This window comes from Rhizobium sp. NZLR10 (genome assembly GCF_019685125.1).
Taxonomy (GTDB): Bacteria; Pseudomonadota; Alphaproteobacteria; order Rhizobiales; family Rhizobiaceae; genus Rhizobium.
Window position 1 is genome coordinate 56451 of record NZ_JABDWE010000022.1, and the last position, 55640, is coordinate 112090.

Annotated in this window: 55 protein-coding genes and 2 pseudogenes (2 of these 57 cut by a window edge); 12 read left to right on the forward strand and 45 right to left on the reverse strand. The window is 62.5% G+C overall.

Features of this window, described 5'->3' with window-relative positions:
- From HJB82_RS27150 to HJB82_RS27175, 6 genes are all read right to left on the reverse strand, one after another.
- Positions 1–626, reverse strand: partial view of a branched-chain amino acid ABC transporter permease gene (locus tag HJB82_RS27150; RefSeq protein WP_221142014.1) — the 5' portion only. It extends 238 nt beyond the left edge of the window; 626 of the gene's 864 nt are visible here — the first part of the coding sequence; its start codon is at positions 624–626; the stop codon falls past the left edge of the window.
- The gene (locus HJB82_RS27155; protein WP_207585376.1) at positions 623–1333 is read right to left on the reverse strand and encodes an ABC transporter ATP-binding protein; all 711 of its coding nucleotides are present in this window, start codon (positions 1331–1333) and stop codon (positions 623–625) included. Before HJB82_RS27155 ends, HJB82_RS27150 begins: the two co-directional genes overlap by 4 nt.
- On the reverse strand, positions 1333–2052 hold the full coding sequence (locus HJB82_RS27160; protein WP_221115566.1) for an ABC transporter ATP-binding protein: 720 nt from the start codon (positions 2050–2052) through the stop codon (positions 1333–1335). Before HJB82_RS27160 ends, HJB82_RS27155 begins: the two co-directional genes overlap by 1 nt.
- A 91-nt stretch (positions 2053–2143) precedes the next feature.
- On the reverse strand, positions 2144–3421 hold the full coding sequence (locus tag HJB82_RS27165) for an ABC transporter substrate-binding protein (protein WP_221115567.1): 1278 nt from the start codon (positions 3419–3421) through the stop codon (positions 2144–2146).
- Positions 3422–3445: 24 nt separating this feature from the next.
- The gene (locus HJB82_RS27170) at positions 3446–4510 is read right to left on the reverse strand and encodes a maleylacetate reductase (RefSeq protein ID WP_221142016.1); all 1065 of its coding nucleotides are present in this window, start codon (positions 4508–4510) and stop codon (positions 3446–3448) included.
- Positions 4507–5367 (reverse strand): dioxygenase, encoded by an 861-nt coding sequence (locus HJB82_RS27175; RefSeq protein WP_164012378.1) that lies wholly within the window; start codon positions 5365–5367, stop codon positions 4507–4509. Before HJB82_RS27175 ends, HJB82_RS27170 begins: the two co-directional genes overlap by 4 nt.
- 80 nt (positions 5368–5447) lie before the next feature.
- On the opposite strand from HJB82_RS27175, the gene HJB82_RS27180 reads away from it, so the two are divergent.
- A complete protein-coding gene (locus HJB82_RS27180; RefSeq protein WP_164012380.1) occupies positions 5448–6398 on the forward strand; it encodes a LysR family transcriptional regulator in 951 nt (316 codons plus the stop codon).
- A 36-nt stretch (positions 6399–6434) separates the two neighbouring features.
- Here the strand turns inward: HJB82_RS27180 and HJB82_RS27185 are convergent, their stop codons facing one another.
- The 16 genes and pseudogenes from HJB82_RS27185 to HJB82_RS27260 form a co-directional block, all read right to left on the reverse strand.
- Entirely contained in the window at positions 6435–7049 is a 615-nt protein-coding gene (locus HJB82_RS27185) for a flavin reductase family protein (RefSeq protein WP_221115569.1), read from the reverse strand.
- On the reverse strand, positions 7046–8272 hold the full coding sequence (locus HJB82_RS27190; protein ID WP_221142017.1) for an acyl-CoA dehydrogenase family protein: 1227 nt from the start codon (positions 8270–8272) through the stop codon (positions 7046–7048). The genes HJB82_RS27185 and HJB82_RS27190 overlap by 4 nt, the downstream gene beginning before the upstream one ends.
- 61 nt (positions 8273–8333) lie before the next feature.
- Entirely contained in the window at positions 8334–9113 is a 780-nt protein-coding gene (locus HJB82_RS27195; RefSeq protein WP_207585383.1) for an alpha/beta fold hydrolase, read from the reverse strand.
- Positions 9114–9137: 24 nt separating this feature from the next.
- On the reverse strand, positions 9138–10151 hold the full coding sequence (locus tag HJB82_RS27200) for a zinc-binding dehydrogenase (RefSeq protein ID WP_207585384.1): 1014 nt from the start codon (positions 10149–10151) through the stop codon (positions 9138–9140).
- A complete protein-coding gene (locus HJB82_RS27205) occupies positions 10148–11197 on the reverse strand; it encodes a branched-chain amino acid ABC transporter permease (protein WP_311043793.1) in 1050 nt (349 codons plus the stop codon). Before HJB82_RS27205 ends, HJB82_RS27200 begins: the two co-directional genes overlap by 4 nt.
- A 4-nt stretch (positions 11198–11201) precedes the next feature.
- The gene (locus tag HJB82_RS27210; protein WP_207585385.1) at positions 11202–12059 is read right to left on the reverse strand and encodes a branched-chain amino acid ABC transporter permease; all 858 of its coding nucleotides are present in this window, start codon (positions 12057–12059) and stop codon (positions 11202–11204) included.
- A complete protein-coding gene (locus tag HJB82_RS27215) occupies positions 12046–12774 on the reverse strand; it encodes an ABC transporter ATP-binding protein (protein WP_221142019.1) in 729 nt (242 codons plus the stop codon). The genes HJB82_RS27210 and HJB82_RS27215 overlap by 14 nt, the downstream gene beginning before the upstream one ends.
- Positions 12771–13502, reverse strand: coding sequence for an ABC transporter ATP-binding protein (locus tag HJB82_RS27220; protein WP_221142021.1), 732 nt, complete (start codon positions 13500–13502; stop codon positions 12771–12773). The genes HJB82_RS27215 and HJB82_RS27220 overlap by 4 nt, the downstream gene beginning before the upstream one ends.
- 126 nt (positions 13503–13628) lie before the next feature.
- Positions 13629–14927 (reverse strand): ABC transporter substrate-binding protein, encoded by a 1299-nt coding sequence (locus HJB82_RS27225; protein ID WP_311044415.1) that lies wholly within the window; start codon positions 14925–14927, stop codon positions 13629–13631.
- An 81-nt stretch (positions 14928–15008) separates the two neighbouring features.
- Positions 15009–15827, reverse strand: coding sequence for an SDR family NAD(P)-dependent oxidoreductase (locus HJB82_RS27230; RefSeq protein ID WP_164012396.1), 819 nt, complete (start codon positions 15825–15827; stop codon positions 15009–15011).
- A 154-nt stretch (positions 15828–15981) separates the two neighbouring features.
- Positions 15982–16089: pseudogene (locus HJB82_RS27235) on the reverse strand (transposase); the annotation flags it as partial.
- 163 nt (positions 16090–16252) lie between these two features.
- On the reverse strand, positions 16253–17470 hold the full coding sequence (locus HJB82_RS27240) for an isoprenylcysteine carboxylmethyltransferase family protein (protein ID WP_221142025.1): 1218 nt from the start codon (positions 17468–17470) through the stop codon (positions 16253–16255).
- A 14-nt stretch (positions 17471–17484) separates the two neighbouring features.
- The gene (locus HJB82_RS27245; RefSeq protein ID WP_221142028.1) at positions 17485–17799 is read right to left on the reverse strand and encodes a hypothetical protein; all 315 of its coding nucleotides are present in this window, start codon (positions 17797–17799) and stop codon (positions 17485–17487) included.
- A gap of 24 nt (positions 17800–17823) precedes the next feature.
- Positions 17824–20403 (reverse strand): caspase family protein, encoded by a 2580-nt coding sequence (locus HJB82_RS27250; protein WP_221142030.1) that lies wholly within the window; start codon positions 20401–20403, stop codon positions 17824–17826.
- 246 nt (positions 20404–20649) lie between these two features.
- On the reverse strand, positions 20650–21927 hold the full coding sequence (locus HJB82_RS27255; protein WP_221142032.1) for an L-fuconate dehydratase: 1278 nt from the start codon (positions 21925–21927) through the stop codon (positions 20650–20652).
- A 66-nt stretch (positions 21928–21993) separates the two neighbouring features.
- Entirely contained in the window at positions 21994–22728 is a 735-nt protein-coding gene (locus HJB82_RS27260) for an SDR family oxidoreductase (RefSeq protein ID WP_164012404.1), read from the reverse strand.
- Between the two features lie 411 nt (positions 22729–23139).
- Between HJB82_RS27260 and HJB82_RS27265 the strand changes: the two genes are divergently transcribed.
- The 3 genes from HJB82_RS27265 (at position 23140) to HJB82_RS27275 (ending at position 25446) form a co-directional block, all read left to right on the forward strand.
- A complete protein-coding gene (locus HJB82_RS27265; RefSeq protein WP_221115577.1) occupies positions 23140–23925 on the forward strand; it encodes an IclR family transcriptional regulator in 786 nt (261 codons plus the stop codon).
- Positions 23926–24001: 76 nt separating this feature from the next.
- Complete coding sequence (locus HJB82_RS27270) at positions 24002–24838, forward strand: amidohydrolase (protein ID WP_221132928.1); 837 nt, start codon at positions 24002–24004, stop codon at positions 24836–24838.
- A gap of 203 nt (positions 24839–25041) precedes the next feature.
- A complete protein-coding gene (locus tag HJB82_RS27275) occupies positions 25042–25446 on the forward strand; it encodes a helix-turn-helix domain-containing protein (RefSeq protein ID WP_207585395.1) in 405 nt (134 codons plus the stop codon).
- Positions 25447–25477: 31 nt separating this feature from the next.
- On the opposite strand, the gene HJB82_RS27280 is transcribed toward HJB82_RS27275, so the two are convergent.
- The 6 genes from HJB82_RS27280 to HJB82_RS27305 all read right to left on the reverse strand — a co-directional run bounded on the left by HJB82_RS27280 (position 25478) and on the right by HJB82_RS27305 (position 31357).
- Positions 25478–25744, reverse strand: coding sequence for a hypothetical protein (locus HJB82_RS27280; RefSeq protein ID WP_207585396.1), 267 nt, complete (start codon positions 25742–25744; stop codon positions 25478–25480).
- 66 nt (positions 25745–25810) lie between these two features.
- Positions 25811–26554, reverse strand: coding sequence for a TfuA-like protein (locus tag HJB82_RS27285; protein WP_207585397.1), 744 nt, complete (start codon positions 26552–26554; stop codon positions 25811–25813).
- The gene (locus HJB82_RS27290; protein WP_246762885.1) at positions 26551–27915 is read right to left on the reverse strand and encodes a YcaO-like family protein; all 1365 of its coding nucleotides are present in this window, start codon (positions 27913–27915) and stop codon (positions 26551–26553) included. The genes HJB82_RS27285 and HJB82_RS27290 overlap by 4 nt, the downstream gene beginning before the upstream one ends.
- Before the next feature lie 13 nt (positions 27916–27928).
- A complete protein-coding gene (locus HJB82_RS27295) occupies positions 27929–28072 on the reverse strand; it encodes a hypothetical protein (protein WP_165504814.1) in 144 nt (47 codons plus the stop codon).
- A gap of 103 nt (positions 28073–28175) precedes the next feature.
- Positions 28176–30128 carry a tetratricopeptide repeat protein gene (locus HJB82_RS27300; protein WP_221168293.1) on the reverse strand — a complete coding sequence of 651 codons (1953 nt, stop codon included), beginning with the start codon at positions 30126–30128 and terminating at the stop codon, positions 28176–28178.
- Between the two features lie 209 nt (positions 30129–30337).
- A complete protein-coding gene (locus HJB82_RS27305; RefSeq protein ID WP_221142034.1) occupies positions 30338–31357 on the reverse strand; it encodes a GlxA family transcriptional regulator in 1020 nt (339 codons plus the stop codon).
- Between the two features lie 96 nt (positions 31358–31453).
- Here HJB82_RS27305 and HJB82_RS27310 point away from each other — a divergent pair, with 96 nt between their 5' ends.
- The gene (locus HJB82_RS27310) at positions 31454–31999 is read left to right on the forward strand and encodes a cysteine hydrolase family protein (protein WP_221132929.1); all 546 of its coding nucleotides are present in this window, start codon (positions 31454–31456) and stop codon (positions 31997–31999) included.
- A gap of 205 nt (positions 32000–32204) precedes the next feature.
- Here the strand turns inward: HJB82_RS27310 and HJB82_RS27315 are convergent.
- The 9 genes and pseudogenes from HJB82_RS27315 to HJB82_RS27355 all read right to left on the reverse strand — a co-directional run bounded on the left by HJB82_RS27315 (position 32205) and on the right by HJB82_RS27355 (position 40623).
- A pseudogene (locus tag HJB82_RS27315) lies at positions 32205–32590 on the reverse strand (VOC family protein).
- Positions 32591–32676: 86 nt separating this feature from the next.
- Positions 32677–33564: a carboxylating nicotinate-nucleotide diphosphorylase gene (gene nadC, locus HJB82_RS27320; protein WP_221142036.1), complete on the reverse strand. Its 888-nt coding sequence runs from the start codon at positions 33562–33564 to the stop codon at positions 32677–32679.
- Entirely contained in the window at positions 33542–35083 is a 1542-nt protein-coding gene (locus HJB82_RS27325; protein ID WP_221142038.1) for an L-aspartate oxidase, read from the reverse strand. Before HJB82_RS27325 ends, nadC begins: the two co-directional genes overlap by 23 nt.
- Positions 35080–36051, reverse strand: coding sequence for a quinolinate synthase NadA (gene nadA, locus HJB82_RS27330; RefSeq protein ID WP_207585404.1), 972 nt, complete (start codon positions 36049–36051; stop codon positions 35080–35082). Before nadA ends, HJB82_RS27325 begins: the two co-directional genes overlap by 4 nt.
- 69 nt (positions 36052–36120) lie before the next feature.
- A complete protein-coding gene (locus HJB82_RS27335) occupies positions 36121–37050 on the reverse strand; it encodes an NrtR DNA-binding winged helix domain-containing protein (protein WP_221142041.1) in 930 nt (309 codons plus the stop codon).
- Between the two features lie 68 nt (positions 37051–37118).
- Positions 37119–37931 carry a 3-methyl-2-oxobutanoate hydroxymethyltransferase gene (locus HJB82_RS27340; RefSeq protein WP_221142042.1) on the reverse strand — a complete coding sequence of 271 codons (813 nt, stop codon included), beginning with the start codon at positions 37929–37931 and terminating at the stop codon, positions 37119–37121.
- A 29-nt stretch (positions 37932–37960) separates the two neighbouring features.
- The gene (locus HJB82_RS27345) at positions 37961–39187 is read right to left on the reverse strand and encodes an FAD-dependent oxidoreductase (protein ID WP_221142043.1); all 1227 of its coding nucleotides are present in this window, start codon (positions 39185–39187) and stop codon (positions 37961–37963) included.
- An 11-nt stretch (positions 39188–39198) separates the two neighbouring features.
- Positions 39199–39513 (reverse strand): MocE family 2Fe-2S type ferredoxin, encoded by a 315-nt coding sequence (locus tag HJB82_RS27350; protein WP_207585408.1) that lies wholly within the window; start codon positions 39511–39513, stop codon positions 39199–39201.
- A 21-nt stretch (positions 39514–39534) separates the two neighbouring features.
- Positions 39535–40623: a fatty acid desaturase family protein gene (locus HJB82_RS27355; protein WP_207585409.1), complete on the reverse strand. Its 1089-nt coding sequence runs from the start codon at positions 40621–40623 to the stop codon at positions 39535–39537.
- Between the two features lie 133 nt (positions 40624–40756).
- On the opposite strand from HJB82_RS27355, the gene HJB82_RS27360 reads away from it, so the two are divergent.
- Complete coding sequence (locus tag HJB82_RS27360; protein ID WP_207585410.1) at positions 40757–41785, forward strand: LacI family DNA-binding transcriptional regulator; 1029 nt, start codon at positions 40757–40759, stop codon at positions 41783–41785.
- A 161-nt stretch (positions 41786–41946) separates the two neighbouring features.
- Positions 41947–42780: a TIM barrel protein gene (locus HJB82_RS27365; protein ID WP_207585411.1), complete on the forward strand. Its 834-nt coding sequence runs from the start codon at positions 41947–41949 to the stop codon at positions 42778–42780.
- A 31-nt stretch (positions 42781–42811) separates the two neighbouring features.
- Here HJB82_RS27365 and cobM read toward each other — a convergent pair whose 3' ends face one another.
- Complete coding sequence (cobM, locus tag HJB82_RS27370) at positions 42812–43570, reverse strand: precorrin-4 C(11)-methyltransferase (RefSeq protein WP_221132936.1); 759 nt, start codon at positions 43568–43570, stop codon at positions 42812–42814.
- A 4-nt stretch (positions 43571–43574) separates the two neighbouring features.
- On the reverse strand, positions 43575–44807 hold the full coding sequence (cbiE, locus tag HJB82_RS27375; protein WP_221142045.1) for a precorrin-6y C5,15-methyltransferase (decarboxylating) subunit CbiE: 1233 nt from the start codon (positions 44805–44807) through the stop codon (positions 43575–43577).
- Between cbiE and HJB82_RS27380 the strand changes: the two genes are divergently transcribed.
- Positions 44806–45576 (forward strand): cobalt-precorrin-6A reductase, encoded by a 771-nt coding sequence (locus HJB82_RS27380; RefSeq protein ID WP_207585414.1) that lies wholly within the window; start codon positions 44806–44808, stop codon positions 45574–45576. The two genes, cbiE and HJB82_RS27380, sit on opposite strands and share 2 nt — an antisense overlap.
- On the opposite strand, the gene HJB82_RS27385 is transcribed toward HJB82_RS27380, so the two are convergent.
- The 5 genes from HJB82_RS27385 to cobF all read right to left on the reverse strand — a co-directional run bounded on the left by HJB82_RS27385 (position 45540) and on the right by cobF (position 49882).
- Entirely contained in the window at positions 45540–46304 is a 765-nt protein-coding gene (locus HJB82_RS27385; protein WP_221142047.1) for a precorrin-3B C(17)-methyltransferase, read from the reverse strand. The genes HJB82_RS27380 and HJB82_RS27385 overlap by 37 nt on opposite strands.
- Positions 46301–47032, reverse strand: coding sequence for a precorrin-2 C(20)-methyltransferase (locus HJB82_RS27390; RefSeq protein WP_207585416.1), 732 nt, complete (start codon positions 47030–47032; stop codon positions 46301–46303). The genes HJB82_RS27385 and HJB82_RS27390 overlap by 4 nt, the downstream gene beginning before the upstream one ends.
- Positions 47029–47661 carry a precorrin-8X methylmutase gene (locus HJB82_RS27395; RefSeq protein WP_221142049.1) on the reverse strand — a complete coding sequence of 211 codons (633 nt, stop codon included), beginning with the start codon at positions 47659–47661 and terminating at the stop codon, positions 47029–47031. The genes HJB82_RS27390 and HJB82_RS27395 overlap by 4 nt, the downstream gene beginning before the upstream one ends.
- A 2-nt stretch (positions 47662–47663) precedes the next feature.
- Positions 47664–49046: a precorrin-3B synthase gene (gene cobG / locus HJB82_RS27400; protein ID WP_221142051.1), complete on the reverse strand. Its 1383-nt coding sequence runs from the start codon at positions 49044–49046 to the stop codon at positions 47664–47666.
- A gap of 71 nt (positions 49047–49117) precedes the next feature.
- Positions 49118–49882 (reverse strand): precorrin-6A synthase (deacetylating), encoded by a 765-nt coding sequence (gene cobF, locus HJB82_RS27405; RefSeq protein ID WP_207585419.1) that lies wholly within the window; start codon positions 49880–49882, stop codon positions 49118–49120.
- Positions 49883–50084: 202 nt separating this feature from the next.
- Here cobF and repA point away from each other — a divergent pair, with 202 nt between their 5' ends.
- From repA to HJB82_RS27425, 4 genes are all read left to right on the forward strand, one after another.
- Entirely contained in the window at positions 50085–51281 is a 1197-nt protein-coding gene (gene repA, locus HJB82_RS27410; protein ID WP_164012453.1) for a plasmid partitioning protein RepA, read from the forward strand.
- Positions 51278–52273: a plasmid partitioning protein RepB gene (gene repB, locus HJB82_RS27415; RefSeq protein ID WP_207585420.1), complete on the forward strand. Its 996-nt coding sequence runs from the start codon at positions 51278–51280 to the stop codon at positions 52271–52273. The genes repA and repB overlap by 4 nt, the downstream gene beginning before the upstream one ends.
- Positions 52274–52426: 153 nt before the next feature.
- On the forward strand, positions 52427–53641 hold the full coding sequence (gene repC, locus HJB82_RS27420; RefSeq protein WP_221142053.1) for a plasmid replication protein RepC: 1215 nt from the start codon (positions 52427–52429) through the stop codon (positions 53639–53641).
- A gap of 179 nt (positions 53642–53820) precedes the next feature.
- On the forward strand, positions 53821–54954 hold the full coding sequence (locus tag HJB82_RS27425) for an RHE_PE00001 family protein (RefSeq protein ID WP_207585422.1): 1134 nt from the start codon (positions 53821–53823) through the stop codon (positions 54952–54954).
- 175 nt (positions 54955–55129) lie between these two features.
- Here the strand turns inward: HJB82_RS27425 and HJB82_RS27430 are convergent, their stop codons facing one another.
- On the reverse strand, positions 55130–55640 hold the 3' portion of the coding sequence (locus HJB82_RS27430; RefSeq protein WP_164012461.1) for a Bax inhibitor-1/YccA family protein. It continues 200 nt past the right edge of the window; the window shows 511 of its 711 coding nt (coding positions 201–711); its start codon lies off the right edge, out of view; it ends in the stop codon at positions 55130–55132.

Consider the following 55640-nt stretch of genomic DNA (forward strand, 5'->3'; position numbering starts at 1 on the left):
GTGCCAAGATAGAGCGCGGCGATTGTCACGACCATCATCGCGATGCCGGTTGCGGTCGCGAAAATCCGTTCGGCCCGGATGCCCATCAGACCAGCAGTGGCGCTGTCGTCGGATGTGGCGCGGAAGGCGCGGCCGAGCGAGGTGCGATAGAACAGCAGGTTGAGCGCCACGATGACGCCAACGGCGGAAAGGAAGGTGAGCAGCGGCATCGTGCCGATGCTGATCGGCCCGACCTGCAACGAGGCCGTTTCCAGCGCGCCCGCCGAGATGCGACGGCTGTCGGCCGAAAAGCCTTGGAGAAGCCCGTTCTGGATGACGATCGAAAAGCCGAAAGTCACCAGCAGCGGCGGCAGAATATCGTCGCCAAGTGTGCGGTTGAGTACGAGGAATTGCAGCGCCCAGCCGAGTGCGAACATCACGGGCAGCGCCACCAAGGCGGCAAAGAATGGATTGAGCCCAAGCGCAGAGACCAGCAACAGCACCAGGAAAGCGGCCAGCACGATCAGATCACCATGCGCGAGATTTACCAGCCGCATGATGCCGAAGACGAGGCTCAGTCCCGCCGCGAAGAGCGCGTACAGGCCGCCGAGCAGAATGCCCTGGATGATCGTGTCGAGCCAGCTCATCGCGCATGCGCTCCGAAATAGGCCGCGTGGATATCCTCGCGGCTGAGTGTTGCCGGCGTGCCCGTCAGCGTCACCCGTCCCTCCATCATGCAATAGACCCGGTCGGCCACCTTCAGAGCCTGGCCGATATCCTGCTCGACAATGACGATTGCCGCGCCGGTCGCGCGGATCTTGGGAAAGGCCGCATAGATGTCCTTGACCACGACGGGCGCGAGGCCAAGGCTCACCTCGTCACAGAGCAGGACCCGCGGATTGGACATCAGTCCCCGGCCGATCGCCACCATTTGCTGCTGGCCGCCCGAAAGCGCCATGCCGGGCTTGTGCCGCCGCTCCTTCAGCACGGGAAAGAGCTCGTAGATTGCATCCAGTGTCCAAGTGCCGTCGCCGCTGCGGCCGTATTTGCCGATCAGCAAATTCTCCTCGACCGACAGCGAGGGAAAGAGGCGCCTGCCTTCCGGCACCATGGCTATGCCGAGCCGCACGACGTCGGGCGCGGACAGCGCGCCGATCTCGGCGCCGGCAAAGCGGATATGGTTTGGCGCATTGCGGATCAGCCCGGAGATCGAGCGCAGTAGCGTCGACTTGCCGGCGCCATTGGCGCCGATCACGGCCACCGTCTCGCCTTCGTTCAGCATCATGTCGACACCGAACAGCGCCTGGAAGTCGCCATAGAAGGCCGTCAGGCCGTGTGTCTCGAGCACCGCCATTAGACCTCGATCCCGAGATAGATTTCGCGTACCTCTTTCGAAGCCATGATGGTGTCGGGATCGCCGATGCCTATCACCCGACCGAAATGCAGCACGACGAGCCGGCTGACCACGGAAGTCAGAGCATGCAGCACATGTTCGACCCAGATGATCGACACGCCACGGCCGTGGATCTCCCGAATCGTCTCGACGAGCTCCTGACATTCTCCTTCCGTCAGGCCGCCGGCGATCTCGTCGAGCAGCAGGATCTTGGGGTCGGTGGCTAGCGCCCGGGCGAGTTCGAGTCGCTTGCGCTGCAGCAGCCCAAGCGTCCCCGCCGGCTGGTTCGCCTTCGGGTAAAGCCCGATCTTGACGAGAATGTCGACGCATCGATCGCTGACTTCGCGCTCGGTCTTGCGTGAGCCGAAGGCCGCTGCGACCAGCAGGTTCTCGAAGACCGTCAGCTTTTCGAACGGCTGCGGGATCTGGAATGTCCGGCCGATGCCGGCAAGACATCGCGCCATCGGCGGCTGCCGCGTCACGTCGACGCCATCAAGCCGGATGCTGCCTGCGTCGACACGAATGTTGCCTGTTATCAGGTTGAAGAGGGTAGATTTGCCGGCTCCGTTCGGCCCGATCACTCCGAGCGCCTCGCCACTTTCCAGCGCAAACGAAACCTGGTCGGCGACTTTCAGGGCGCCGAAGCTTTTCGATAGCTGGTCGAGCACGAGTAAGGGCATCAGGGTCTCGGGTTTCAGGCTTCCGTTGCACTGGCGGCCGGGGCTGAGCGCCGGGCCGATCGCGCGGTAGGTCCACCGCCTGGGCGTTGGCTCAGGCGATGGCTTCCATCTTGCCGCCCATCGGGATATTCGGCGCCGTCTGGTTGTCGACGATGATGAGGTCGTAGCCGCCGCCGTCCTTTAGGCGCCACTGGCCGCCGACAAGCGGAGTCTTGGCGATGTTCTTGGTCGCGAAAGGCGGTACGTTTGCGCCGTCCCAGGCGACCCTGCCGACGATCGTCTCGAGGTTCGTGGCGGCGATGGCCGAAATCACGGCCGCGCTGTCGTTCGGATCGGCCCGCTTCATCACGTCAGCCGCCACTTCGAACAGCGCATGGATGAAGCCGATTGGCTGGGTCCAGGGACGACTTGTCGCCGCTGTGAAGCCGTCCGCAAGATCCTTGGAGCTCTGGCCGGTCAGCGATGACTTGAACGGATGACTTGCCGACCACCAGACTTCGCTCGAGAGGTTGTGGCCGTTCTTGCCGAGCGCCTCGACCGCCTGAGGGAACAGGATAGCCTTGCCGATGGAGGCGACCTTCGGCTTGAAGCCCTGCTGCTGCGCCTGGTTCCAGAAAGTGGTGAAGTCCGGCGGGATCATCACGCCGGTGATGATCTCGTCGCCATCCGACTTGAAGGCGTTGATCTGCGCGGAAAAATCGTCAGTCAGGTTCTGGTAGCGGCCGGGGTCGTTGAGCGTATAGCCGAGCTTGTCCAGGACCGGCGGGAAGCCAACCTGCTTGTCACCCCAGGCATTGCCGTCGCCGTCATTGGGGAATAGGCCACCGACCTTCTTGTTGGTCGTCACCTGGCCCCACATGTTGGTATAGACGGCGATGACGTCTTCAAGGCCCCAGAAGAAGTGGAAGGCGCTGTTGAACGGTTTCCACGACGACGGGTCACCCGGATTGGCCTGCTGGCCGATGAACCAGGGCTGCCACGGCGCCATGGTCGAGATGCAGGGCACTTCCTCGGCCTCGCAGGTCGTCGCCACCGGGTTGGTCGTCTCGGGCGTCGATGCGACCAGCACCGCATGCACCTCGTCGGTGACGATCAGTTCCTTAGCGACTTCGGCGGCGCGGTTCGGGTTGGACTGGCTGTCCTTTACCACGACTTCGTAGTTCAGTCCGGCGGCTTTGGTCGCCGCCATGAAGCCGTCAATGATGAACTTGTCGGCTTCGGCGAAGGCGGCCAGCGGGCCGCTCTGCGGGCTGACATAGCCAAGCTTGATGGGGGCACCCTGTGCGATGGCCGGCATGCTCAGCCCCGAGGTCGCCGCCACTGCTCCAGTTGCGGCCGCAGATTTCAGCAAATCACGTCTCGTAAACATATGCCTTCCTCCTCCCAAAAGAATTCAATATGGCGGACGGTGTCCGCTCCATGCGTCCTGCAAGAGCGCGCGGATCAATCCATGATCGATCGGCCGCGGGTTCGAGTAGGGACTTCTGGTGGCGATCTCGGCCGCGCGGTCCAGATCAGCCTCGCTGAGGCCGAAATCCCTGAGCGCCTTCGGCGAGCCGATTGATTTCGCGAAGTCGTAAAGCGCCTGCCCGGGCGTGCCGCCACCGAAAATGTCCGAGATCGGCTTCATCAGTTCCGGCACGGCTGATGCATTGAAGCCGATCGTGTGCGGCAGCATGATCGCATGCGTCTCCGCATGCGGCGTGTCGAAACTGCCGCCCAATGTGTGACAGATCTTGTGATGTAGCGACATCGAGGTCTGGCCGAGCACAGTGCCGCAAAGCCACGCGCCGTAAAGTGCTTTCTCGCGGGCTGAACTGTCACGCGGGCTTTCGATAATAGCAGGCAGCGCTTCCTTGAGCGCCCGCATCCCGTCGATGGCCATCATTGACGTGATCGGGTTGCGGTCCGGCGCATAGAGCCCTTCGGCGGCGTGCGCGATGGCGTTCAGGCCGCTGGTGATGCTCATGCCGACGGGCAAGCCGAGTGTTAGCTCCGGGTCGTAGATGACGACCTCGGGTGTGATTTTCGGGCTGCGCACGGTGGTCTTGGCGCCGTTCTCCGTCTGGCCAAGGATCGGGGTCACTTCGGAACCGGCATACGTCGTCGGCACGACGATTTGCTGGATATCGGTGCGATAGGCCATCGCCTTGCCGAGCCCGGTGGTCGAACCGCCGCCGAGCGATACGACGCAATCCGCGGCGACCTCGGCCGCGCGCGCGACGGCGCGCTCGGTAACCTCGACCGGCGTATGCATGGTCGCATCGGTGAACGTGCCGACCGAAAGCGAACCCAGCCGCGTCGACAGGGCCTGCGCATCCGCCGCCTGATGCGACGTCGAGAGCACCAGCGCGCGCCGGCAGTTTAACGCCTCGACCCATTTGCCCACATCCGCGCTCGCTCCGTTGCCGAAGACGATACGTGCAGGACTTCCCTGGTAGCTGAACGACAGCGTCATGTCGCGCCACGTCCTTTCTTCGCCCTCACCATGACGAAGGTAAAGTCGAGTGTTGAACTCTCGCCTTTGCCTGATGGCTTGAACTCGCCGATCAGCTCTTCCTTGACGCCAAACAGGGCATCACGGGCGAGGTTTGCATCGCCGCCGTCATAGACATGCGTGCTGATCGTCTCGAAGCCATCCGCCTTGATCAGGAAGTGCAGATGTGCGGGGCGCCGGAGTGGAAAGCCAAGGCCGCCAAGCATCTGGCCAACCGGCCCGTCGCAGGGCACGGCATAGCCGCCCGGCCGGACTGTCTTGTAGCGGAAATCGCCTTTGGTGTCGGCTGTGAACACGCCGCGAAGATTGAATTCGGGTTGTTGGTCCGGTTGCTGGTTCTCGTAGTAGCCTTCATTGTTGGCTTGCCAGGTCTCGATCGTGGCACCCGCGACGGGCTGCCCATCGAGATCCTGTACATGGCCGGCCACCGCCAGAACGGGGCCGACGCCGTCGAGTGAGATATTGGAGTCGAGCGCTAATCGGGGTGCGTCGGCACGATAGAATGGCCCGCGCACCGTATTGGGCGTTGCGCTCTTCGGCCGGCGGGTATTGATCTCCTCGATGAGCGCGGTGACCCCCAAAAGGTCCGAAAGCAGCACCCATTCCTGCCGCCGTCCATCACTGGCGTGACCAACCTCGGTGAGGAATTCCACCGTCCGTCGCCAGTCGGCATGGGTCGGACGCGTCTCGCGGATGAGCTCGTGCAGGTGTTCTATGAAGGATACCATGAAAGCTTGCAGAGGCCCCTCCGCATGCTTGTCGAGCCGCTCGGCCACAAGCTGCGCAGAATTGCGCTCGCTGAACGTTATATCTGGCATGACTCCTCCCATGACGATAACTTAGCAGCCCGGAACTGAATGCTTGATAATTTTTTTCGTGATTTGTATGCGTATTTGTTATGAAGATCGACGAGCGACATCTGGTGCAACTTGCGGCGGTCGTCCAGGCAGGAGGCGTGACAGAAGGTGCGACGCTGCTGGGGCTTAGCCAGCCGGGAGTGTCGCGCACGCTTGCTATGCTGGAAAAGCGGCTCGGCGAGCCATTGTTCATCAAAGGCCGAAGGCCACTGCAGCCGACGCCGCTCGGCCGGGCCCTGGCAGACCACGGCCAGGCCATGCTCATGGCGTCGCGCAAGGCGTCCGCGTTGGTCGAAGGCTTCCGGCACGGCCGGACAGGGCTCGTGCGCGTTGGCGGCACGCCGTTCTTCATGGACGCGCTCATCGCAGGCATGATCGCCGGTTTCCAGAACGATTTTCCCGAAGTCCGTATCGAACAGAGTTATGACTATCTTCCCGAGTTGCGCGCGGCGATCGTCGCCGACCGCATCGACCTCGCCATCTGCCCGATCGATATGCTCGACGAGGGATCGGGGATGCGTTTCCAGGAATTGCTGCCGGGCCGGAACGTCGTGGCCTGCCGACTTACCCATCCGCTTTTGCTCAAGCGCAAGCTGACCGGGCCCGATTTGCTTGAGTATCCCTGGATAGCGCCGCCGCCCGGCAGTCCGCTGCTTGCCGACCTGCGCAGCCTCGTTCTCTCGCTCGGCGCAACGGAGACCAAGATCCGCTATGCTGGCGGGTCGCTGACCAGCGCGATCAACTACATGAAGGAGAGTGACGCGCTCACCATCCTGCCGCACAGCGTGGTTTTCGCCTATCGCAACGACAAGGCGATCACCGCCCTGCCGGTCAACATCCCGCATCCGGAACGCGCGCTCGGCTTGCTCAGGCGCACAGGAGACGTGGGCGCACCGGCTATCGAGGCGTTCTCGACGCATATTCGCAAAAGTTTTGAGAATCTGAGGCATCTGATCAAGCGCCACGAACAGTCCGTGATCTGGGGGATGTGAATTCGTGGCTGGCGGCGGGTGCCGCCACGCCGAATGTCAGAATGTCGCCGAATCGTCCGGCCACAGCATGACCGGTGCCGCGACGGTGTCGACCACCGGACCGAGGCCGTGCCAGGCACGGTTGGCGTAGACCAGGGCCTCGGCCTGCCGCGTGGCATGTGCACCGGGCGAGACCGATGTCAGCTCAGCCGTGACCAGACATGCCCCCCGCGTCTCCAGCCGACCTCGAAGTTCGGCCCGGAACCAGAGCTCGACCTGAGGATAATAGGGCTCGCCGCCTTCGAGCCGAGCCCATTGAACATCTGGCCCGAAGCGATCGCCGCCCGATGTCGCGCAGAGCCGGGCGAGCTGCATGTCGGCGCGGCGAACGAAGTGGACGACCACCGATGCCGCCCGCTCCACCACTTTCGCACTCGACGAGGATGCCGAGAGCGAAAAGGCGACCATGGGCGGCACCGCGCTGATCGAGATCAGTGAGCTCACCGTCAGCGCCACCGGACCTTCCCCCGCATCGGCCGTGATGATCGCCACGCCCGACGGGTGATGCCGGAACGCTGCCATGAAGGCTTCGGTGATGCCTTGGCCACCGCCAGCGGCACCCGTTTCGGCCGCCGCCACCTTGCCCGGCATGCCTCTCGCGGCCGCGCTCATTTCTTCTCGATCAGGTCGTAGAACTGCCAGACGCGATCGCTCCATACGCCGGCAATGTCGCGGCCGGCGGCGGCGACGATGTTGGGATTGATCGTGAAATGGTTCGCCGCCGTCAGCATCTCGCGATAGATCCGCTGCATCACGCCGTAACGCAACGAAGCGCCGCCGAGCGCGCGGTAGACGAAATGGCAGGCATCGACGCCGCCCTCATGCACTTCGGACTTGGCGAGATGCACAAGGCTTATCTGGCGGGTCGTCATGCGGTTGCCGGCTTCGATCGAGGCCTCCACGTCGCGCCAGACCTCGAACAGGAGGGCGCGGGCGGCGCGGACTCGGGCCTCCGCGCGGCCGAAATCGAACCAGAACTTATCGCTCTCGCCCAGCATGCCGGCACGGCCAGTCTTGGTCTTGGCATATTTGGCAGCTTCGTCAAGCATGCGACGTGCCGCACCGATCGCCCACCCGGAATGGCCTATGGCAGCGAGGCCGACGACGCCGAGGCTGAAGAATTCCTTCATACGCTGCGGCTCGGCGGTCAGAATCGGGAACACCATGTCGTCAGGAATGAAGACATCGTTGGCGGCATAGTCGATGCTGCCCGTCGCCTGTAGGCCGAGTGAATTCCAGTTCCCGAGCAACTCGTGCTCTCCGACTGGCGCATGGGCGCAGAGCACGATCACGTTGCCCTTGTCGTCCTTCGCCGGGTGACCGTTTCCATCGTCGAGCAGCGCTGCCGTATGGGTATAGGTAGCGTGGTAGATGCCGCTGGCATAGGCCCATTTGCCGTTCAGCCGATAACCGCCATCAACCTTCTTCAGCATGCCCGTCGGCGTGCCCTGGCCGGAAAACCGGTTATCGGTCTTGCCGTCGAACAGGCGGCCGATCGCCGTATCGGGCAGGAAGGCCGCCGACATCGCGCCGATGCAGGTGTGCACCATCGAGATCCAGCCGGCCGCGCCGCTGTGATAGGTGATGGCTTCAATGAGCTGAAGTCCCTGGGTCGGCGACAGCTGCGCACCACCGATATCCTCGCCGGCGAAGACATGGCTCATCCTCAGCGGCTTGAGCGCCTCGAAGGTCTCCTCGTTGAGGCGGCCGAGCTTTTCATTTTCCTCGGAATTCTTGTCGAGGATCGGGCCGACCTTGTCGACATGGGCCAGGAGGGACGCGAAGTCCGTCTTCGTGCCCCAGTAGCCTGATGCGTGCTTGATTAGTGCATTCATGACAATTCCTCCTTGATAGACCTGATCATAAAGCCCGCCTGACGGCGCCGCTCCTTTGGTTTCACCCGGCGAGGAAGTCGCCGATGGCAGTGACGGTGCGCGGATCTTCCTGCATAGCGAAATGGCCGACCTCCTTGATGATCAGCGTCAGCGCATTGGGAATGCTCTTTTCCCAGATCGGCGCCTGCGAGGCCGGCAGCATGCGGTCCTTGTCGCCCCAGACGATAAGTGTCTCATTCGGAATCCGGCTCAACCAACGGCCGAGGTTGGGATGACCGAAACCATGCCCCTTGAGAATGTTGCCGAGCGCCGGGCCTTCCTTTTCGCGTGCCGCGACGAAATCCTCGACCGAGGGGCATTCCGAACCGCCGGGGAAATAGCGCGCCGCGACTTCGACATTGTGGGCCAGATATCCAGGCAATTCCTGCGGCGGGACCGCGCCAAGATCGGTGCCGGGATGGTCCGTGTGATTGAGGCCGGCCGGGGCGTTCAGCACCAGCTTGCCAAACTGCTCGCCAGAGACGGCGGCGATTTCGGCCGCCATCCAGCCACCCATGGAATGTCCGACCAGATGCGGCCGGTCGAGGCCGAGCGCTTTGACGAGATGGAGGTTATGGACCACCATGTCCTGCATGCCGGCAATATGCGGCGCCTCGCCGCTCTCGCCGAATCCGGGATGGAAGGGAAGGTAAACGCGGAACCGATCCGCCAGCCCGCGCGCCCATTCATGGCCCTCGAGCGTGGCCGCGCCATGCAGCGCTAGCACCGCGGGGCCGCGACCGATCGCCTTCACCACCGTTCGGACGCCGTCTATATCCTGGGTCAGAGTTTCAAATTCCATTGAATATCCTCCTCATACAATCTGTCAGGCCGCGTCGGCGGCGATCAGCACCTTGCACTGCGTCGTCCGGCGCTTGAGTGCCTCGAAGGTCTCGGGCACTTCGCCGAAACCGATCCGGTCGGTGATCAACGCTTGCGGGCGATAGCGGCCCGGCTCGAGTGCCGCGAGCGCGGTCTCGAACTCGGTCATGTTGAAGAACACCGCGAAGATGAGCTGGATTTCCTTCGACAGCGCCGCGAACGGATCCCAGTCGTCACCGCCGACGCAGAGGCCGACGCCGACCACGGTTCCGTGGACTCGGACCAGTTTGCAGGCGAAATCGATCAGGCCGCGTTTGCCCACGCATTCGAAGACAATGTCGGGCTCGCCGCTGCTCTTGCTCCGGAACTCCTCCGCGAGACCGGGACCAGACAGGGCAAAACCAGTCGCGCCGATGGCCGCCGCGCGCTCTTCCTGATGTCGGTTGATATCGGCGACGATGACCTCGCGCGCACCATGCCGGCGCGCCCAGAAGGCGACGAGCAGGCCGATCGGCCCCGCGCCAAGGATCAGCACGCGGTCGCCGGGTTTCAGGCCAGAGCGCATGACGCAATGAAGCGCCACGGCGACCGGCTCGGCCAGCGCGCCCTCCGATATCGGCAGGTCGTCGGGAAGTATGCGGCACTGGCGCGCCGCCACGGTGGTGAATTCGGCATAGCCGCCGCCGATCAGCCGCATCTCGGCGCACCAGGCCGGCTCGCCACGCTTGCAGCTGTCGCAATGGCCGCAACCACGCATCGGCGTCACGGCCACCCGGTCGCCCGGCCTGAGCGTGGCGACGGCGCTGCCGCAGCTTACGACCTCGCCGGCAAATTCATGGCCGAGTACGTCATATTGCTTGAGGCCGAAGGTTTTGGGGTCCTCGGTCATGTGGAGATCGGAGCCGCAGATGCCGCAGGCGGCGATCTTGAGCAGGACCTCATCATCAGCCGGCTCCGGCACCGGGCGTTCGCCGACTGTTAAAGGCAGTCCGACACTATCGAAAAGCACAGCCTTCATGTCCGGTCCTCCATCAGGCGCCGTCGTGTTGGGAACCAGGGGGCGTCGACGACCTTGCAGATCAGGCCCCAGATGCCGCCGCGGGCGAAGAGCGCCATGAACAGGGTCATAAGGCCGAGGACCACGAGATAGGTCGCGCCATATTCGCCGAACCAACGCTCGGCGAAGAAGTAGATCAGCGCGCCGATCAGCACGCCTTCCAGCGATCCCAGCCCGCCGACCATGACGATGAAAATTGCGATATTGGCCCAGTTAGGATCATAGGCTGAGGGTGGTGTTATGCGCAGCTGGGCCATGAAATAGATGGCGCCCGCAAGGCCCGTACCGACGGCTGCAGCCACCCAGATCAGGAAGCGCAACCGGCTGACATTGACGCCCTGGCTTGCTGCGGCGACAGGATTGTCGCGCATGGCGATCAAGGCCAAGCCGTAACGCGAGCGCAGCAGTAGGTAGCTGCCGCCGACCGTCATCAGCAGCATCAGCGCGCAGAGCAGGGATACACCCACGGCGCGTTCGGTCGGGGAATAGGTGGTCATGACGCGCAGGCTCATGCCAGCGCCGGCATTGACGTAGCCGAATACGGAGGTCGCCAGCCGCACCACCTCGGCCACGACCCACGTGCCGATCGCGAAATAGGGTCCGTCGAGCCGGTGCAGCAGGCCATAGGTGGGGATGGCGAGCAAGGCCGGCGCGATCATCGCCAGCACAACGGCAACAAAGGGATTGATGCCCCAGAGCTGGGCCATCACGAACATCATGTAGGCGGCGACGCCGACGAAGACTTGTTGGCCGACCGACACCAGGCCGGCATACCCTCCCAGCAAGTTCCACATCTGCGCCACGGCAATGTAGCAGCACAGTTCCACCACGTCTCGGATCAGGCCCTGGCTGGCCCAAAGCGGCATCGAGGCAACAGCAAAGAGCAATACGATGCCGAGGCCCATTGCGATGATGCCCGACATGGTCTGGCGCTGGACCCGGACCGGCGGAAGATCCATGGCATCGGTCGGGCCTGGAGCGGGAGCGGTTGCGATCGCTTGGGTCACGGTCTCAATCCTTTCCGAGAAGGCCCTGCGGCCGCAACGCGAGAATGAGCAGGAAAACGAGATGGCCGGCCAGGATGCCGAAGCCGGGATCGATGCGGAAGCCGAACGACTGGCTGATGCCGAGCACCATGGCACCGATGAAGGCACCCCAGATCGAGCCCATGCCGCCGATGATCACCGCTTCGAAGGCGTAGATCAGTTGGAAGGCGCCATCGGCGGGCGACACCGTTGAGCGCATCGACTGAAACACGGCGGCAAAGCCAAGTATGGCGACCGCCAGCGCGGTGGCGCCGGCATATACGTTTTTTGGGTTGACGCCGGTCATTGCCGCTGCCTCGACATCGGCCGACGCTGCGCGCAACGAACGGCCGAAGCGGGTATATTGCATCGTCGTTGCCAACCCCGCCGTCAGTACGGTCGCGGTGATCAGCACGATAACGGGCAGCACGCCGACGAAGAGCGGCCCGAGTTGGAAGGAAGCCTGGGCAATGCCGCCGCTCGGCAGCGAGCGGGTGTCCGCCGACCACACCTGCAACATCGCATTCTGCAGCGCGGTCGACAGGCCGAAGGTCGCGATTAGCGACGGCAGCGGGTCTGCGCCGACCACTCGATCGAGAATGAGCCGCTGCAGGATTATGCCGATGATGCCGCCGAGCGCCACCAGCACCACCAGCACCGCCCACGGGCCGAGCCCGAAGGTCGAGGCGAGGCTGATCCCGATCAATGCCAGCAGGATCATCAGATCGCCATGCGTGATGTTCACCACGCGCATAACGCCGAACATCAGCGCCATGCCGAGCGCATATTGCGCATAGAGGCCGCCGAGCAGAATGCCCTGGACCAGTCCGTCAAGCCACTGCATGGGATGCTCCGAAATAGGCTTCGCCGATCTCCTCGCGGGACATGTCCGCCGACCGGCCGGTCAGGGTCACGCGGCCTTCCAGCATGCAGTAGAGCCGGTCGGAGGCCGATTTGGCGAGACCGACGTCCTGCTCGACCAGCACGACGGCGGTGCCATTCCTCGAGATCGCGGGGATGGATTGATAGATTTCCTTGACGACCTTCGGCGCCAGGCCAAGACTGATCTCGTCGCAAAGCAGCAAGCGAGGTTGGTTGAGCAGCGCACGCCCGATGGCGACCATCTGCTGCTGACCGCCGGACAGGGATTGCACAGGCACTGCCTGCTTTTCCTTGAGGATCGGAAACAGCGCGTAGACGCGCTCGATCGTCCAGACCTCGCCATGTCCCGGGGCGGCATGGTCGATCGCCACGCGCAGATTGTCGAGGACGGACATCCCGGCGAAGAGCCGGCGACCCTCGGGCACGATCGCCACGCCATCGGCCACCATGATATGCGGTTTGCTGCCACCAACCGGGCGGCCGTCGAGACACACCATGTCGGGTGCCACTTTGATGAGGCCCATGATCGATTTCAGCAGGGTGGATTTGCCGGCGCCGTTTGCGCCGATCAGGGCCACGATCTCTCCCTCGGCGATTTCGAGATCCACGCCGTAGAGCGCCTGGAAATCACCATAGCGGGCCTTGAGCTGGTGCGTGGACAGAAGCGTGTTGGTCATGCCTCGATCCCCATGTAGACACGTCGAACTTCGGGATTCTTGATGGCCTCGTCTGGCAGGCCCTCAGCGATCTTCTCGCCGAAATTCAGCACCATGATCCGGTCGGCCACCGCGAGTAGCGCATGCAGCACATGCTCGATCCAGACGATCGTCACGCCACGGTCGCGGATGCGTCGGATCAGTTGCACCAGCGCCTTGCCCTCCTCGTCGGTCAACCCGCCGGCGATTTCGTCGAGCAGCAGCAAACTCGGACTCGACGCCAGCGCGCGGGCCAGCTCCAGCCGCTTGCGGTCGAGCAGCGTCAGCGAGCCCGCCGAGCGGTTGGCCTTGTCGGAAAGCTCGCAGTCGCCGAGAATCCGGGCACAGAGTGCATAGCTCTGGGCCTCGCTGCGGCCGCCGCCAAATGTCGCCGCGACGAGCAGATTTTCGAATGTCGACATGCCGACATAGGGGCGTGGGATCTGATATGTGCGGCCGATGCCGATCTTGCAGCGCACATGAGGCGGCTGGCCGACGAGGCGCTGTCCGGCGAACACGAGCTCGCCGGCATCGTTCCTAAGGTCACCGCTGATCAGATTGAAAAGCGTGGTCTTTCCCGCCCCGTTGGGGCCGAGGATGCCCAGCACCTCGCCACGCCGGACATCGAAGCTGATGTCCTGCAGGACGCGCAAGGCGCCGAAGGATTTGCTCAATCCTCTCGCTTCTAGCAATACGCCGTCCAATAGCATCCTCCGCTCCCGGTTGGAGCAGGCGTAGAAACACGCCCGCCCCTCCGGTTTTCATGCATTCGGCCTGGTCTTGCAGGTCGCCGGGCGACCTCGTTGGTCAATGTGGCCCGCCCGACGTGTCCAGGCTTAGCTCGCCCAGGGCATCACCTTTATTTTCTTTTCGGGTTCGAACAGTTTGTTGACGGTGTTGTCGACGATCTTCAGGTCATAGGGCCATTTCTCACCCTTGACCCACTGGCCGCCGAAGATCGGCGTCGTCGAGACGTTCTTGTGCGGGCCGCTGGAGAAATCGACCTTGCCGATCAGCGTGTCGAGTTTCGTTGCCACCATGGCATCACGGTTGGCGGTGCGGTCGAGGGGGTTGGACGAGCGTTTGAGAATATCGATCGCGACTTCCCAGATCGCATGGCTGTAGCCGAGCGGCTGCGTCCACTGCTTCTTGGTTTCGCTCTCCCATTGGTCGGCGATGTCGCGGCTCACTTGTCCGGTCAACGTCGATTTGAAGGGGAAGGCAGGCGTCCACCACACTTCCGACGACATGCCGTCGCCGAGCGGGCCGAGTGCCTGCACGCCGCCCGGGAAAAGGAGTGCCGCCGCGACGGTGACGGCCTTGGGCTTGTATCCTTGCTGGGCGCACTGGTTGATGAAGGTCTTGAGGTCGTCAGGATAGGTGATGCCGCCGACGATCTCGCATCCGGCAGCCTTGAAGGCGGCGATTTGTGCGGAATAGTCGTTGGTGCGCGGCTGGAAAAAGCCCGGGACGGTGATCTCGAAGCCGGCCTTCTTGGTCGGCACTGGCAGACCGTAATCGTTGTTACCCCAGGTCTCGCCGTCCGCATTCTGCGGAAACAGCAAGCCTACCTTGCGGTTGGTGTCTAGCGTATTCCACAGGCCAACGAAGGTGTTGAGCGCCTCATCGAGGCCCCAGAAGAAATGATAGGTCCAGTTGAACGGCGCCTTCTGGCCGCCGCGCGGGAAGATCACCGCCTGCCACGGCGCGCCGGTCGAAAGGCACGGGCACTCGTTGAGTTCCGCCTGGTCGGCCGAGGGGCTGACGGTGTCGGTGGTCGATGCGGGCAGCAGCAGATGCACGCCATCGTTCAGGATGAGGTCGCCAGCGACTTCGGCCGCGCGGTTCGGATCGGACTGGCTGTCACGGATCAGGATTTCGACATCGAACTTGCCGGCTGCTGTCTCCAGGCCATCCTTGAGCAAGGCCTTGACTTTGTCCGCCGCCCAGCCGTCGGTTTCGCCGAACAGCGCAAGCGGACCGGTCGCCGGCGTTACGAAGCCGAGTTTGATCGTGCCGGCCGATTGCGCGCGGGCAATCATGGGTGCTCCGAGCGCCGATGCGGCCAAGCCGGCACCGATGCCCTTCAGCACGGTCCGGCGTGATGGTCTTATGATTTTCGTATTCAGGTCCACCTTCGGCTCCTCCCTTTGGTGATTTGTCGTCTGCATGCGTATTGGTGACAGCCGGCCGTTCCTCCCTGGCTGGCGATCACATCACTTAATGCGGTTCATCGCGCCGCCATCGATGACGATCTGGCTGCCGGTGACGTAAGACGAGCATGGCGATGCCAGATAGAGTGCAAGGCCCTTGATGTCCTCAGTGTCGCCGATCCTCCCGATCAGCGATTGCTCCTCGAAAGCCTTGCGGTCCGCGGGAATCTTTAGCCGACCGCCGGCGATGTTGGTCATGAAGGGCCCAGGCGATATGCAGTTGACGAGGATGCCGAACATGCCCAGTTCCATTGCCATCTGACGGACGAAATGGTCGACGCCCGCCTTGGCGGGCATATAGGACGTGCCGACGATCGCCTCGTTGATCTGTGCCGCGATCGAGGACGTGACGATGATCCTGCCACCGCCCGATTTCTTCATGTGCCGGGCAGAATTCTTGACTGTCGTATAGACCGATGTGAGGTTGACCTCGATGCCACGATCCCATTGCGCGTCGTCCAGCGCGTCGATCGCGCCTTCCGGAATGCGTCCGCCTTCGGTCGACAGGAAGCCCGGGCCGGGGTCGATGCCGGCATTGGCGAAGACCACGTCAATCCGCCCATGCCGTTTCGCCACAGCGTCGAAAGCGTCGCTCATTCCGGGTCTGTCGGAAACGTCGACGACCTGCCCCCAGACGTCACCGCCATTGGCCTTGATTTCGGCAACCACCGTTTCCAGCGTTGCCGCGTTCAGGTCGAAGATGCAGACGCGCGCGCCATTGTCCGCCATGACCTCCGCGTATGCACGGCCGATGCCGCTGGCACCGCCGGTGACAATCACCGACTTGCCACGAACGTCGAACATTTCTTGCAATGTCGCCATTCTGTCTCCTCCCACTTCGAGAAGGCTAACAGCGAACGACCCGTGCTTTAATAATTCTTTTCAAGTTTAATATGTCTATGTGTTATGAAGGGTGGGGGTCTAGAGTCAGGTTTACTGCTATCTACGGCGGGTTATCGGCTGAGAAAAGCAATGAGCCTTTGTCGGCTCCCGCGAAGAGCCAATTGCGTCTTCCAACGCCTATTGGGCGCAGTGCCCGTTCAGCCGCGTTGTTGTCAATCGCAGCCCGGCCCTCTTCCAGGAACAGGCAGAACGGAACCTTGCCTTGCATGCGGGACTGCCTCCCCATCATCTGTTCAGGAAAACGCGAGGACGGCCGGACCAATCATCTAACAATTAGTGCGAATTGAACATGCAAGGGGCAGAGCTCGCCGATCTCCCCCTGGCCTACGTCCTTTGCGCGTCTTTCAGACACGCGGCGCTGCAGGCGCCAGCCGCCGCTTGGCCATTGCCAAAAGCCCATGCGCCGCGACGTTCTCGGCATAGTCCCGATAGGCGGGATCTCGGCTCAGCATGCGCTCTTCGGCGCGGGCGCGCAGCAAATAGATAAGACTGATGATCGCCAGCATGCCGGCCCGCGCAAGTCCTTCGGCCAGGCCACTGGCGATGAAGCTCGGAAACGCAAACAGCCACCAGGCGATGTTCTTCGAGACATAGGCCGGATGTTTGATGAAGCGGTAGGGGCCTGATGTGATGATGCCGCGATGGGTCAGGTTGGAAAATCGCGGTCCGAAGGCGACGGTCGCCCAGACGTAGATGACCGTGCAGAACAGCGTCGCGACGCTCCAGAGGATGAAGACCACCGATCCCTCCCGGATAATGCTCTCCCAACCCGGCCCGTCGCCATAGGGTACGAAGGCATGCGAAATCACCGGGAAGAAAGGCTCATAGCAGATCAGGCAGACGAGCCAGCCGAGCGCCGTCGTCTCCGTTGCCCTGACATGCCATCCGAAAAGCTTGAAGGTGGCGATGTAGCCGCCGGCCGCCAGGATGACGTCGAGAAGCAAGACGAGCCGCAGCAAGCCTTCGAACCAGGCGGCCGAAAGTGAGGGAAACAGCCAGGCCGGCTTTTCGGCAAGATCGGAAAGTGCGGCTATGCCGCTTGAAAACATCAGCACGAGGAAGAAGCATTTGATCGCCAGCAGCCGCAAGGCGAACAGCACGTCTTCTTCGCGAAAATCCTGCATCAGCACCGCACGGCCGACCTGGTTGAGATAATCGTCGGGCTCCGCGGCGACGAGATCGGTGACCGCGACGTAGAGAATGGTGGCGCCGACAAGAGCGATGGAGATGGGGATGGTGGTATGACCGGCCTCGATGAACCATCGGACCGCCGACGACTGCGTGAAAAACGGAAAGACGGAACAGGCGATGACGACCGCACCCAAAAGCGCGGCGAGGCCGACAAGCTTGGTTCCGATGCGCCGCCAGGAAGCGGCGGGAGCCTCATGCCGCCTCTCTCGCAATGCCCAGGCCCGGCGCGCAGCCGGTGTGCCGTCGACGACGATCCACGCCAGGAGAAGACAAAGGACGGCAAGCGCCATCGCCTTGCCGGGCTCGAGCTGCAGATAGGTCGCGAGCGCAATGCCGACGAGAACGCCGGCAAGGGTCGCAGCCTGAATCATGAAAGATCCTACCCCTACCAGGACTGGCCGCCGCTCGACGAGCCGCCGCCCGACGAACCGCCGCCCATGCCACCGGAACCGGAGCCGGAATTCGAACCGGAATCATTGCCGGAACGGCCAAAAGCCGTTTCATTGCTCTTTGCCACCACCTTTTTGACAGTGGGCGTTGTTTTCCTGGTCGGCATGGCGTTCGGGGTATTCCTAATCGGCTCTTCACTGGCGAACAGCGTCTTGGCGCCTGGGTCGAACACACAACTCTGTAGGATAGCGGCTGAGCCCGCGATGAAGGTAGAGCACAATAGCACACGGATGATGAGCTTGCTGTTCATGTAGGGCGCCCCCGGTTCGCCATTTCAGAAGAGATCGTACCTCGGATTTCGTTTTACCCATGTCGCCTTGGCGAGCTTGACGAGCCTGTCATCGATCGACTTGGATTTTGGAATTGTTTTTTGCTCCTGAGCAGTCAGGTCGGCAACAAAGGCGGCTTCTGCGTTCTTCTTCGCAGCATTGGGCAGCCTCTTGAGTTCTGCCAAAGCCTGGTTCTTCGGATCGCCGCTGCCCGGCATGTTGATGGCGGTCGCCAGCGCGAAATAACGCGCCGCGGTCGCAAGGCCGTCCGCCTCCGCTCCTTCTTCCTTCGCCAGAACGGCGCGGTCGAGAGCACCCCAATAGTCGCCGCGTTCGGCGCCCATCTCCAGCCACTTCGCCGCTTCCGTCTTGTCCGCGGCAACGCCAATGCCGTCGCGATACATGCGCCCAAGATTTGTCGGGGCGTGAGGCTGTCCGCCTTCTGCAGCCCGCGTGAAAAGGTCAAGTGCCTTGGTAAGATCCTGAGGGGCGCCTTTTCCAAAGCGATAGACCAGGGCGAGATTGTTCAGGGAGTAGATGTCGTTGCGTTCGACGCCGGCCTCGTAGAAACGAATACCGCGTTCGGGATCGGCTGGGACGTTGACGCCGTTCAGGAAGATATAGCCGAGCTCGTTCATCGCATAAGTGTGGCCAAGGTCGGCAGCCTGCAGCATCATCCGCAATCCCTCTTGCTGATTGGCCTTGGTGCCGCGGCCGTAGTAGAGAGCTTTGCCGTAGCTGTGCAGGGCGAAGGGATCGCCCTTGGCAGCGCCACCTTTGGCGATCTCGCTTGCCTTGGCTGCATCACGCGGAACGGAAGCGCCAAACTCGTAAAGGCTAGACAATTCCTGAATCGCGCGGACATGCCCGGCATCCATCGCCTTCTTGATCGTTACAAAAGCCGTCTTGGTGTCGCGGTTGGCAAGCTGGGCGCGGCCGAGCTGGTAGACGAAGCGGGCCACCTCGGGATAGGCCTTTATCGCCTCGGTGCAGGCCGGCAGGGCATCATCGGGGTCGATTTCGTTCGGCAGCTTGCCTGCGGTCACGCCCTGCAGGTCGAGGGGTGCGGCGGCTGCGGTGTCGCAGGCGTCGAGCACCGGCTTGAAGGTGACGGTGGCGGGCGGCAGATCGTCGTTGGCGGCCTGCAGCGTCAGGGCGAAAGGCTGATTCTCCGTGCCGATCTGCGGCTCGTAGGAAAGGCCCGGAATATCGGCTGCTTCAAGCACATGGCCGAGCCCGATGACCCGGTCTCCGGCGCGCAGCGTGCCCTTGTCGGGTAGGGCTGCGACCTTGAAGGTCATTTCCGCCGCCGATGCCGGCACGACCGGCAGGCTGGCCGCGACGGGGCCGACGCCGATCGTCGTGCCGACGTCGCGCGACAGGGTCTTCAGATAGGCGTCGGCATCGGCAAGCCGCACCTGTTTTTGCTGTTCGAGCTGGGCGAGTTTGGCGCCGGCATCCGCCGAGACGGTGATCGCGACGACGCCCTGCGTCGCCTGGCCATAGGGATCACTCACGGTGTAACCGATCAGGCCGACGGTTCCGGCGGTAACACCTGAGGAATCATAGGTCAGCGCCGTCAGCGCCGCGGCGGGCATCTTGGCGCCCTGCTCGACCGGCTTGCCGTCGAAGGTGAGTTTGCCGGTCTGGGGAAGTTGGGTCAGGGTGACGAGCAGCGTCGAGCCGGTTTCGTCATGCGGCGGGGCGATCGGCAGCTTGGTGGCGGCAGCACCTTCCGGCACGCTCACCTGCTGCATCGACTCGACGCTTGGCGGCGGCGGCGCCGGAATGAAATAGAAGCTGTCCATCAGCGAGGAGTTTTCCCAGGGGACCTGCTTGCCGCCGGTCATGGCGATGACGTCGCGGCGCACATCGGTCAGCACCTGGCGGATTTCCTTATTGGGTTCGCTGGCGCGTTTGATGAAGGATTCGGAATAGGGGCTCAGCGCCCCGGTGCCATCGAGCGCCACCTGGCCGGGTTCCGTGGAAAAGGCGATCAGGCTGCCGAGATCGCTGTCGATGCGCGCAAGCCCGCGGGTGGCGCCGACAGGTTCCAGTTTTTCCGCCATCCAGAATTTCTGAGCGTTGAACGGATTGTTGCGACAGGCATCGAGGAAGATCAGTTGCACCCGCGAATTCTGCTTGAGATGGTTCAGGATGAGGTCGAGCGGCATGGTCTGCGTCTCGACGTCATAGGGCGTTTCCAAGGTCGCATCGACCGGCACGATGAAATTCTGCCCGCCCACCTGGATGCCGTGGCCCGAATAATAGATCAGGCCGGCATCGGCATTGCTGGTCGAACGCAGGAAGCGGCGCACCGTATCCTCGAGCCCGATGCGATCGACATTGATGCCGATCGTCACGTCGAAACCGGCCGCCCGCAACGTGGCTGCGACCTCTTCGACATCATTGGCGGGGTTGGGAAGCGAAGGCAGCGTCTTATAGACCGAATTGCCGATGACGAGGGCGACGCGGCGGCCGCTCTCTTGCGTGATGGCGGCATGCGCGACGCCGATCGACAGCAGTATTGCCGCCACGGTCAGTAGATAAGCGCATAGTCTCCAGGCATTGTGGAACTTGGGCATGGTTCGATCGCAAACATTCTATTGTTTAAGTTCAATAAAATTTGCTGGCCTGCTGGTGCTAGGCCCCCTCCGCATTCATCGTTTGAAAATATTCCTCACTGCTAAAAAAAGCAAGCTTCGCCCGCCTCCAAGTGAATTGGAGCAGTCCTCTCAGATTGGAAGCCCGTTATCGGCAGGAAAGACTGTCGAAATCAGGAATTTTATCCTGCCGCAGGCAGCGGATACGTCAGCACCGGCGAAGTTTCCTTAGCTTCGAAACGTATAGTTGCTGATCGAGGCTGGTTTCATCTCGATGGAGAAGCCCGGCAAGGTCGGCGGCATGTAGGCCGCGTTCTCGATCCGGCAGGGGTCGAGGAAGTGTTCGTGCAGGTGATCGACATATTCGATGACGCGGCCTTCCTTGGTGCCGGATACCGCGATGTAGTCGATCATCGACAGATGCTGCACATATTCGCAGAGGCCGACGCCGCCGGCATGCGGCCAGACCGGCAGGCCGAACTTGGCGGCGATCAGCAGCACGGAGAGAACCTCGTTCAGCCCGCCCATGCGGCAGGAATCGATCTGGACGATGTCGATTGCGCCTTCGGCGATGAACTGCTTGAACATGATGCGGTTCTGGCACATCTCGCCGGTCGCGACCTTCACCGGCGCGATCGCCTGGCGGATCTTGCGGTGGCCGGCAATATCATCGGGGCTTGTCGGTTCCTCGATGAAGAAGGGCTTGGCCGGGGCAAGCGCCTTGACCCAGTCGATCGCCTGGCCGACATCCCACACCTGGTTGGCGTCGATCATCAAGTAACGATCGGGACCGATCACCTCGCGGGCGATCCTGAGGCGGCGGATATCGTCGTCCAGGTCGCGGCCGACCTTCATCTTGATATGGTTGAAGCCGGCGTCGACCGCCTCCTTGCAGAGGCGGCGCAGCTTTTCGTCCTCATAACCCAACCAGCCCGCCGAGGTCGTATAACAGGCGTAGCCCTCTTTTTCGAGGATGGCGATACGTTCGGCCTTGCCTGCCTCGGCGCGCTTGAGGATCTCGACGGCCTCCTCACGCGTCAGCACGTCGGTGAGATAGCGGTAATCGACGATATCGGCGATCTCCTCAGGCGACATCTCGGCGACGAGCCGCCAGACGGGCTTTCCCGCCTGTTTGGCAAGCAGATCCCAGACGGCGTTGACGACGGCGCCGGTTGCCAGATGAATGGCGCCCTTTTCCGGGCCGATCCAGCGCAACTGGCTATCGCTGGTCAGATGTCGCCAGAATTTTCCGGGATGGGCGAGCACGTCGCTGAGGTCGGCGCCGACCACGAGATGGCGCATCGCTTCGATCGCCATGCAGCAAATATCGTTGCCGCGGCCGATGGTGAAGGTCAGGCCATGGCCGGCAAGATCAGACGCATCGGTGTCGAGAATGACATAGGCGGCCGAATAATCCGGATCGGGGTTCATCGCATCCGACCCATCCAGGCTTTGCGAGGTGGGAAAGCGGAGATCGAAGACACGAAGGTCGGTGATGCGGGTCATGATTGTTCTCCCAATTGCAATAGCCGGATCGGCCGGCAAGGCTGCCGGCCGCAACATCAGCTGATGTCAGATCGTCCAGCCGCCGTCGATGGCGATTGCCTGGCCTGACGTGTAGGTGGCGCCGGCGAGATAGACGGCGAGATCGGCGATCTCCTCCGGCGAGCCGAGGCGGCCCATGGGCTGGCGGGCAATGAAGGCGGCGCGGGCTGCGTCATAATCGCCCTGGGCGCGCATGCGGTCCTGCAGCGACGGGCTTTCCACCGTGCCGGGGCAGATGGCGTTACAGCGGATGCCCTCGGCGACATAATCGGCGGCAACGGATTTGGTAAGCCCGATGACCGCCGCCTTGGTGACGCCATAAGCGAAGCGGTTCGGGACGCCCTTGATGCTGGAGGCGACGGAGGCCATGTTGATGATCGACCCGTCCTTGCGTTCGCGCATGCCGGGCAGCACGGCGCGGATGGTGCGGATCATTGCCTTGACGTTGAGGTCGAGCGCAAATTCGAAATCGGAATCCTTCATCTCGAGGATCGAGCCGGCGTGAACGAAGCCGGCGCAGTTGAACAGCACGTCGACCGCGCCGATCTCGGCAACGACAGCCTTGACCGCATCCTCATCGAGCACGTTCAACTGATGGGTGGAAACCCCGGTTTCCGCAGCTAACGTCGCCAGCGCCTCGGTATTGATGTCGGTCGCGTGGACCTTGGCGCCGATCGCGGCAAAGGCTGCCGCCGTCGCCCGGCCGATGCCCTGGCCGGCGGCGGTGATGAGCACGGTCTTGCCGGAAAGTCTGTTTGTCATGTCACGGGCCTTTTCTGGAAGTGTCTACGCTGGACGATGGAATGCAGTTTGTGTTGACGAGGACTAAAGCGCGTCGCATCAAACTTGGTTCATGCGACGCGGTTTAGTCCTTTGTTTTTATGCATGTCGTTACCCCGGAACCGCTGCACACTTCCGGGCGATATGTATGAGGGCATACGCCTTTTCCCACTTTGCGCGCTCTGACCGCCCTCCGGCAAGATAGTGCTGGCAGCCTGCCACCTGGTTTGGTTTCCGAAGCGTGCGATATCTCGCGTGATACCGAGCTGCGTCTTCAGTGATGATTTGTCTGTTTATAGACAAACAGACGATCAGCCAAGGGTCAAGCGTGAACTTTTCCTTTTCCGACCGTGGTTCTGCGTATATGCAGATTGATATTCACAGGAGGAAGGAATGGAGACCGACGAGTCAGACCGCTACCGCGCTCCTGCGCTCGATAAGGGCCTCGATATCCTGGAATTGCTCGCCAGCGTCGACAGCGGCCTCACCCAGGCGGAAATTGCCAAGCGGCTCGACCGCAGCCCCAACGAATTCTACCGCATGCTCGACCGCCTGGTGCGCCGCGGTTACGTCACCCGGCTGGATGGCGACCGTTATTCGCTGACGCTGAAGCTTTTCGGTCTTGCGCAACTGCACACGCCGGTGCGCCGGCTTGCTTCCTACGCCACACCGCTGATGCGCGATCTCGCCCATCGCACGCGCCAGGCCAATCACCTTGCCGTCTTCGATCGCGGCGCGGCTGTCGTCATTGCCCAGCAGGAGGCGCCGGACTACTGGGGATTCTCGATCCGCATCGGCGCCCATATCAGCCTGTTCGACACCGGTTCGGGGCATGTGCTGCTCGCCTTCCGCAGTGAGGAGGAGCGGGAGATGATGATCTCGGAACATGTGCGCAGTCGCGCCGACATCGAGCTCGGCGCCGATTTCTACGATCGTCTCGACCAGATCCGCGAGCGCGGCTACGAGATGATGGCGAGCGCCCAGACATCCGGCGTCTACAATCTCTCCGCGCCCGTTCTCGGGCCGGATGGGCGCTGCATCGCCGCCCTCACCTGCCCCTTCATTGCGCTTGTCAATGCACCCACGGCTCCCGATATCACCCAGGCGATCATGCAGGTGCAAAAGACCGCCAACCAGCTTTCGCTGCTTGCCGGCGCCGACGTCGCAAGCCCCGCCTGACGGGCGATAATTTTTATTTGAACAATCCATTCACCGGGGATAGCTTGCGGTACAGCCTGCCTTGGAGGAGAAAAGCGTGCTCATCGACACCCATCTGCACATCATCGATCGCTCAGCACTGCCCTATCCCTGGCTTTCCCAGGTGCCCGATCTCGATCATGATTTTCTCTATGAGACCTATGCGGCCGAGGCGCGGCGCTGCGGCATCACCACGGCGCTGCACATGGAGGTCGACGTTGATCCCGCCGCGATGCAGGGCGAGACAGACCACATCGCCGGTATCGCCAGAAAGGAAGGCAGCCTGATTGCCGGCGCCATCGTCTCCTGCCGGCCGGAAGAGGAAGGCTTTGCCGCCTATCTCGAGCGGCAAAAGGCCGATTCCTTCGTCAAGGGGTTCCGCCGCGTGCTGCATGTCGTGCCCGACGACGTGTCGGAAGGCGCCCTGTTTCGCGAAAATATCCGCCGCCTTGGCGGCAGCGGCCAGACCTTCGACCTCTGCACATTGCCGCACCAGGCAGGCCGCGTGAGCGCCCTCGTCGATCTCGCGCCGGATGTGCAGTTCGTGCTCGACCATTGCGGCGTGCCGGATATCCGCTCCGATGCCTTCGAGCCATGGAAAGTCGGCCTATCGGAGATTGCCCGGCGGCCAAACGTCGTCTGCAAGGTGTCCGGCGTCGTTGCCTATGCCGATGCCGAGACATGGACGGCGCAAACTCTGCGGCCTTATATCGAACATGTGATTGCAAGTTTCGGCTGGGATCGTGTCGTCTGGGGCAGCGACTGGCCGGTCTGCACGCTCGGCGGCGGCCTCTCTACCTGGGTCGCGGCGACCCACGCCGTGCTTTCCGGCAGCAGCGAGACGGAGCGGTCCAAGCTGCTTTCCGCCAATGCACAGCGTCTCTGGTCGCTTTGACGTCACGAAATCACGTGATGTGCTGTGCCTTATAAAAGTGCTACTTTGGCATGTCTTTTGCTTGTGTAAGGACGAAGCGACGCAGTGTTTCGGTTTGGGACGACTTACCACCAAGCAATTGCTAGCTTTAGCCATCTCAGGTAAAAGTTGTCAGACACGGATTTGGCGAATACTTCTAATCCGATGTCCTCAGGAGGGAAAAAATGAAAGAAGAACCGCATTCCGTCGATGTTCACGTCGGAAAGACCATCCGTATCCAGCGTCTGCTAAGGAAAGTTTCTCAGACGGAACTGGGCGATCGGGTTGGTGTAACGTTCCAGCAGATCCAGAAATACGAAAAGGGTTCCAACCGCGTTTCCGCCAGCATGCTGGTTGAAATCGCCGGCGCGCTGAAGGTCGATGTCAGGACGTTTTTCGACGACCTGTCGGCCCCCGATACGGCCAACGACAACCCGGCTCCGAGCGAAGAATTCATTATTTCGCGCGAAGGCGTGCTTCTCAATGCGGCGTTCTTTTCGATCAAGAACGAAGCTCTTCGCAAGAAGATCCTGAAGCTCGTTCAGGCGATTGCCAACACCGAACAGCTGGATAGCGAAGCGGCCGAATAGGCCGTTGTCCTTAAGCCGATCCGCATAAGGGTCAGTGGCGATCGATCAGGATCAGATTCTCGCTGGCGTCCTTCATTGCGATCTTGGCTTTGCTGCCGAGCAGCTTTTCGAGATTGACGTCTAGCTCCCTGTCGGGATCTATGCCGTCCCAATCGATGACGACCTGCAGCAGCGCCATGTTCGTCAGGTGCATCAGATTCCGCAGCTGAAGCTTTTCAGCCTCCTCCTTGGCTGCCGACAGCAGCCGGAAGATCCTTGCGTATTCGCTGCCTGTAGCTTCGTTGCGTTGTTCAAACATCGTTCCCGCCCCTTTGGCCGTGAAACCCTACGATTCCATCACCACTGCATCTTTCTGCCGTTACCGTTATTCAAGCGTTACAGGAACCGCATTGCGCGTGACTTCGGCGTGCAGCAGCTCCCAATGCGAGGTCGCGGCAAAGCGCCAGTCACGGTTAACGGGCAGGAATTCGTCCCGGCGCAGCCAATCCAGCACCAGCCGGGCGTCGCTGCGCTTGCGCTCGACGCGATTCTGGCGGACAGCGGCGAGGATCTGGTCGCGGCGCGGCTTGCGGAAATGGCACTCGTCGACGACCTTGGCATAGGTGCGTTCGGAAAAATGTAGGAAACGGCCGGCAAGCAGCAGTTTCTTGCGCTCGCCCGACGAGATCTCGCCATTGGCAAGAAGCGCATCGATCGTCGGCTCGAAATCGACCCAGGGCACCGAGAGCGGCAGCCAACCCAGCGCCTGCGGTGCATGCACCAGCGCGACGGCTTCGTCGTCGAGCAGCCGCCCGGCCTCGTAATCTTCGAAGATCGAGCCAAGCCCGACCATGCCGAAGGGCGCGCATTCGGCCGCCCGCAACGCGCCCATGCTGGCGCCGCCGGCAACGGCGACATCATGTTCGAGCGCGAACAGAATTTCCTTGTGCCAGACCGAGGGCAGATCGCCGAAATAACCGTCGACGAGGCCGATCGCGGTGGCGCCGTCGTGAACGGCCTTGAGGATATCGCCGCAGGCGGCCGGCGGCCGGAAATCGATGCGAGGAGACATGGCTCTCGCCGCGGCAAGATCGCTGCCAAGGCTGGGGCCTACGAACAGCACCTTCATGGCTGGGCTCCTCTCATGGTGTTGACTGCCCGCATGCCGAGCTGGATGTACTGGCCCGAGATATCGACCTCCAGGCCGGGCACGATCACCCTGACGACCGAGACCGGCAGGGTCCGATGCGCAAACGGCACGACGATGATCTGTTCGATGCCGCTTGCCGCCAGCCGCTCGACAATCTCGCCGATGGTTTCCTGGATCGTCGCAGCGCGGCAATGACGGGCCTGGAACGCGCGCATCCGGCCGTCGCCCTCGCAGAGCTCGACCACCTGCTGCATCGCCGCACTCTGGTCGAGCCGCTGATAGATGCGCGGCGAGAAATCGTCACGGCTGCCGGCAATCGCGGTCAACCGGCTCTGCGCCGCTTCGGTGATGGCGCGCAGCGCCGCGCGCACGGGGTCGGGGTGGCAGCCGCAGCCGCCGCAGACATGCGCCCAGCGCGCGTCGACACGGTCGGAAAGATTGCCTGGCATGATGACGGCCAGAAAAGCGGGAATGCCGATATCCGTGGTCATGTCGAGCAGCAGCAGCCGCATGCCGGCGCGGGTGATCCGATCGGTCATGATGTCGATGACCGCATCGCCGAAGGAGGCGGGATCGATGCGGCTTTCCTTCAGTTGCTGCGGCGATTTCAGCTGGGTTAAGGCCCAGGCGTCACGTTCCACCAGCTCGCAAAGTCCATGCAGGACCGCTTCGGACGGTGTGTTGCCGGAGGCAAGTCCATCGCTCGACTGCTCGAAGCCCGGCGGCCTTTCGCCGCAATGGTCGAGGCCGACGAGCCACCAGGGCACGTAGACAGTGCTGCCGGAAAGGATGTCGAGCCCGGAGCACCAGGGAATGAGACCGTTGCCGATCTCGTCTGGCGCGCAACGGGCGACATTGTCGAGATCGATCATGGCGGCATGTTCCGCCCGCATGCTTGCGGTCGTCGCCAGCGTCACATCGGCGGGTGGGATTTCGGCGATCCGCGTCTCGATCGCTTCCATGGCGGCCGAGGTCATGGCGGCATCGTTGTCGATACCCTTGCCCTGGAAGACCGAGAGCGTATGGCTGTTCGGCCGCGTCGCGAAGGCGACCGGGATGTTCAAGACGTCCAGAGCGGTCAGCAGGCCGACGCGCGTGATGCCGAATTCGCGCAGATGCGGCCTGATGGCTGCAAGTGTCTGAGCAGGCGTGACGGCGCGGTCATGATAATCGCTGACGCCGGCCGATGATCGTTTGAGGTCACCGGCAAGCGTTTCGAGAGCATTTCCGTTTTTCTTCGAATCAAGAAAATGTTCTATCTTTTTGTTTTCACGCAATTCCGGACGCAAAACCGCTTCACACTTTTGCTGGAATTGCTCTAGATCGGCGAAAGCGGACATACCGGTCTCGTCCTTAACGGAACCTCAGCGCATGCGTCAGGCTCTCGAGCGCATTGGCGGAAACGTTGAGTTCATCTTGTTTCATCGCTGCTCTGGCAGCTGCAGAGAAGCGCAGGGACTGTGTCTGAACTGCGGTGGTTTCAGCATTCGTCTTCATGTTCCATCTCCAATTGGTCGGGCAGCTCGCTGCCGTTAACCATTGGAGAGAAACATTGCCCGCGTCATTTAAGCGTTACAGGCTTCGTTAAAAGGCGATGCAATCAGGGAAGACCGGCGAGTTGCAGGCCTTTTATCAGCGGTTCGGTGAAGGCGGGATCGCGATCGGGGACGAAATGACGGATGTCCTCGCTGCGAAAATCGGGGAAGTTTTCCAGCACCGTCCGGGCATAGTTCTCGGCCTTGCCCTTGTCGCCCGCCATCGCATGCGAGGCGGCAAGCAGTCTCGCCGTCGCCTGTTTGGTCTTCACCGGTTCCAGCGCCTCGATCGCCTTTTCATACTCTTCGCGCATGAAGTGGATGCCGCCGAGGTTCCAGTAATAATAGTCCGGCGGCAGTGGATTGAGCTTGAAGGCCGCGCGGCTGAGCTCCAGCGCCCGGTCGAAATCGCCGTCATGGGAAAGCGCGTCGGCAAAATCGGCGAGGATGTCGGCATCGTTGGGATTGAGATCCTGGGCCTGCTGGAAATATTCCAGACTTTCGTCGAAGCGGCGGCGATAAAGCGCCACAAAGCCAAGCTCGCGGTAGGCCCGGCCGCTGTTCGGGTCGGACTGCTGCGCAAGGCGGGCGGCACCGTTGGCCTCATCGAGCAGTTCCTTGTCGCGCATGCCGCGGATCAGCCATTCCATGCCGAGTGCGCGTGACACGCCGGCATGGGCGGCCGAGAAATGCTCATAACGATTGAGCGAGGATTTGAACCATTTGCGCGCCTGGCGCAGATGCTGCAGGTCGGTATGGGCGATCAGCCGCTTGCCTTCGAGATAGAGACGATAGGCAGAGGCCGGCGCCTCGCCAATTGGCATCGCCAATTCGTGGCGCTCGATCGTGTCGGCGAGCGAGGAGACGATCCGCCGCGTCAGATGGGTGAAGGACTCGCTGATCTTCTGCATGACCAGCGGCAGTTCGATGGCCCAGATCACCTCCGACGTCGTCGTCCGGGTCAGCCGGCAAGTCGCAAAGACATCCTCGTCGCGGCCCTGAATGGTGACGTAGACCGCATAGTCGAAGCTGAGGTCGAGCGGGCCGGGCACGGCACGCGCGGGATCGATCGAGCGGCTGAGGATCTCCAGGCTCGTATGCGCCGCAATCACCTTGAAGCCGCGCTGCTGGCTGAGGCCGATGGTGACGTCTTCGAGAAGCGCCCTGCCGACGCGCTCCATCAGCGGATCGGTGAAGATGCTTTCCGGCGGCAGGATGATGATGCGCGGCTGGCCAAGCAGATCGGCAAACATTCCCGGCGCCGATGGGCGCTCCGGCACTGCCGCTTGTGCTGCCGGGATCAGGCCGAGTTCGCGGGCGAGCGCTGTGGTGCTTTCCTCCGGCTCGGTGTCGAAGTCGTCCTTCAGCTGGCTCTTGCACTTCAGATAGGCCTGGCGGGCCGCAGCCGGATCGTTCATCCTGACATGGGTGCGCATCAAGGCGCGATAGGCCGTCTCACTGGCAGGATCGAGTTCCAGCAGGCGCTTGGCAAGTGCGACCTGCTCCTCGTCCGACCTGTCTTCCGACGTCTCGATCAGCCGGGTGAGATGGGCGGAGCGCAATTCGTCGATACGCTGGCGCTCAAAGGTCAGCCAGTCCTCGGCGCCCTGCGTCGGCGATTTGGCGCCTTCCAGCAATTCGCCGTTCAGCATATCGCTGTCTTCGGGGGCGAGCGGCGCTTTCTGCTTCAGGAGATGAACGTCGACCTCCCAGCCGTCCGCAAGCCCGATATGGGTTCGGGTTGCGGCAAGCAGCGGCGGAAGGTCGGCGGGAATGCTCTGTTCGATACGCGACAGCAGCTGGCGCAGGCTGCCGGCACGCTTTTCCGGCAGTTCCGATTGCCAGAGCTGTCGCCTGACGGTTTCGCGGTCCAGTTCGAGATTGGCTTCGGCGGCGAGCATGGCGAGGAGAAAATAAGACTTCTCCGGCAAGGGGAGTTCCCTCCCCGCTGCCAGCAGCCTCGGTCTTCCGAGCAGGCACAGCCTGTTCGTCGACATCTGTCCGGATGTCCGTTGCATCCCGGTTCTCACCCCTGAAAGCCAAGGCGCGCAAACGCAGCCGCCGCAGAAATGATGTTAGAACTATAAGAGCGCCGCGCATAGCGGTAAAAGAAGAAGTTTCAGCGAATATTTGCATTTTCACGTGTCGCTCGCCGAGAAGATGCTTTGCCGATATTTTCCATGAGAGACGATTCGCGTGCCGATGCGGCACTGTCACCAAATATATTTCAATATGGAGTCGGCCTGCCACTGATTTTGTAAGGCGCTTGTTCGGCCCCTTTGACACCGAAGCGCTGTCGATAGTCACCGGGAGAAAGACCTGTAATTTTGCCGAAAACTTTACGAAAAGCGCTCGGATCGTTGTAACCGACCTCCCACGCGATCTTTTCGACAGGCAGCTTGCCGAACTGCAGAAGCTCGCGTGCCTTGCCGACGCGAAGCCGCTGGATGTAATCCCCCGTTGTGAGTCCCGTCGCTTTTTGGAAGCGACGAATGAACGTCCGCCGCTCAAGTCCTGCTTGAGCGGACAAAGCGGCAAGACTCATCTCCTTGCCATCATGCGCCTGAAGCCAATGTTGAACCTTCAAAATAGCCAGGTCTCCGTGATCGAGCCTGGGTGAAAAGGCGCTGTAGTTCCTTTGCTCGCGCCCCGGGGGGTCAATCACAAATGCGCGCGCTATGCTGATCATGATGGATGGGCCGAGAAAACGGTCGACAAGTCTGAGGGTCAGGTCGATCCATGACATGGCGCCGCCTGCCGTTATCAAATCACCGTCATCGATGATGAGCCGATCAGTATCGACGACAACTTTCGGGAACCGCAATCGGAATTCCTCTTCATAAGCCCAATGCGTGGTTGCGGTTCGACCGGTCAGCAATCCGGTCTCTGCAAGTAGGAAGGCCCCTTTGCACACTGAGGCAAGGCAGGTGCCTTGCGCGTGAAGCGCATGCAGCCATTTGGAATATTCACTCGCAGTCTCTTTCGAAGCAAGCTCTCCTAAACCGGGTGGGATAACGAGGACGCTCGGGGCGTTCTCTTTCCCGGGCGAGGTGTCGAAAATGCACGTTGGAATGCTGTCGTTCGGCTCTTTTTGCCAATGCGTGATCCTTAGCGAAGGCATTTTGCCATCGGTTTGCAGTCTGGTTTGTCTCTCAGCGTAAGTCAGGAGGTCGGTCATGCCCAGGACTGCCGCCGCCTGCGAGCCTGGATAGACCAGGATACCGATTTCTGTCGGAAACTGTCTCATGGCAATATCACCCCGAACTTTGTCGATATCGCCACTCCTATCACAAGGGAGAAGCGGATATCCAGGGCACCTGACGAATTGAAAAGGAACAATCACATGAGCAAGCGTGCAATCATCGCCATCGACCTTCAGAAGGATTATCTGTCATCGGGAAGACACGCTCTTGTCGGAATTGATCAGGCAACTGCCAATGCAGTCAAAGTGTTAGACGCCGCACGCGCATCCGGGGACAGGGTGATCCATATACGCCACGAAGGCAGAGCCGATGCTCCGTTTTTTGCGAGGGGCACAACGGGTGTCGATTTCATACCAGCCGTTGAACCAAAGAGCGGTGAAACCGTCATCACAAAGCACTATCCAAACTCATTCCGGGAAACGGACCTGAAGCAGCAGCTGGACGCAGAAGGTATCCAGGAGGTCGTGCTGGTCGGCGCGATGAGCCATATGTGCATCGATGCCACCAGCCGTGCGTCTGTTGATTACGGCTATGACACCATCATCGTCCATGACGCCTGCGCCACCCGTGATCTCAGTTTTGATGGCCAGCTCATCTCGGCCGCGCAGGTTCATGCCGCATATATGGGCGCGCTTGCTGCTGGCTACGGTAAGGTCCTTGCCGTGAGCGAACTCCTGTCAGCTTAATGTGCGTCGACGAAGGACATCGGCGCTGACGATCGCGTTGTCGAGAGTGCTGCCCGCGTCCGCCCCGATGCGGCCATGCTCTTGCAACCGCGAGGTAGATGGCGCCCGAAAGACCTGACACGGATCAAGGCACTCGATAGTTTACACCTTCAACCGAAAGTGGGACTGCGGCTGCAGCTGGACAAAGCCGCCGATCGTCTCTGCTTTATCGAAGGTGGCAAACCGCCTCGATGTTGTAGCCGTCAGGGTCGAGGACGAAGGCAGCATAGTAATCTGCATGATAATGCGGGCGCAGTCCGGGCGGACCGTTGTCCGTCCCCCGGCGGACAGAGAGGCATTGTAAAAAGCGTCCACCACAGCACGACTTTCTGCAGCGAAGGCGATATGGACGCGGGGATGATGCAGTTCGCCTCGGGAAATCCAGAAATCACCGCCCGGATCCAAGCTGCGGCCAAAACCTTCTGCTACACCGAAGCCGGCAGCAACACCCAGATCTTTGAGCAACCTGTAGCCGAGCGGCATAAGAGCGGCGGTGTAAAATACTTGGGAGCGCGCGAAATCGCTCACGGTGATTCCGGTGTGATCGATCACGTAAACCTCCGATTTGCGAAACGTTCTTTGTTTGTTCTATGTCGGCATCCGATTTCGCGCAACTGCTATTTATGGTGTCATGATCGTCAGTTCACCGCCGCCCCGACGAAATCGAGCCCGATGTCCAGCACCGGGGCGCTGTGCGTCAGCCAGCCGACGGAAATGAGGTCGACGCCGGAAGCCGCGATTGCGGCAGCCGTTGCCGGCGTGACCCGGCCGGAGGCCTCGGTGATCGCCCGGCCGGCGACGATGGCGACGGCGTCGCGCAGTTGAGCGGGCGTCATATTGTCGAGCAGAACGGCGTCGACGCCAGTCTCCATCGCTGCGCGCAGCTGGTCGAGAGTGTCCACTTCGACCTCGATCTTCACCAGATGGCCGACGCCGGCCCGTGCCCGGCGGATCGCCTCGGTGACGCCGCCGGCGATTGCGACGTGATTGTCCTTGATCAGCACCGCGTCATAGAGCGCGAAACGGTGGTTCATGCCGCCGCCGGCCCGCACCGCATATTTCTCCAGCGCCCGGAGCCCCGGCGTCGTCTTGCGCGTGCAGGCGACGGAGGCTTTGGTGTCGCGGATGGCGCCGGCAATCTCTGCCGTCACCGTCGCAATGCCGGAGAGATGGCCGAGGAAATTCAGCGCAGTGCGCTCAGCCGTCAGCAGGCCGCGTGAGGGACCTTCGATGGTGGCGATCACGTCGCCCGGCTTGACCGCATCGCCGTCCTGGAGCTGGCGGCGCATGACGATCTCCGGATCGACGAGAGTGAAAGCGAGTTCGGCCGCATCGAGACCGGCGATTACGCCCGGCTGGCGGGCGGCCATCACCACCGTCGAGCGATGATCGTGGGGGATGACCGACGCCGAGGTGATGTCGCCGGCAAGACCGAGATCTTCGAGCAGGGCCGCCCGGACCAAGGGTTCGACGATCAGGCGCTGAAGCGGAACGAGGCTCATCTCAGGCACTCCTGGCAAGGGCATAGGGCGGGGTCGCACGGGCGATCCCCAGCGCTTGGGAAAGGCGCATGCGGCACCGGTCGGCAGCGCCGAGCTTCAGCGGAAAATCGGTGCGGGCATGGGCGCCGCGCGATTCCATCCGCAGGCTGGCAAAGACGGCGATCAGCAGCGCGACGATTCCAGGATCGGCGGCAGGGCCGTCGCCTTCGGCAAGCGGCAGCAAGGCGGCGATCGCGCCCTCAACGGCGCCGGCACTGCGCAACACGCCGAGATGGCGCGAGACGATCGGCCGGACGAGCGATGCATCGGCCGGCACCGGCAGCTCCTCGGCGAGGACGGCGCTGGTCCCCCGTGCCGGCAAGCCCGATATGTCGCGCGCTGCCCGCATGCCCATCACCGCCGCCTCCAGCAGCGAATTGCTGGCGAGCCGATTGGTGCCGTGCAGGCCGGTCGAGGCCGCCTCTCCGGCGACCCAGAGACCGGGGACCGAGCTGCGGCCATTGGCGTCGGTGGCAACGCCGCCCATGTGATAGTGAACGGCCGGGCGCACCGGAATGAGGTCTTTCGCCGGATCGATGCCGGCCTCGCCGCAAAGGGTCGAGATGACGGGAAAGCGTGCGGCAAACCGGCTGCCGAGCGCATCGCGGGCGTCGAGGAAGACCTTGCCGCCGCGGGCGATTTCGGCGCTGATGGCGCGCGCCACCACATCGCGCGGCGCCAGCTCGGCGCCTGATATGCGGGCCATGAACCGATCGCCGCGTTCGTTGACGAGCACGGCCCCCTCGCCGCGCACCGCTTCGCTGACGAGCGCCAAGGGCCTGCGGCTGGAATTGAGCGCCGTCGGATGGAACTGGACGAATTCCATGTCGGCGAGATCTGCACCTGCCCTGGCCGCCAGCGCGATGCCCTGGCCGAAATTGCCCATCGGATTGGTGGTCGCGTCGTAAAGCCCTCCGATGCCACCAGTGGCGAGCACCACCTTCGACGTCGGCAGGATGACCGCCCCCTTCGCGGTCGCGCAGAGCAGGCCGGCCACCTGCTCGCCGTCCATCAATATCCGCCGCGCCTCGAAGCCTTCGAGCACGGTGATGGCAGGCGTCTGCATCACCGCCCGCACCAGCGCGGCGACGATCGCCGCACCCGAGCCGTCGCCTTCGGCATGGACGATGCGGCGGCGGCTATGGGCGGCCTCCAGCCCAAGCGAGAGTTCGCCGGCGGCATTCCTGTCGAAACGCACCCCGGCTTGTTCCAGCGCGGCGATCGCTGCCGGCGCCTCGACAATAATGCCGGCGGCCACGGCCGGATCGCAGAGCCCGTCGCCGGCGACAAGCGTGTCGGCAAGGTGCAGCGCCGCGCTGTCGTCGGCGCCCATGCTGGCGGCGATGCCGCCCTGTGCCCAGGCGCTCGACGTTTCCGCGCCAAGGGCGGCACGGGTGACGATGACGGCAGGTTCAGGCGCCAGCGTCAGCGCCGTCATCAGCCCGGCAAGGCCACTGCCGACGATCACCGTGCGTCCGGCAAGATGGTCGAAAACCTCGGTCATATCGCCAGCATCCTCTCGACGGCGCGGCGCGCGGCCACCGCAATCGCCGGATCGACCGTCACCTCGTGGCGGTTTTCCTCAAGGGCGGCGCGGATATTGCCAAGCGTGATCCGCTTCATGTGCGGGCAGAGATTGCAGGGGCGAATGAACTCGACGTCGGGATGATGCACGGCGACATTGTCGCTCATCGAGCATTCGGTGAGCAGCACGACGCGGGCCGGCTTTCGGCTGCCGACATAGTCCGACATCACCGCGGTCGAGCCGGCGAAATCCGCTTCGGCCACGACCTCGGGCGGGCATTCGGGATGGGCGAGCACCGTCACGCCGGGATGGTTTTCGCGCAGCTGGCGCACGTCTTCTGCAGTGAAGAGTTCATGCACCTCGCAATGGCCGTGCCAGGCGATGATCTCGACGTCAGTCTCGCGGGCGACGTTGCGCGCCAGATATTCGTCCGGGATCATCAGCACCTTCGGCACGCCGAGCGATTCCACCACCTGTTTGGCATTGCCCGAGGTGCAGCAGATGTCGGAGGCGGCCTTCACCGCGGCCGAGGTATTGACATAGGTGATGATGGGCACGCCGGGATGGGCCTGGCGCAAGAGCGCAATATCCTCTGGCGTGATCGAATCCGCCAGCGAGCAGCCGGCGCCGAGATCCGGGATCAGCACGGTTTTCTCGGGGTTCAGCAGCTTGGCGGTCTCGGCCATGAAATGCACGCCGGCCAGCACGATCACGTCGGCATCGACCTCGATCGCCTTGCGGGCGAGCGCCAGGCTGTCGCCGACGATATCCGCCACACCGTGGAAGATCTCCGGGGTCTGATAATTGTGCGCCAGAATGACGGCGTTGCGGCGGCGCTTCAGCTCGAGGATGGCGTCGACGTCGTTCTCGAACGACATCCATTCGGCTTTGGGAATGACGCGGCTGACGCGCTGGTAGAGCGAGGATGCGGAAACAGGGTGGTTCATGACCGGCTCCTAATTATGCTCTAGTTGAGCATATCATAGGCAAATAGATATTCTCACGATGAGCATATGTCAATTGCGGGAGAGCGGTAATTTCGTTCCGGCCAGCGCGCGTTCTTCGAGCACCGTGTGGTGGAAGCGGAAGAGCTTGGCCGGCCGGCCGCCGGTTTCGCTTTCCGTGCCGCCGGTTTCCTCGACCAGTTCCTGCTGTTCGATCAGGCGGCGGAAATTCTGCTTGTGCAGCGTCAGACCCGCCAAGGCCTCGATGGTGCGCTGCAGCTGCAAGAGGGTAAAGCTGTCCGGCATCAGTTCGAAGACAACGGGGCGGTATTTGATCTTGGCGCGCAGCCTGGCGATCCCGGTCGCTAGAATGCGGCGGTGATCGGCAAACATCGCCCGGCCGAGATTGGCTTCGCCAGCACATCCGGCTTCGGAAACGAGCCCGGCTTCATAGAGCAATTCGTAGCGCTGCAAGGCGAGATCCTCATTCCAGCCGCCGCCGTCGAGGCCGAAGGTGAAATCGGCCCGGCGATGGCGATGGTCGCGCCGGGCCGGATCGGCATCGGCCCAGATCTTTAGACGCGCCATGATCTCGTCAAGCACGACTGGGCGGCCCTGCCGATGGTCTTCCCAGGGGAAGTATTCGTACCAGCCATGCCATCCCGGCCGGCCGGCACCCGACTGTTCGTTGACGAGGCCGAGATAGCTGATCGAGATCGTCCGCCCGCCCGGGATGTCGTTGTTGCGGTCGCGGTCGGCGAAGGTATAGAGCTGTTCGAGATAGCCGACGGGATGCTCGGTCTGCTCCTGCACCCATTCGCGCAGGCCCGATTGCAAGGTGCGATGGCCCATTTCGAAAGGGCCTGATGGCAGCGCATTGCCGGAGCGGATGGTCATCACGCGCGGCTCGTCCCCCGTCACCGCGACGAGCACCGCAATCAATTCCGCATGCGCAAAGCCGATCGTCACAGGGGACCGAATACTCCGTTCCGAATGGGTCATTCCTGACACAGGCCGGGACGGAAGCCAATGGAGCGGAAGCGAAGGCAACGATCAGACCGGCATTGCCCTCAGCTATTTCCCGTCTCGACGGCCAGCCCATCCAGGAAAATCTTCAGTTCCGCTTCATCGATACCGACGAGATGGCGTTTCTCCGGATAGGCGCCGGTCCGAACATCCTCGGCGAATTCCGTGAAGGCGGCGATGCGTTCGCGCTGCAGCCGGTCGTGTTCGGCGGCGAAGTCGCGATAGATCTTGGCATGGCGCGGATAGTGGTCGCGATTGGCGCCGAGCACGTCGTCGGCGAAGAGATATTGCGCGTCGCAGCCGCCGCCGGCGCCCATGGAGATCATCAGCATCGAGGTGTTGCTGCTGATGGTGGCAGCGACATCGCCGGGCACCACTTCGATTTCGGCGGCGAAGGCGCCGGCCTCTTCCAGCGCCTTGGTCTGCCGCCAGATCTCGGCCGCACTTGCCGCCGTCTTGCCGACGGCGCGGAAACCGCCGGTCCAGGTCGCCTTCGACGGGATCAGCCCGAGATGGCCGCAGACGGGAATGCCCTCGTCGCGCATGCGCCGGATCGTCTGCAGACTTGCAGCGCAATAGACCGCATCGCCGCCGGCCTTCAGCGCCGTAAAGGCGGCGCGCAGATAATCTTCAGCCGAGACAAGATCGCCATATTCGAGCCCCGGAATGGCAAAGGGGGTGGGAGCGATTTCGCGAAAGACCGGGCCGAGCAGCGAAGGCGGTACGGAGACGATGTCGATCCCCGCCTTTTCGGCAGCTTCCGCCTCCTCCAGCGACGTCACGCGCAGCATGGTGAGCTGGCGCTTGCCCTTTTCGGCAAGCAGATCGGCGACCGTCGCGCGCTTATGTTTCTTCATTGTCAATTCCTTTGAAAATATTGGGAGGCTCAGGCGGCCAAGAGGGATTTCAGTTTGATGTCGCTGGCTGCAAGTGCCGCCGGGTCCGGATGAGCGCGCGCCGCGATCAGCATTTCGGCGAGGCGGATGTCGCGGGCCACCGCATTGCCGGGCCCGATGCCGCTTGCGGCGATCAATCGTCCGTCGGCGTCGAGATGGAAGAGAATGAAGGCGCCTGCCCCGAGCTCGCGGCGCTGCTGCGTGGCAGCGCCTTCGGCAAGGCCTGATATCTGCAGCGTCATGTCATATTGGTCCGACCAGAACCACGGCACCGATGAAACGGCTTCATTGAGCCCGAGCATGTTGGCCGCTGCCAATGTGCCCTGCTCCTGGGCATTGCGCCAGGATTCAAGCCGCACCCGCCGGCCGCCATAGATCGACAGCGGAAAGGAGCAGCAGTCACCGGCCGCAAAGACGTCAGGGGCCGATGTCTGGAGGTAGGTGTCGACGGCAATGCCGTTTTCGATCGTGAGCCCTGCCTTTTCGGCGATCTCCACATTCGGCCGCGCGCCGATGCCGACAAGGGCGAGGTCGGCTTCGATCACGTCGCCGCTCGACAATCTGATCACGGCTTTTCCGCCTTCGTCGGTCAGCGCCGCGATCGAGACGCCGCAGCGGATATCGACGCCCTCGGCGCGGTGGCGCTCGGTGATGAGATGGGCGATCTCCTCCGGCACGCCGCGCTTCAGCACACGTTCCAGCCCCTCGATGACGGTGACGTCGGCACCGAGCAGCCGCGCCGTCGCCGCAAGTTCCAGCCCGATGAATCCGCCGCCGATGATGGCGATATGCCGTCCAGGCTTCATGACATCACGCAGCGCCGCCGCATCATGATGGGTTCGCAGCGAGCGAAAATGCGGGCTACCCTCCGGCGCGCCGGGGAACGAACGCGCGGCTGCGCCGGTCGCCAGCAGAAGCTTGTCGTAGGAGAGCGTCATCCCGTCCGAAAGCGTCACGCTCTTGGATGCCGTGTCGAGATCCCTCGCCTCCAGGCCGGTTAGCAGCCCGATGCCGTTCTCCGCGTATTTTTCCACCGCGGCGATGAATTTCGGATCGGTGGCATCGGCAGAACCCGCCTTCGAAAGCGGCGGCCGTTCATAGGGATGGAGGGGTTCGGCGCCGACCAGCGTTATCTCGCCGTCAAAATCTTTTTCCCGCAAGGCAAAGGCAGCGCGCGCACCGCATTCGCCGGCTCCCAGGATGACGAAATGAGCCACGCCGGCCTCCCTCAGAGCGAGATGAAGACGGCACCGTCTTCGATCTTGACCGGATAGGTCTTGAGATTGACGCAGACCGGTGCGCCCTTGGCTTCGCCCGTCTTGTAGTTGAAGCGGCCATTATGTTTCGGGCATTCGATGATCTCGTCCATCACCAAGCCGTCGGCGAGGTGAATATGTTCATGCGTGCAAAGCCCGTCGGTCGCGAAGAATTCGTCGTCCGGGCTGCGATAGACCGCAAAGGTGCGCCCGCCATGATCGAATCGGATGACATCCTCTTCGTCGATCTCGTCCTTGCCGCAGACCTCGATCCAATTTCCGCTCATTATGTCCTCCCTTAATCGTGACTATTGCGCGGCCGGGGCCAGCTCGTTGTGGAATTCCTCGCGATAGGGCCGTGCGGTCGTCGGCAGTTCGCGCTTCAGGAAATAATCCTCGTTGCGCAGCTGGCGCAGGAAGGCCGGGATCATCTCGCGGTAGCCAGACCAGATCGACGGGTTCGGCGCCGGCAGGTCATGCTTGATCATCGCGTGCAGTTGGGGCAGCGCGTGATAGGGCACCATCGGAAACATGTGATGTTCGACATGGTAGTTCATGTTCCAGTAGATGAAGCGGCTTATCGGGTTCATATAGACCGTGCGGCTGTTCAGCCGATGGTCGATGACGTTGTCCGCAAGGCCGCCATGCTGCAGCAGGCCGGTCAGCACATGGTGCCAGGCGCCGTAAAGGCGCGGCAGGCCGATCAGCATCAACGGCAGGATCGAACCCATGGCGATCGCAGCTGCGATCGTGGCGAGATAGATCGCCAGCCAGATGCGGGCGATGCGGATCGCCTTCGGCTGCTCCATCTCGGGAATGAAGGTCTTTTCCGCGGCGCTGACGACGCCGCAGGCATTGCGCAGCATGTCGACCAGCGCATGCCAGACGTCGAGAATGCCGAAGAAATTGAGGGTGACCCGGAAGAGATCGGGCGGCCGCATGACGGCGATTTCGGGATCGCGGCCGACGATGACCGTATCGGTGTGATGGCGCGTGTGGCTCCAGCGCCAGGTCACCGGATTGCGCATGATCATGAAGCAGGCGATCTGGTAGACGGCATCGTTCATCCAGCGCGTCTTGAAGGCGGTGCCGTGACCGCATTCGTGCCAGCGGCTGTCGGCAGCCGAGCCGTAGAGCACGCCATAGGCGAGGAAGAAGGGCAGCGCGACCCATGACCCCCAGAAATAGACGCCGAGCCCGGCAAGAACCGCCATGCTGCCGAGCCAGATGACCGTGTCACGGATCGCCGGCGCATCGGAGCGCTGCATCAGCGCCTTCATCTCCTTGCGCGCAACGTCGGTGTGATACCATTCGGCCGCTGCCAGCCCTGTCTCGACGGCGGTGCGGCCGCTTTCGCCGAGCAGGTCGTAGTCACGTTTCCTTGTCTGGGTCGCCATCATCCGCCTCCCGTTATGCTGTTGCCGGCGAGGATAGGTTGACTTTGGGAGGCACTCAATGCAGGTTTGATGCAATCTATCAAAAGCCATCAAGAGTGGCTTGCATAAATGATTGAATCCATCAGGACCGCCGATGCGCCGCCCGACAATATCCGATCTTGCCCGCGCCTCCGGCGTCAGCGTCGCCACCGTCGACCGGGTTCTCAACGCCCGTCACCGCGTGCGGGAGGAAACGGCGCGGCGGGTCTATGACGCGGCGCAGTCGATCGGCTATCACGCCGTCGGCCTGATCCGGCAGCGCGTCTTCGAAGATCTGCCGCAATACAAGCTCGCTTTCCTGCTGCAGAAACCAACGCAGTCCTTCTACCAGAGCTTCGTGCGCGAGATCGAAACCGCAGCGCGTATGGTGACCAGCGCCCGCATCCAAACGCAGATCGACTTTCCCTCGGCTGCGACACCGGCGGCGATCGTCGAGAAGCTGAAGGCACTCGGCGCCCGCAACCAGGCCGTTGCGCTCGTCGCGCCCGACTACCCGGCGGTGACGACCGCCATCGAGGAGTTGAAGGACAAAGGAGTCCCGGTCTTCTCGCTGCTCTCCGACTTCGCCTCAGGCGTACGCAATGCCTATGTCGGGGTCAACAACCGCAAGGTCGGCCGCACCGCTGCCTGGGTGATTGCCAAAACAGCCGGAGCGCCCGGCAAGGTCGCTTGTTTCGTCGGCAGCCACCGCTTTCACGGCCATGAGCTGCGGGAAATCGGTTTTCGCTCCTATTTTCGTGAAAACGCACCGGAATTCGACGTCATCGATACGCTGATCAACCTCGACACGCCCGAGATCACGCATGAGGCGACGCTGACGCTGCTGCAGAAACATCCCAATCTCGTCGGCCTTTATGTCTGTGGCGGCGGCATGGAGGGCGCGATCTCGGCGATCCGTGAAGAAAGTCTCGGCGGCAAGATCGTCCTCGTCGTCAATGAGCTGACGCCAGACAGCAAAGCGGGGCTTGCCGACGATATCGTCGCCATGGCGATCGGCACGCCCCTGCCCGCGCTTTGCAAAGAGCTGATGGTGCTGATGACGAGCGCGATCGAAAACAGCGAAACGGCTGTTCCCGGACAGTTCTTCCTGCCCTTCGATATTCATATCTCAGAGAACATTTGAGAAATGATGGAATTCTATCATCTCGGCTGAAATTCTTTCAGAAATGAAAGCCGACGGCGGCGAAGACCGATGGATTGCCACGCGAATTCCGATAGAGATTCGCCGACCCAATCACAGGACTGCTCCGCTCATGCTGCGGAGACGAGGAGGATATATCCGTCATGACTTCGATCCGCTTTGCGCTCAACCATATGGCCGCGCCGTCGCTTGCGATCGACGAATTTTTCGCGCTGGCCAAATCGCTCGGCATCGACTCGGTCGAAATCCGCAACGACCTTTCCGGCAATGCCATTCTCGACGGCACCAGGCCCGAAGCGATCAGGCAAGCGGCCGCCCGCCATGGGCTGACGATCATCTCGATCAACGCCCTGCAGCGTTTCAACGAGTGGAATGCAACCCGCGCTGGGGAAGCGCAGGAACTGATCGATTATGCCAGCGCCTGCGGCGCCAAGGCGCTCGTGCTGGTTCCGAAGAACGACGGCACCGGCCGTGCACACGGTGAACGGCAGGCCAATCTGCGCCAGTCTCTGACGGCGCTGAAGCCGATGCTTGATAAGGCCGGCATTATCGGTCTCGTTGAGCCGCTCGGCTTTGAGATCTGCTCGCTGCGCTCGAAGAGCGAGGCGGCAGAGGCGATCAAGGAGCTCGGCGCGCAATCGACCTTCAAGCTCGTCCACGACACCTTCCACCATCACCTTGCCGGCGAAGCAGCGACCTTCCCGGAGCTTTCCGGCCTCGTGCACATCTCCGGCGTTAGTGACCCTGCCGTTTCCGTTGCCGATATGCGCGATTCCCATCGCGTGCTCGTCGACGGCGACGACCGGCTCGACAATGCCGGGCAGATCAAGGCGCTGCTGCAGGCGGGTTATGAGGGTCCGTTCTCCTTCGAGCCCTTCGCAGCCGAAGTGCATGCGGTCAAGGACCCGGCCGGCGCGCTTCGCGCCAGCATGGATTATCTGACCGCGCGGGTTTGGGACCGGAGCAAAGCGTCCTGATCCCGCCAACGGCGTCAGGACTATGCAGCCGCTATTCCCGGCCTCTGAACCGGCGCTGATAGGCCGGATCATAGAGCGAACTCTCGCGAAAATCCTCCGCGGCGAGCGAAGGGCCGACGAAGATGATCGCCGTGCGCTCGATCGGTTCGGCCGCAACCTTTGCCTCGATATCGGAAAGCCTGCCGCGCAGGATGCGCTCGTCCGGCCAAGAGGCCTTGACGACGATCGCCACCGGGCAGTCGACACCGTAAAGCGGCGTCAATTCCTCCACCACCTGCTTCAGCGCATGGATTGCCAGATGGATCGCCAGCGTCGCTCCGGTTGCGCCGAATTTCGCCAGTGTTTCGTCGTTCGGCATCGGCGAGGCGCGACCGGAAACGCGGGTGAGCACCAGGCTTTGAGCCACTGATGGGATTGTCAGCTCGCGCCCGAGCGCCGAGGCGGCCGCCGCAAAGGCCGGAACACCAGGCGTCATCGTATAGGCGATGCCGTGTTTTTGCAGCCGGCGTACCTGCTCGGCCACCGCACTCCAGACCGAGAGATCGCCGGAATGCAGCCGGGCGACGTCCTGTCCGGCCGCAGCGGCGCGCAGATATTCCGCCTCGATCTCGTCGAGTGACATCGGCGCGGTATCGACGATACGCGCATCCGGCGGGCAATATTGCAGCAGTTCCGGCGAGACGATCGAACCGGCATAGAGACAGACCGGGCATTGAGCGATGAGGTCGCGGCCACGCACCGTGATCAGATCCGCAGCACCCGGCCCCGCGCCGATGAAATGCACCGTCATCCCGTTATCCTTTCGTCCAGCGCCACTGCGTCACCGGCATCGCCGGCCGCCAGCCGCTCATGCTGCCGATGGCCTCGGCGCGCGATATTTCGATCCGTGTGAGCGAGCCGCCGCGGTTGGCATATTCGGTAAGCAGCACGGCTTCCATCTCCAGCGTCACCGCATTGGCAACGAGCCGGCCTCCCGGCTTCAGCACGGCAATCGCGGCATCGACAACACCCGGCTCGCTGCCGCCGCCGCCGAGGAAGATTACATCCGGTTCCGGCAGGCCCGTCAGTACATCGGGCGCCGTGCCTTCGACGACGGCGAGATGCGGTACGCCGAAGGTGGAGGCGTTGCGGGCAATCCGTGCGGCCCGCTCCGGCGATTGTTCGATGGCGATTGCCTTCAGCGACGGATCGGCCAGCATCCACTCGATGCCGATCGATCCCGAGCCGGCGCCGATATCCCAGAGCAGTTCGCCGTGACGCGGCGCCAGCGCCGACAGCGTCACCGCCCGGATTTCGCGTTTGGTGATCTGCCCGTCATGCTCGAACAGCGCGTCCTCGATTCCTGCGGCACAAGGCAGAATGCGCGCCCCCTCTCCTGCCGCGATTTCGAGTGCGCAGACGTTCAGCGGGTCGACGTCGGTGAGATCGAAATCGGCTGCCATGGTGCTTCTCTGCCGTTCCCGATCACCGCCAAGCGCCTCGAGTACGGTAAGCTGCGACTGACCGAAACCCACGGCGGCAAGCAGGGCAGCCAGATCGCCCGGCCCGTCCTCGTCCGAGGTCAGCGCGATGATGCGCCGCCCGGGGTGCAGATGCGACCGGATCAGGTCGATCGGCCTACCATGCAGCGAAATCGTCACGACGTCCTGCAGCGGCCAGCCGAGACGCGACGCGGCTAGGCTGAAGGCCGACGGCGCCGGGATGGTGCGCATCTCTTCCGTCGCGACATGGCGGGAGAGCGTTGCGCCGACGCCGTAGAGAAACGGGTCGCCGGAGGCAAGCACGACGACCGGCGTTCCACGCCTTTGAAGGACGGCATCGATTGAGCGCTCGACCGGGCTCTGCCAGGAAAACTTTTCGCCCGATATCAGCGATGCAGCAAGCGCAAGGTGGCGCGCGCCACCGAAGACGGCAGGGGCGGTCGCGATCAGGCTTCTCGCCTCTTCACCGAGCCCTGCTAGACCATCTTCGCCGATGCCGATAATAGTCAGCCAACGCGGGCCGCAACGAGGAGAGACATCAGACATGGGAAGACCTCGCATTCTGATCCTCGGCGGCACCAGCGAGGCGCGTCTGCTCGCCGGAAGCCTGGCGGCACGGGGAAATTGCGATGTTCTTCTGTCGCTGGCCGGCCGCACCGAAAAACCGGCCGCGCAGCCGGTTCCGGTTCGCATCGGCGGTTTCGGCGGTGCTGCGGCGCTCGCCGATTTTCTGAAGGCCGGCGGATATGATCTGCTGATCGACGCCACGCATCCTTTCGCCGAGCGCATTTCCGCCAATGCCGCCTTTGCCGCCGAGACCAGCGGCATAACCACAATCGCTCTGCGCCGTCCCGAATGGCAACGCCAGCCGGGCGATCGCTGGCGCGAGGTGCAGAGCATCCCGGCTGCCATCGAAGCGCTCGGCCCCTCCCCCCGCCATGTCTTTCTGGCGACCGGCCGGCAGGGTGCGCATCACGCGGAGGCGGCGGCGCAGCATTTCTATCTCATCCGCAGCGTTGATCCTGTCGAACGGCCGCTTGCGCTCGCGAATGTCGACTATCTCCTCGATCGCGGCCCGTTCACGCTGGAAGGCGAAAGCGCTTTGCTGAAGCAGCACCACATCGACGCCATCATTGCCAAGAACAGCGGCGGGGCCGCGACCTATGCGAAGATTGAGGCAGCCCGCCTGCTCGGCATCGAGGTAATGATGGTGGCACGCGCCTCGGCGTCCACAGTCAAGACGGTCGACACTGTCGAGGCGGCGCTGGCGACGATCGATCACCTCGTTCCCCCCGCCATAAAACGCGGCGTATAGACAAGGTCCAGCCTGCCGGGCCGCGTGACGATCCGCGTCTCGGCAGAGCCGATGATGATGCAGGTCGCCATATCGGCCATCGACGCATCGGCCTGCGACAGCTGCTGTACGGCAATGTGCTCGTCCGGCCGCCCGGCCGCGCGCCCGAAAATAACCGGCGTCGTTGCGGGCAGATGGTCGCGCAGCAGCTTGAAGGCTTCGCCGAGTTGCCAAGGCCGCGCCCGGCTGATCGGATTATAGAGGGCGATCGCGAAACCGGCCTTGGCTGCCAATTCAAGGCGGTTTTCTATTATATTCCAAGGCTTTAGATTGTCAGACAGCGATATGGCGCAGAAGTCGTGGCCAAGCGGCGCCCCGGCTCTTGCCGCCACGGCCAGCATCGCCGTGATGCCGGGTAGGATGGTGAGATCGACCGCCCGCCATGCTCCCGGGCCGTTCTCGATCGCCTCGCAGACGGCAGCAGCCATGGCAAAGACGCCGGGGTCGCCGCCGGAGACGACGCAAACCATGGCGCCGTCTGCCGCCATCGAAAGTGCGGCCCCTGCCCTGCCCAGCTCCTCGCGATTGTCCGAGGCATGCCGCAGCTGATCGTCGCGGAGCTGCAGCCTGTCGAGATAGGGTCCGTAACCGAAGAAATCCGTCGCCGCTTCGACAGCGGCCAGCGCTTCCGGCGTCATCTGCTCGGGATTACCGGGGCCGGTGCCGATCACGAAAAGCCTGCCGCTCATCGGCTCTTCTCCCAGCCCGGCACCAGCACCAGCGAAAAATACGGCGCGTCGCCGTCGGTCCGGTCGGCAAGCTTTTCCATCGCCGCATTCGCCATGGTGCCGCGCTCGACATAGACGGCTTCGGCAAGCCGGCCGGCCGCCGCCAAGGCCCGGCGGATCTTCGGCAGATTGCGGCCGACCTTCATGATGACGGCGGCTTGCGTATCGGCGAGACGGCGCGTCAGCTCGGTCTCCGCCATCGTACCGGGCAGTACGGAAAGCACATCGTCACCTTGGACGATGGGCATGCCCGCCAGGGACCAGCAACCCGACATGGCGCTGATGCCGGGGATGACCTCGGTCGGGTAGCGCTGGGAAAGCCGGATATGCAGATGCATATAGGAGCCGTAAAACAGCGGATCGCCCTCGCTGAGCACGGCGACGGTCAGCCCGGCATCGAGATGGCCGGCGACGGCTTCGGCGGACCGGTCGTAGAATTCGGTGATCAGGCTCTGGTAGCGTTCGTCGTTCTTGTCGATCTCGGTGGTGACGGGATAGTAAAGCGGTAGCAGCGTCACGCCGGATTTCAGCAGTGGTTCGACGATCGCCTTGCCGTTGCCCCCCCTGCCCTGCTTGGCGAAATAGGCAATCACGTCAGCGCTTTCGATGGCGCGTACGGCCTTGAGGGTCAGAAGCTCGGGGTCGCCGGGACCCGTGCCGACGCCGATAAGACGGCCGCTTGTGGTCATAGGCCCGGCCTCGCCAATGCATTGATGGCGGCTGCCGTCATGGCGCTGCCACCGAGCCGGCCGCGCACGATGGCAAAGGGTACGCCGTAGGAATTCTCCGCCAGCGCATCCTTCGATTCCGCCGCGCCGACAAAGCCGACAGGCATGCCGAGAATTGCTGCGGGTTTCGGAGCGCCGTCGCGCAGGAGTTCGAGCAGATGAAACAGCGCGGTCGGGGCATTGCCGATCGCCACGACGCTTCCGCCGAGCCGATCGAGCCAGAGATGCATGGCGGCGGCCGATCGCGTATTGCCGGTCTCGCGCGCAAATTCCGGGGTGGCGGGATCGCGCAGCGTGCAGATCACCTCGTTCAGCGCCGGCAACCGCGCCCGGGTCACGCCCTGGGATACCATTTCCGCGTCGCAGAAGATCGGCGCCCCGCCCTTCAGCGCGTCGCGCGCGGCACTGACGAGATCGGCGGAGAACAGGAAATGTTCGGCCGCCTCGACCAGCCCGCAGGCATGGATCATGCGCACGGCAATTTCGGCCTGATCTTCGGTGAAGCGCGAAAGATCGGCTTCGGCGCGGATGATCGCAAAGGAACGCTCGTAGATCGCGTCGCCGCTGCGGATATAATCGTAGTCTGGCATTCCTATTCCTGTCGCAGCGCCTTCGAAACACCGGTTGCGCCAAGCCGTGTAAGGCAGGCAGCAGCCGATTCGCCAGCGCCTCTGTTGTCTTCGATGGACCGGGCGAGCCTCTCTATAGCGAAATCGATCCGACCGCCAGCGATCCGTTCGTCCGGCCGATCCGCCGCCAACCCGTTGAGGATCAGGTCGTAACCTGCCGCCGAACCCGTCAGGGTCAGCGCCGGCCGCGCATGAGCGCAACCCTTGGCACAGCCGGACAGATGCAGCATCAGCGAACCGTCGAAAAGGCCCGGTGCTGCGGCAAGGATGCGGCGCGCCAGACTTCTGGTCTCGTAGAAGGCGGAGCCGCAGGCGCCGGCCCCGGCGCAGGCGGCGATGTGCTCGCTGTTGTCGCCGGGCTGCGCGCTGAAACCACGGCCGGCTGCGGCGATCTGCATAGCCGGCACTGTATCTGCCGGCAGGCCGATGAAAAAGAAACCGCGACCGGGCGTCAGCCGGATGGCCGTTGCACCATGGGCGTCGGCGAGATCGAGCAGAGCGATCAGATCCGACGCTCGCATCTGTCCGAATTCCGGCCGGACGCCGAGCACGATTTTGCCGTCCGCAAGCCGATGCGGGCCCGGAAACGGTATGCTTGCCGCCCGCGACGGAATGAAGCGGATGTTATCCATAGCCGGAAAACGCGCCCGCAGAAGCGCCGGGTCGATATCCCTTGCCCGCCTGCCCTGCCCGAGGGCTGCCAGCACGCTCAGAACCTCGCCGACGGCTGATACCGCCGTCTCGGCTGGACCGATTGCCACCGGCATTGCTGTCTCACCATCGCCATTGATCGCGACAAGCCAATCTGCGTCGGATTGCGCGACGATGCGGATATCGGCGGAAAGTGCCGACAGCCCGAAGGCTCCGCCGCCGTCGACGACGATCGACAGCTTCGGCGCGAGCCGCGGCGAGGTGATGAGATCGTGGAGCGTGCTGCGCAAGGCCATTTCCATTGCTGCCGGGTCGTTTTTCTCTTCCGGGTCGATACCATGCAGCGGCGAGATCTCGATCGCCGGCCCGTCCGGCACGGTGATCCCGGCGGCATCGATATCGGAAGCAAGCTGTCCGACGGTCTCGGCCAGCAGTCCGCGGATCTGCAGATTGCCGCGCGCGGTGATCTCGAGGATGCCGTTTCCATGTGCCGCGGCCGAGCGAGCAAGTCCGGCGAATTGCGCCAACGTCAGCGCGCCGCCGGCCGGCCGCAGCCGCACCAGCAGGCCGTCGCCGGTCGGCATAGGCGCTGCCAGGGCGGGGCAGGCGCCGCGCCTGCGCATCGCCACCGCCGGGCGGCCGTGCAGATCCGCTTTACCTGTTCTGTCGATCGCCGTTTCGGCCTCAATGCTCATTCCTGATCCTCTGACCATTTCTTACATGATCGCAGCCGGCCCGGCAAAACATGTGGAAAAGGTCCGGCCAGCTATTCCTCGAAATCCCGTCCTTTGCGCAGCAGATAGATATCCATGATCCAGCCGTGCCTTTGCCTGGCCTCGGCGCGGAGCGCCAGAATCTCCGTGGCGATATCCCCAAGCCGTCCCGATCTGACGATCTCGTCCTTGGTGCCGAGATAGGCGCCCCAGAAGATTTCGGCGTCGGCTTCGTCGATCTTTGCAAAAGCCTGTTCGCCGTCGAGCATGACGATCGTGCTGTCGGTCAAAAGCCCGTCATGCGCCAGCCTGCGCCCAGTGGTGATCTCGATCGGCTTGCCGACAAGGTTGACCGGAATTTTGTGGCTGGCCGCCAAGGCCTGAATGCTGGTGATGCCGGGAATAACGCCGTAATCGAAATCCAGACCGGTTTCCTGCCGCACGCGTTCGATGATGCGGATCGTGCTGTCGTAGAGGCTGGGATCACCCCAGACGAGAAAAGCGCCGCCGCCGTCTTCCGGCAGGCCGGAGATCAGCTCCCTATAGATGCGGGCGATCTCACCGTGCCAGGCATCGACGCTTTGCGGATAGGTTCTGTCTGCCGTCTGCCTCTGCGGCACCGCGAATTCGCAAATCCTGGTGTCTGGCCGCGTGATATATCGTTCGCAGATTTCGCGGCGGATCTCGGCAAGCTCTTCCTTGCCAGTCCCTTTGACCGGCAAGAAGACCACATCGGCGGCGTTCATCGCGTTGATCGCCTGTATGGTGACGTGCTCCGGATTGCCTGTGCCGATGCCGATGATATGGATGTGCTTCAAGCCGATAGTCCCCATGAGTCCCGGCGGTCTTGCCGAAAAAGCCGGTGCTCCGCAAGGGCGATGGCAGAGAGTTGGCCGCGGCCAACCGGGCCGAAACGGCTTCTCCGCCCCTATTGTTGCCGCAAATTGCGAATCGTGTCACCTTCAATACGCTTTTTGACGCTATGTTGACGAAAAAGCGCATCGAAAAGGATTGAGTGTTTTGGACAACATTAGCGTATCGACGACAGATGTGCGGATCGAGCGGCATGCGAACCAGCTTTCGCGGCAACTGAAGCTGTTACGCGAAAAGCTGTTTCCGCCGCTGTCGCAAAAGACGCTGCGCACATTTTCTTCCGGCGAGGCCGCTCAGATGATCGGCGTCTCCGACGGCTATCTTCGCCAGCTTTCGCTGGATGGCAAGGGGCCGCAGCCGGAACTTTCCCAGAATGGCCGGCGTTCCTATACGCTTGGCCAGATCAATGAATTGCGCCATTATATGGCAAAGCTGAAGCCGAAGGATGCGCTGTCCTACCTTCCCTGGCGGCGCCCCGGCGAGAAGCTGCAGACGGTTGCCGTCACCAATTTCAAGGGCGGCTCGGCCAAGACCACGACCACGCTTTATCTGGCCCAGTATCTGGCGCTGGCGGGTTATCGGGTGCTGGCCATCGATCTTGATCCGCAGGCCTCACTCTCTTCGATGCTCGGCGTCCAGCCCGAATTCGATCTTTCCGATGGTGATACGCTTTATGGCGCAATTCGCTACGATGCCGATCGCAAGCCGCTGAAGGACATTGTCCGCAAGACGTATTTCGATGGTCTCGATCTGGTGCCGGGCAATCTTGAATTGATGGAATTCGAGCATGAGACGCCGCGGGCGCTCAGTGATCGCCAGCGGCCGGGCGAACTGTTCTTCCGCCGCGTCGGCATGGCGATTGCCGAGGTCGAGGCCGATTACGATGTCGTGGTGATCGACTGCCCGCCGCAGCTCGGTTACCTGACGCTCGGCGCCGTCTGTGCCGCCACGTCGCTGCTTATCACCATCCATCCGCAGATGGTTGACGTCGCCTCCATGTCGCAATTCCTGCTGATGACCTCGGATCTGCTCTCCGTGGTGCGCAAGGCGGGCGGCGATCTGCAACACGATTTCATCAAATATGTCGTGACCCGTCACGAACCCTTCGATGCCCCGCAGTCGCAGATCGTCGCGCTGCTGCGCAGCCTGTTCAGCGATGACGTGTTGACGGCGACAATTCTCAAATCGACGGCGATCGCCGATGCCGGCCTGACCAAGCAGACGCTCTTCGAGATCGAGAAGGGGCAGGTGCGCCGCTCGACCTATGATCGGGCGCTGGAATCGGTCAATGCCGCCAACGGCGAAGTTCTCGCCGGTATTCACAAAGCCTGGGGCCGCACATGAGCAGACGCGATCGCCTGAAAGGTCTTTTCGACGATACGGCGCAGGAGTTGGCCGCGGCCAACTACGAAGAGACGTCTTTGCGCGGATCGGCCGGGCCGGTTCGGACGATGGCCTTGACGCTTGGACGCATGGAGGAAGAGAGCAGGGCGATGCAGGAGGCTTTGCTCTCCGGCGAACGCATCGTCGAGCTCGATCCAGATCTGATCGATTCCTCCTTCGTCCGCGATCGCCTCGCCGATCATCCACTCGATATCGAGGACGAGCTGGTGCAGTCGATTGCCGAGAACGGTCAGGAAGTGCCGGTTCTTGTGCGCCGCCATCCCGATGACGACGAGCGCTATCAGATCGCTTACGGTCACCGCCGCCTGCAGGCCGTCAAGCTGCTGGGGCGCAAGGTGCAGGCGATCGTCCGTAAGCTCGACGATACCGATGTCGTCATCGCCCAAGGCATCGAGAATTCAGCGCGCCGAAACCTTTCCTATATCGAGCGGGCTGTCTTTGCCCTCAATCTCGAACTCAAGGGGTTCGAGCGTCCCGTCATCATGAAGGCACTGTCGACCGACAAGACCGAGCTGTCGAAGCTGATCTCCGTCGCCAAAGCGATCCCGGCCGACATCGTCAGGTCGGTCGGAGCCGCACCCGGTATCGGGCGTCGTAAATGGATGGCGCTTGCCCAGGACTGGAACGGAATGACAGCCGCGCGGCTTGCCAAGCTCATCGGTTCGCAACGGTTCACGGCTGAGGAAAGCGACCGTCGCTTCGAGCTTTTGGTTGCCGAGCTCGCCAGGAAAGAGGCGAAGCCCGAACCCACGGAATATGACTGGAAGCCGAAGAGCGGCGGCAAGATTGCCGGCCGAATCAAGAGCGCCGGCAATTCCTTTACGATTGCGTTGAAAACCGGCGATGCGCCGGATTTCGGCGCTTACATTTCACGTCGTCTCGATGAGCTTTACGAAGCCTATCGGGCCGGCAAGTTGCAAGCAGGAGAGTAGGCCGCAAAAGAAAAAGCCTCCGAACGTTGCCGTCGCGGAAGCCTTTCTCATATCTGGACAATCTGAGAATCGCACTTCCTCGAATCGCTGTCAAGCATCTTCGGCATCCTTTTGGGTGGCAGATTTCTTTTGCCTTGAGAAAAGGTGAGGGACATGGAGCCTCAATATGTATCGACGCCCTTTGGGCGGCGATCGATGACGCTTGGCATGCTGGCAAGCCAGGAAAATGCCAGTAAGGTCGATCCGGACGCATCGGTCGACAAGTGGAAGATCTTTCGCGCGCTCTGCGAAGCAAAGGACATGGTCGGCGTATCGGACCGTGCGCTCGCTGTTCTCAACGCGCTGTTGACCTTTTATCCGAAGAACGAGATTGCCGAGGCCAACGGTTTCGTCGTCTTTCCGTCGAACGAGCAGTTGTCGCTGCGCACGCATGGCATGGCCGGCACGACGCTGCGGCGGAACTTGGCGATGCTGGTGGAGGCCGGCCTGATTATCCGGCGGGATAGCCCGAACGGTAAACGTTTTGCCCGTCGTAACGGTCAGGGCGGGCTTGGAGAGGCCTTCGGCTTCAGCCTGGCGCCGCTCCTGGTGCGCGCTGGCGAGATCGATGCGCAGGCGGCTCAGGTGCTTGCCGGCAAGCTCGAATGGAAGCGCCTGCGGGAGCGTCTGACACTTTGCCGGCGTGACATCGCCAAACTCATCGAGATCGCGCTGGAAGAAGAAATTGCCGGCGAATGGATCGAGATGCAGAAGCATTTCAATCTTCTCTCGGCAAGCCTGCCGCGGCGCCCGTCGTCCGCCGAGATGGAGAGCCTGCTGACTGATCTCGAAGCCTTCCGCGAAATGATCATCAAGACGCTGGAATTGAAGACGAAATCACATAAACCAGACGCCAATGATGGCCAAAACGGTCGGCACATACATAATTCAAACCCACACTCTCTATCTGAACTTGAACCAGGCTTCGAACCGAAGCAGGGCGCAAAACCGGAGGAAGAACCGCAGCCGTGGCGGGAGACGCCAAAGTCCTTCCCGCTTGCCATGGTGCTGCAGGCCTGCCCGGAGATCGTCGCTTATGGGCCAGGCGGTGGGATCGGCAGTTGGCGGGATCTGATGGCGGCTGCCGTCATCGTCCGCTCGACGCTCGGCGTCAGCCCCAGCGCCTATCAGCTGGCTTGCGAGGTCATGGGACCGGAGAACGCCGCGACGGTGATCGCCTGCATCCTGGAAAGAGGCGGGCATATCAACTCGGCCGGCGGCTATCTGCGAGACCTGACGCGGCGGGCAGAGCGCGGCGAATTCTCGCTTGGGCCGATGCTGATGGCGCTCATGCGGGCAAGTGGTCCGGCAGCAAGGAAAACCGGATGAGCGGGGCTGAAAACGTTTCGCGCCAGGTGCAACAGCTAGAAGGGAATGCTGCCGGTCGCCCAGGCAAACTCGACCGCTTCCTCCTGGCCTTTTGTTGAAAAGCGCCGTTAACCATGTCATAGATGGCGGAAGGAAACATAGGTTTTGCTTCCATTTGTGAAAAACCGTAAAGCTTAACAATGCGCTACGATATCGACGGTGTGATGCTTCAAACCCTGCTTCCGTCCCTTGCTGCGGCGGAGGACGCCGTGGCACGCTTGGACGAGCGGGTGTTGCGCGCGCCGGTCGGTGAGGGCTTTGCCGAACGCAGCCATTTCTTCGATGCTGCCGGCGCGCTCTGGGTGGCCGGCGAACTCGTGCATGTCGAGGATCTGGTTTTGCACGATGCGCATATGGATAGCCGGGCACCCAGCCACGAACTGACGATCGCTCACTCGGTGCTGCGGGCACGTCGGCGCATCTGGACCGGCGAGCCGACCTGGGCGCTGGGAGCTTCGGGACTTGCGACGCTAACCGCGACGCTCGGGGAAGGGGAGGGGAAAGTGCCGGAGGTAAACAGCCTCGCCGTTACGCTCGAGACCGAAGAAGAGGGCGGCGATGAGGACGGGCCGCTCGCGGCCGAGATGGCGGAGATCGATGCGCTTCTTGCCCGCTCGCAGAAGCTGCTCGATATCCATACCGGCAAAGCCCCGGCAAGCGAAACGGCCGCGGTTGCCCCGGCAAGGCGCAATGACGATCCTCTCGGCTTGCTGGGTGATGACGAATGGGACGAGGAACAGCGGCTTGCGGAGTGGCGGAGCGTACAGCCATTGGCCGAAAGTTTGCCGCCGGTTCTCGGCGCCGTCATCCTTTTCGAAGCCTGGGAAAGGATCGAGCCGTTGCGACGTCAGCACTGGCTCGGCGGTCTTCTGGTCGCAAGCCATCTGCGCGCCCGCGGCAAGGTCACCTCGCATCTCTTCTCTTTTTACGGTGGGCTGAAGCTGGTGCGCCATGAACGTCGCCGGGCGCGCGACCGGGCCACACGGCTGCAGGCCTTCCTGGAGGCGATGCATCTCGGTGCTGCGGCCGGACTCAAGGAACTCGACCGGTTGTCGCTCGCCCGTACACAGATGGAACTGCGCTTTCGCGGCCGCCGTTCGAACAGCAGCCTGCCGGACCTTGCCGATTTCATCCTGTCGCGGCCGATGGTCTCGGCGGCGATGGTTGCCCGCCATTTGCGCATCACGCCGCGCGGCGCTCTGAACCTCGTCAACGAGATCGGCATTCGTGAAATCACCGGCCGCGGCCGCTACCGCGCGTGGGGCATCATCTGAAAATAAGAGCGGCCGGGGATGACCCGGCCGCTCCAGCTCTTTACTTATGCCTATCGCCCGGAACCGCTGCACACTTCCGGGCGATAGGCATTTAGGTGAACACCCGGTCTGCCATCCTGTCACAGAGTGCAGACCGGGCGCTCTTGCGCTTCCTTTGCCCCCAGAAGCGCGGTCCCTATTCCCGCTCGCCCGTGAAGTTGAGCAGAAGCTGGAAGATGTTGACGAAGTTCAGGTAGAGCGAGAGTGCGCCGAAGACGGCGAGCTTCTGGTTCGATTCCTGATCGAAGTTTTCCGAATATTGTTCCTTGATGTTCTGCGTGTCGTAGGCGGTGAGGCCGACGAAGACGACGATGCCGATCACCGAGATGGCGAACTGCAGCGCGCTCGAACCCAGGAAGATATTGACGACGCTGGCGATGATAACGCCGAACAGGCCCATCATCAGGAACGAGCCCATGCGCGATAGGTCACGCTTGGTCGCATAGCCGTAAAGGCTGGTGGCGCCGAACATCGTGGCGGTGATGAAGAAGGTCCGCGCGATGCTCATTCCGGTGAACACCAGGAAGACGGAGGCAAGCGACAGGCCCATCACGGCGCAGAAGGCCCAGAAGGTGATCTGCGCGGTGCTGGCCGACATCGTCTGGATGCGGAACGAGAAGAAGAATACGAAGGCGAGCGGTGCCAGC

Coding starts and splice junctions, on each gene's coding strand:
- HJB82_RS27310 (WP_221132929.1), top strand. CDS start 31,454: ATGAGCAAGCGTGCAATCATCGCCATCGACCTTCAGAAGGATTATCTG.
- HJB82_RS27160 (WP_221115566.1), bottom strand. CDS start 2,052: ATGCCCTTACTCGTGCTCGACCAGCTATCGAAAAGCTTCGGCGCCCTG.
- HJB82_RS27250 (WP_221142030.1), bottom strand. CDS start 20,403: ATGCCCAAGTTCCACAATGCCTGGAGACTATGCGCTTATCTACTGACC.
- HJB82_RS27230 (WP_164012396.1), bottom strand. CDS start 15,827: ATGGCGACATTGCAAGAAATGTTCGACGTTCGTGGCAAGTCGGTGATT.
- HJB82_RS27240 (WP_221142025.1), bottom strand. CDS start 17,470: ATGATTCAGGCTGCGACCCTTGCCGGCGTTCTCGTCGGCATTGCGCTC.
- nadA (WP_207585404.1), bottom strand. CDS start 36,051: ATGAACCACCCTGTTTCCGCATCCTCGCTCTACCAGCGCGTCAGCCGC.
- HJB82_RS27285 (WP_207585397.1), bottom strand. CDS start 26,554: ATGAAGGTGCTGTTCGTAGGCCCCAGCCTTGGCAGCGATCTTGCCGCG.
- HJB82_RS27175 (WP_164012378.1), bottom strand. CDS start 5,367: ATGCCAGATATAACGTTCAGCGAGCGCAATTCTGCGCAGCTTGTGGCC.
- HJB82_RS27335 (WP_221142041.1), bottom strand. CDS start 37,050: ATGACCCATTCGGAACGGAGTATTCGGTCCCCTGTGACGATCGGCTTT.
- HJB82_RS27300 (WP_221168293.1), bottom strand. CDS start 30,128: ATGCAACGGACATCCGGACAGATGTCGACGAACAGGCTGTGCCTGCTC.
- nadC (WP_221142036.1), bottom strand. CDS start 33,564: ATGCCCTTGCCAGGAGTGCCTGAGATGAGCCTCGTTCCGCTTCAGCGC.
- HJB82_RS27350 (WP_207585408.1), bottom strand. CDS start 39,513: ATGAGCGGAAATTGGATCGAGGTCTGCGGCAAGGACGAGATCGACGAA.
- HJB82_RS27215 (WP_221142019.1), bottom strand. CDS start 12,774: ATGACCAACACGCTTCTGTCCACGCACCAGCTCAAGGCCCGCTATGGT.
- HJB82_RS27365 (WP_207585411.1), top strand. CDS start 41,947: ATGACTTCGATCCGCTTTGCGCTCAACCATATGGCCGCGCCGTCGCTT.
- HJB82_RS27360 (WP_207585410.1), top strand. CDS start 40,757: ATGCGCCGCCCGACAATATCCGATCTTGCCCGCGCCTCCGGCGTCAGC.
- HJB82_RS27185 (WP_221115569.1), bottom strand. CDS start 7,049: ATGAGCGCGGCCGCGAGAGGCATGCCGGGCAAGGTGGCGGCGGCCGAA.
- HJB82_RS27260 (WP_164012404.1), bottom strand. CDS start 22,728: ATGACAAACAGACTTTCCGGCAAGACCGTGCTCATCACCGCCGCCGGC.
- HJB82_RS27210 (WP_207585385.1), bottom strand. CDS start 12,059: ATGCAGTGGCTTGACGGACTGGTCCAGGGCATTCTGCTCGGCGGCCTC.
- repC (WP_221142053.1), top strand. CDS start 52,427: ATGGAGCCTCAATATGTATCGACGCCCTTTGGGCGGCGATCGATGACG.
- HJB82_RS27190 (WP_221142017.1), bottom strand. CDS start 8,272: ATGAATGCACTAATCAAGCACGCATCAGGCTACTGGGGCACGAAGACG.
- HJB82_RS27195 (WP_207585383.1), bottom strand. CDS start 9,113: ATGGAATTTGAAACTCTGACCCAGGATATAGACGGCGTCCGAACGGTG.
- cobG (WP_221142051.1), bottom strand. CDS start 49,046: ATGAGCATTGAGGCCGAAACGGCGATCGACAGAACAGGTAAAGCGGAT.
- cbiE (WP_221142045.1), bottom strand. CDS start 44,807: ATGTCTGATGTCTCTCCTCGTTGCGGCCCGCGTTGGCTGACTATTATC.
- HJB82_RS27220 (WP_221142021.1), bottom strand. CDS start 13,502: ATGCTATTGGACGGCGTATTGCTAGAAGCGAGAGGATTGAGCAAATCC.
- HJB82_RS27245 (WP_221142028.1), bottom strand. CDS start 17,799: ATGAACAGCAAGCTCATCATCCGTGTGCTATTGTGCTCTACCTTCATC.
- HJB82_RS27355 (WP_207585409.1), bottom strand. CDS start 40,623: ATGGCGACCCAGACAAGGAAACGTGACTACGACCTGCTCGGCGAAAGC.
- cobM (WP_221132936.1), bottom strand. CDS start 43,570: ATGACGGTGCATTTCATCGGCGCGGGGCCGGGTGCTGCGGATCTGATC.
- HJB82_RS27340 (WP_221142042.1), bottom strand. CDS start 37,931: ATGAAGAAACATAAGCGCGCGACGGTCGCCGATCTGCTTGCCGAAAAG.
- HJB82_RS27325 (WP_221142038.1), bottom strand. CDS start 35,083: ATGACCGAGGTTTTCGACCATCTTGCCGGACGCACGGTGATCGTCGGC.
- HJB82_RS27170 (WP_221142016.1), bottom strand. CDS start 4,510: ATGACGCTGTCGTTCAGCTACCAGGGAAGTCCTGCACGTATCGTCTTC.
- HJB82_RS27180 (WP_164012380.1), top strand. CDS start 5,448: ATGAAGATCGACGAGCGACATCTGGTGCAACTTGCGGCGGTCGTCCAG.
- HJB82_RS27155 (WP_207585376.1), bottom strand. CDS start 1,333: ATGGCGGTGCTCGAGACACACGGCCTGACGGCCTTCTATGGCGACTTC.
- HJB82_RS27305 (WP_221142034.1), bottom strand. CDS start 31,357: ATGAGACAGTTTCCGACAGAAATCGGTATCCTGGTCTATCCAGGCTCG.
- HJB82_RS27265 (WP_221115577.1), top strand. CDS start 23,140: ATGGAGACCGACGAGTCAGACCGCTACCGCGCTCCTGCGCTCGATAAG.
- HJB82_RS27255 (WP_221142032.1), bottom strand. CDS start 21,927: ATGACCCGCATCACCGACCTTCGTGTCTTCGATCTCCGCTTTCCCACC.
- repB (WP_207585420.1), top strand. CDS start 51,278: ATGAGCAGACGCGATCGCCTGAAAGGTCTTTTCGACGATACGGCGCAG.
- HJB82_RS27165 (WP_221115567.1), bottom strand. CDS start 3,421: ATGTTTACGAGACGTGATTTGCTGAAATCTGCGGCCGCAACTGGAGCA.
- HJB82_RS27290 (WP_246762885.1), bottom strand. CDS start 27,915: ATGTCCGCTTTCGCCGATCTAGAGCAATTCCAGCAAAAGTGTGAAGCG.
- HJB82_RS27380 (WP_207585414.1), top strand. CDS start 44,806: ATGGGAAGACCTCGCATTCTGATCCTCGGCGGCACCAGCGAGGCGCGT.
- HJB82_RS27200 (WP_207585384.1), bottom strand. CDS start 10,151: ATGAAGGCTGTGCTTTTCGATAGTGTCGGACTGCCTTTAACAGTCGGC.
- HJB82_RS27385 (WP_221142047.1), bottom strand. CDS start 46,304: ATGAGCGGCAGGCTTTTCGTGATCGGCACCGGCCCCGGTAATCCCGAG.
- HJB82_RS27275 (WP_207585395.1), top strand. CDS start 25,042: ATGAAAGAAGAACCGCATTCCGTCGATGTTCACGTCGGAAAGACCATC.
- HJB82_RS27425 (WP_207585422.1), top strand. CDS start 53,821: ATGCGCTACGATATCGACGGTGTGATGCTTCAAACCCTGCTTCCGTCC.
- HJB82_RS27280 (WP_207585396.1), bottom strand. CDS start 25,744: ATGTTTGAACAACGCAACGAAGCTACAGGCAGCGAATACGCAAGGATC.
- HJB82_RS27390 (WP_207585416.1), bottom strand. CDS start 47,032: ATGACCACAAGCGGCCGTCTTATCGGCGTCGGCACGGGTCCCGGCGAC.
- HJB82_RS27295 (WP_165504814.1), bottom strand. CDS start 28,072: ATGAAGACGAATGCTGAAACCACCGCAGTTCAGACACAGTCCCTGCGC.
- HJB82_RS27395 (WP_221142049.1), bottom strand. CDS start 47,661: ATGCCAGACTACGATTATATCCGCAGCGGCGACGCGATCTACGAGCGT.